Below are 57,671 nucleotides of genomic sequence, written 5' to 3' on the forward strand. Positions count from 1 at the left end.
CCGTCAATGTATATCTGAATGTAGCTTCTGCAAATATAGCCCAAGAATGGTTGAATTTATACTTCAAACCCACCCCAAAAGGAATATGCATTGTTACTTTTTTCCCTAATGAATAATCTGTGGTGGTGGTAAAATCCAATTCGTTGATCGGAGCCAGTGCCACACCATCAGCATCTCTCCTGAAATCATTCACAAGAGTAGCTTTAGGAGCATCAAACATCAAAGCACCGATACCTCCGAAGATGTAAGGGCTCAGCATGCTGATCTGCTCGTTATTTACAGGGAAAAAGTTATATTCAAACATTAAACTCGCCTCATACACATTGTTTTTTCCGTATGAGTTTCTATTTCTTCTATAATCCTCTTTCGCCGCTTTATCACTAAACTGAATTTGATTGTATCCCAAATCCAATCTAACGGTCTGATGCGGGTTAAAATTAAATCTGTATAATAAACCACCATAAAATGGGATGCCCCAATCTGACGCTCTGCTTAAATCCAACGGCTTCTGTAAAATATAATTTGTCCTTCCTACATCTCCCACTAGGTTACTCATACCTAGACGAACTCCCAATTCGTTTCTTTGTGCTTTAACACTTACCACTCCAAGGAAGGCAAGGAAGCTAAACAATAATTTTTTATTCATAAAAGAATATGGATTTATGGTTATTTTAAAATTTAATTTTTGCAAATATAAAACATTTTTATATTAATGATAATCTTAATGTTTAGTTAAAAATAAACAAAAAAACATAATTTGTTATAAAGTAAACGGCAAAGTGGCAAAAATATTCTTTTTTTCATAGAATGAAAATACTTTAAATATGAAAAAACCCCCATTAAATGAGGGTTTAATGCTTTATTTTTTATTGAATAATACCTGTACTTTATTTCTGATCCTTATTAATAAAGGTTCTTTATAATTTTTATCTTCATCAAAATATCCGTAACCATAACCATATCCGTAGCCGTAACCGTAGCCATATCCGTAGCCTTGTTTGGTGTTATAGTCATTATAAACAAGTCCTAAATTATTAACTTCATCATTATGATACTTTTCAGTAATCATTTTCAGCATATACTTTTCTGTATATTCATGGCGTACTACATAAATATTAGTATCAGAATACTTCATCAGCTCATATGAGTCAGCCACAAGACCTACAGGTGGTGAATCTATAATAATGAAATCATATTTTTCTTTAAGTTCTTCTATAAATCTGATATTTTTCTGGCTCATTAAAAGCTCAGATGGGTTTGGTGGGATAGGACCTGAAGTAGCAACATCGAGATTAGGAATCTTGGTTTTGTTAATAATCTGGTCAATATCTACTTCTCCTGTAAGATAATTTGAGATCCCATATTTATTATCAATCTTAAAGTCTCCAAAGATTTTTGGTTTTCTAAGATCCATTCCTAATAAGATTGTTTTTTTATCACTCAATCCTATTACCGATGCCAAGTTGATAGAAATATAAGTTTTCCCTTCTCCCCCAATGGATGATGTGATCAAAATAACTTTACCTTTTTCACTTTCATTATCCATTAAGAATCTCATATTTGCTCTTATTCCCCTGAAAGCCTCAGATACAGATGATTTTGGCTGTTCCAGAACGGTAAGCATATTTTCATTGCTGTTATTTCCTATTACTCCAAGAAGTGGAATTTTCGTAGCACTTAACAGCTCTTTAATATTTCTGATTTTACTGTCTAATACTTCACCCACAAAGATAAACAGTAATGGAAGTAACAGTAATCCAGAGATAATAGCAGTCTTTGCTAGCTTTACATTAGGTCCGATAGCTCTTTGCCCCAGGTTTTTAGCAGGGTCAATCACTGTAATATCAGATTGGTTGGTAGCCATTCTCATCTTCGTATCACTCTGTCTTCCCAAAAGACTATTATAAGTAGCCTCAATCATATTATATCCTCTCTCTGCATCCAAATATCTTCTTTCTTTTTCAGGATAAGAAGCTAAATCTGAGTTGGCACCTGAAATATCACGATCAATTTTATTGATCTCATCATAATATCTGCTATAATATCCTCTTAAGCTGTTTGATGATCCCGTTCTTGCTTCATCAATAAGCCTGTTGATTTCTCTCATTGGCTCTGATGAAGGCTTATAAATGGAAGCCATTTCTGCTCTTTTAGTATATAAAGCTTTAAGTTCAGAGACTGTTGCTGAAAATACTCCATCTTCAAAACCTGCGGCATTGGTTCCAATCATTTTATCAAAATTCTGGGACTGCAGCGTGTTTTTTATATTGTTAAGAGAATTGATTTTGCTTATGATATCTGCTTTTCTAGCCTCCAGTTCTTTTATTTTTTCAAGAGATTTTTCATCTCTGTCTTTAATGTTATAAAGTTTTTCAGAGGTTTTTAAATAATTCAACACATTAGCACTTGAATCAAGCTTTTTGCGGATATTATCCAGATTGTCTTTTAAAAAGATGTCTGTGTTCTTATTAACCACATTTTTATCAGCCAATCTCTTTTTCTGTAATTCTGCAACAGATTTATTAAGGAAATTAACTGTACTATTAAGGTTGTAACCCGTTTTAGTAATAATCATAATAGACCTGATTTCTTTATCAAAGTCAACACCTGTAGTCGAAACAATTTCATTCACACTCTCATTTACCGAACTCAGGTTTACAATGATATTATCCAGCTTGATTTTAGTAGGAACAGGATTTCTAAGAAGTCTGAATCTCAGGTTAGGAGAATTATACCACTCATTGATTTTAATGATTTTATCAGCGGGTCTTCCATATGAGTTGATGCTCTGAAAGCCTTCAACTTCATAATTGTATAAGTTTGTAGATTCTCCTTCTTCGGGTAAAACTACTTGGTATGCCCCCTCTCCTTTTGGCATCAGGGTAATAGCGTAATTAATCTGTTGAAGATGTTTTTTATCAATCTGAAGAAAAACAGGTGAATCATCTTTATCCAGGTAAGTAGATTTTATCAGTCCTTTGGTAGAATAATTAACAAAAAGATCCAGTTCTTTTACCAAAAATTCGTTATGTGATCTGGATAAAAGCATTTTCTTCAGATAAAGCCCATCCTGATTTCCGGTATCTCCCCAAATGAAGTTGATCGATTGATTAGCCTGTGTTGGTAAAAACTCAGACCCTTTGCTGGAAGTACTTAATGACAAGTCTGATGCATAAATATTTTGTGCATAGTAATGAGTATATCCCCATGCAAGCCCATAGCCAATAAAAAACATGAATACAAACCAATACCAGTTCTTAAGGATCCTTCTTAAAAAGTGCTCTAAATCAAATAATGCAAATGATCCATACTTTTCTTTCTGAGAATTATTCTTCTCCGCAGCGTTTACTCTTTCTGGAATCATGACTAAAGATTTTTAAGAAGTAAATAAATAGACAATGCTGTAGTAATCACCGAAACTCCTGTTGTTAAAGTCTGAATAGGATCTTTTCCGAATCCATTCAAGCTTTTTGCTCTTGTGTTCAAATAAATTTCATCACCATTCTGCACATAATAGAAAGGAGAGTTCATAAGATCTTCGCGGGTAAGATCTATTTTTGCAATTTTGATTCCTTCAGGGAGTTTTCTGTGGATAACGATCTCTTTTTTGTCGATCGTTCTGTTTAGCCCGCCATTAATAGCCAAAGCCTCAGTAATGGTAAGGGTATTTTTATGAGCTACTTTCTCTCCTGAAAGGCCTGTAGTTTCTACGTCACCAAGAATATAATAAGTAATACCATCTGTATTCAAACGTACTTCAGACTTACCTTCCTGAAAGTTTTCATTTACTTTTTCCTGAATTTCTTTTCTAATATCCTCTAATGTTCTCCCTTCGGCTTTTACATAGCCAATTCCAAAAACATTGATATCTCCGTTGGAGTCAACCTTGAGCCCATTAAAATAAAAATTCATGTTTCCTCCTCTGCTTGCTCCAGAGGTAGTACCAATTCCTCCTCCAACAGAACCTCCACCTGATATAGCAGGGCTTGTTGCTGTTCCAGCTCCAGTTCCTATTCCTCCTGAGGAATTATAAGAGGAATAAAACTGTGCGGCATCTCCTTTGGGAGTTGTTACAATGTTAAGATTAAGGATATCATTTTTGGTAATCCTGTATACAGGAATATTGTAGGGAACGAGACCTTCTTCATTAATTACGAGACTCTCACTTGGCTGTAAGTATCTTACATCCTTTGTTGTAATACATGAGGTAACTAAAAGAGGGAATATTAAAAATAAATATTTAAAGTTTTTCATCATATATAATATTGTTTACAAAAGTAATATTTAATTGTTAATTTTTGTTATTTCTTAATCGATATAGCAAATCTGGCAGATAAGCACCAAAAAAACCTATTGAAAGAATCACCAATAATAAAAGATTGACATTAATATGTCTTAAATAATAAGCTATTCCAACAATCATCAAATAGTAAATGATAATATAAAAAGTTGATCTCCTATGGGTAAGGTTCAATTTCAACAGTTTATGATGAATATGGTTTTTATCGGCATCAAATGGGGATTTTTTATTGTAAAGCCTGATCATAATTACATTTAAAGTATCCACGATTGGAAGAATCAAAATGGCTACCGCCACTACAGGAGCAGACTGAAGGTGATATCTTGGAACATCAATGAGTTTCTTATCTATAAAAATATCTATAAAACAAATGGATGTAAAAGCTAACAAAAAGCCAAGAAGCATAGATCCTGTATCTCCCATAAATATTTTGTGAGTACGGTAATTTGACAAATTATAATACAAAAATGCCAGTACAGTTCCAATAATAACAACGGATAACACAACCAGTGGGTAGTTATACTCTCCTAAGCGATAATAACTGATTCCAAATAAAGCACTGCAGATCACAGAATACCCACCTGCCAGGCCGTCTATTCCGTCAATCAGGTTAAATGCATTAATCAGAATAATAAATGTTACGATACTGAATATCACACTTACGAAATACTCCAGCTCGTATACTCCGAAGATTCCGAATAAACTTCTGATTCTGATATCGGAACCAATAACAATCAGGGAAGACACAACAATTTGGGCAACAAGTTTTTTGTAAGCCCTCATTACAACAATATCATCCATCACACCCACATAGAGCAGGATAATTAATGAAGCAAATAAAAATTTGTAGAGATCAAATAATTCATAGGCAAAAATAGAGGCACAGATTCCTATGGAATAAAAGATGGCAATACCTCCCAGGTTGGGAATTTCTCTAAGATGCGAACTTCTTATCCCAGGCTCATCCATCAGATTCTTTCTTCTTGAAATCTTGACAATGGTAGGAATAGAGAAAAATGTAATTAAAAAGGAGAACACGAAGCCTAGTCCTATTTTTATATAGAAAATAGGTATTCCCGATCCGCTTAAGAACAATTCAAAATTTTTCATTCTTTTCTTATTCAGCACTTGTATCTCCTAAATAAAAAATCATAATACAGAACTTACAAGATCTCGTCATTATCATTTTCTATTGACCGAAACAATAGTACTTACATTTGTGTTTACTAAATCAATTTTCTTATCAATCTTTTCTGTCCTGCAAAAAACAACAGATAAAAAATCTTTTTCTTCAAAGGCAAAGATAAAAGATAATTCTTACCAAAACGACTATACTTCAATATATCTTGAATTTTTATTTGTCTTTCCTTCATAAAAAGAACTAATTGATCCGACATACTATAAAATATTTCTTCTTTTTTCACAAAGGCCAGATAGGCCAAAAATGAGTAGACCCCTTCGAAAATCTGAAAATTTTTCAGCTCTTCTTTTTTGTGGGAATATGGGGATTTACTGAATATTTGTTCCACATCAGACACCGCTTTTAGCATATCAAGTCCTTTTTCTGTGTGCGTTTTTGTAATAGAATCGGTACGTTCGAGATACTGATAATGGTAGTTCTGAGTCTGCGCAATGGTTTCACATTCCAGCAAAAGCTGTGGAATAAGCTGAATATCTTCAAAATGAACTCCTTTTTTAAATCTTTTCTGATTAAAAAGTTCTTTTTTAAACAGCTTATTGCATGCGAAATAACTGATATCCGAAAAAACAGAAAAATAATCTTCAAGTGTTATTTTTTCAGGCATATTGGGAAGCTGAGTCAATTTTTGGATAATTTTTCCATTTTCGTCTACTTTCTGAATATTACAGATCACCATCTTCGCACGGTGTTTTTCTGCTAAAAGGAACATTTCCTCGAACATGGTTTCGGTGACATAATCATCACTGTCTACAAAACCGATGTAATCACCGGTAGCCCTATCAATTCCAAAATTACGGGCATCACTTAAACCCCCGTTTTCTTTGGTAAAAGCTTTTATTTTTTCAGGATATTTGTGTGCGAATTCTCTAATTATTTTTTCAGAGTTATCCATACTTCCATCGTTCACGACAACAATCTCAATATCAGAGAGACTCTGCTTCACCAGAGAGTCAAGGCATTTTGTCAAATAATTTTCGACATTATAAACGGGAACAATAATAGATACTCTTGAGGGAACATTTGTCATACATTAAATTTTCGTCAGTCTTGCATTCAGCCAGCCTTTTTTAGCTTCATCAAAATCTTTTCTGGAACAGGGAATGCAGTTTTCTATATTTTCGTCATCACCAAAATACCATAAATTACTGAAAGTATCACGCCTGAATGCATATTGTCTGTCATCTATCAAAACATAGAACAGCTCATAATGTCTTTCTTTCGGATGGGAATGCTGGATATTGATTCCTTCGATCAGATACCACAGCATCTGTGCTAAAAGCTGATGATTCAGTTGGTTTTCCGAGTAAATATTATAATTAAAAATCCCAACAGATTTCAGATTTTCACTGAGTCCGATCTCCTTCATATAGGCACAGATTTCTCTTCTGTTCAAACCATTTACCTGTGGATTCATTGAAAAAGGTTCACTAAAACTTTCAATAGCATCACAATTTACGGTCACCAGATCTGCTTTTCTGAAGAAAGGTTCTGTTTTTTCTGTAGAATTCATCATTTCAGCCAGTCTGATAATATCAAACTCCACTTCTTTGATGAGTCTTACAGAATCCATTTCATTCAAATGTTTCTGGTAACCCAGATGATGATAATTTTTAATGGAGAAATTCTTGGCTCCGAAAATTTTACTTAAAAAAGTATGTTCGTTGATCGTTTCTCCTTGCTGAAGAGAAATAATATTACTGATCTGGGTATAATTGAGGCTTTTCTTGTGAAAATTCAATGCTGAAAATAATGAGAAAGCAAAATCATTGGAACCACCGATAATCACAGGAATAGCTCTTTTATAGTGACATGCTGACAGCACTTCCTGTAAGATATAATGTGTATCCTGAACAGATTTTCCGGACACCAGATCCCCAAGATCTACAACAGGAATTTCGAAGTCCATCTGCGAAAGCTTATAAAATTCTTTTCTTACTGCCGTAAAATCCTGTACTTCTGCATCACCGCCTGCGCCTCTGTAGTCTGATACAAATAAGAGAACAATACTGTCTTCTCTGATATCTTTTGTAATCCGATTTCCTATCTGCCAGCTTTCTGTTTTGAAATTTCTTGGTGAAATGATAAAGTCTTCGAAATCCATATTTTAATTTGAAATGTAATAATTGATTAATTGCTTGATATAACAAACATACAAAAAAAGCCTTCCTTGAAGAAGACTTTTAGTAAGATATAGAATTATTTCTTAATTAATTTTTTATAAATTTCGACACTATTCTTTCTTTTACCATTTGAATATCAATAAAATAAACACCCGACAACAGATAACTTAAATTAATTTTATCCTGTAATTGATTAGGTTCCATGTGCAATATAATTCGTCCATTTGTATCATAGATGTCATAGCTTATTATTTTTTCACTGGAGGTAATATGTAGAAAATCCTTAACCGGATTTGGATATAACTTCACATTATTCAATGGTACTTCTGAAGTTTTCAGACTGCTTGTATTAAAAAAATATTTACGGGCTGTCCCTACATATTTGGTTTGCGATCCATACCAGATAGAATAGATCCCAAATAGTACAATGGAGTTCCCATACAATTCAAATCCTTTATTGTATACATTCTTGTTCAGCATCTGCGGAGTAATAATTTTACCGTTTAGCCCAAAGGAAGTATCCAGATCGCCATTTTCATCCATCTTCAAAGCATAGGTATTGTACCAGCCTGTTCCTGAAACCATAAATGTATTGTCTGCAAGACGCGCCACCTTTATCGGGGTTGAATCAGACTGAACAGGAGTAACGATTATTCCTGTATTTTTAAATGTAGTATCTAAAGTTCCGTCTGCATTCAAACGATACGTAACAAGTCCAAAGCAATTATTCCCATTACAAATACTCCCGGAAGTAAATCCTAAGATTTTCCCATTATCCAGAAACATAAGGTGAGCACTCCCATCTATATTCTGACCATAAGAGTACAGGAAAGTTCCTGCATTTCCAAAAGAAGTATCGAGGCTTCCGTCAGAGTGAAGTTTTGTAATAACGATTCTCTGATCGCTCACCGCCACCATTTTCTGACCTGCTATAAATATTTCATTGTTGTTTTTTACAATTATTCTCCTGTATTTATAAGCAAGACCTAAAGCAAGCGTTCCTCCGTTTCCAAAAGAAGTGTCCGGAGTTCCGTTTGGTAAAAGACGTACAAGGCTAAAATCTGAGCCAGCATTGGAAGTGGTATATTTCAGAAGATAAATTTTGCCATTCTGATCAATATCTATGTCAGCATAGGATTCCGACAGATTAAACGGAGTAAAGCTATTTACAAAATTTCCATTTTCATCTATTTTCTGAACAGCGCCATACCCAGCATCCATGATAATATAATTGCCATCTCCTGCAGGTTTTATCTTACCATAGTATCCCTGAGAGAAAAGTTTATATCCATATCCATTGGAAAAAGAAGTATCTAATACTCCATTGGCAGTAAAACGGGCAATAAAGTTGCTGCCTACCGCTAAGACTTTTCCATCCGGAAGTTGGGTTGTGGATTGTATCTGCAGTCCACCGGACATTTGGCTGCCATTATAAAATGCAAAATCAGTAGATCCACTGCTTAAACCATATGATGGATCCAGCAGGTTTTCCTGGGCAAAGGCATTCAAAGTGACGAAAAGCCCTAAAATAGATAGAATTTTATACATAAGACTCAATTTTAAAATGATGTTTCAGGTTGTTATATTAGTTTTTAAGCTCCCAAAGTTAAAAATTTAAGGAGAAATAATAAGGAGAGAAATATCCTCTTTACCATAGGATTTAATAAAAAAAGCCGTTAACATGGTCTGTCAACGGCTTTTTATTTAATAAAATATTATTTCTTTTTGGCAGCTGGTTTCTTTGCTGCTGTTGTTTTCTTTGCAGTAGTAGCTTTTTTAGCTGCAGGTTTTTTCTTTTCTGCAAAAGCTTTAGGATCCTGATCTGTAATCCATTTTTTAACCTCATCTAAAGAAAGTTCTTTTAATTCCTCTGCATCATATTTTGTATCGTCTGCTTTTTTAGGAATTTTGAACATAGCTTTTCCGAACTTGATGAAAGGTCCCCATCTTCCGTTTTCAATGGAAATCTTTTCTTTTTCCCACTGCTGGATGTATCGGTTGGCTTCTTTTTCAAGTTTAGCATCAATCAATTCATTGATATCGCTTTGTGAAAGATTTTCAAAATCGTATCTCTTTGGAACATTAACGAAAATATCTTTGTACTTGATAAACGGTCCGAATCTTCCGGATCCTTTGGTTACCGGCTCTCCTTTATAAGTAGCAATAGGAGCATCAGCAATCTTCTTTTCATTGATAATCTCCTCTGCACGTTTCTGATCTACAGAAAGCGGATCTTCCCCTTTCGGAATACTGATATACGTTTCTCCCCATTTCACATAAGGACCAAATCTGCCAACACCTACAGAAACTGACTGTCCGTCAACTTCGCTTAAATCGAAAGGCAATTTGAATAATTCCAGTGCTTCTTCGAAAGTAATGGTTGCGATATTCTGTCCTGACATTAATGATGCAAAGATTGGTTTCTCTTCATCATCCGTTTCTCCAATCTGGATCATTGCTCCAAATCTTCCGATTCTTGCATGAACATTTTTACCAGTCTTTGGATCTACTCCTAATAACCTGTCTCCGGTTGCACGGTCTGCATTTTCTTCTACATCTTCAATTCTCGGATGGAATTTTGAGTAGAAATTGGTCATCATTTCTTTCCATTTCTGATCACCGCTCGCAATTTCGTCAAAACTTTCTTCTACTCTTGCTGTGAAACCGTAGTCAAGGATCTCTCTGAAGTTATCTGTTAAGAAGTCATTGACAACTTCACCAATATCTGTAGGAATGAATTTATTTTTATCACCCCCGAATTTTTCTTCAAGAACTACTTTTTTGATCTTATCTTTTGCTAAAGACATTTTGATCACTTCACGGGTATGCGGTTCAATTTCTCTTTTATCTACATACTCTCTGTTCTGAATCGTCTGAATTGTAGGAGCATAAGTAGATGGTCTACCAATCCCTAATTCTTCAAGTTTTCTCACCAATCCGGCTTCCGTATATCTTGCACTTGGTCTTGTGAATTTTTCAGTAGCAGTAATTGTTTTATAGTTCAATATTTCTCCTACAGTTACTTTCGGCAACAATTTATCATTGTTTTCCTCATCATCATCTTCTGCCTTTACAATTCCGTAAGCCTTCAGGAAACCATCAAATATAATAACCTCTCCTTGTGCTTCAAAATGATGTGGCAATGATGCATTACCTATTTCAATCACTGTCTTTTCAATTTTAGCATTAGCCATCTGAGAAGCCAGTGTTCTTTTATAGATTAATTGATATAGTCTGTTTAATTGTGCATCAGCTACAGTTTTCACTCCAAAATCTGTAGGTCGGATCGCTTCGTGAGCTTCCTGTGCTGAAGCTGATTTTGTAGTATAGTTTCTTGGAGAAGAATATTCTGCTCCATATTCTGATATAATTTGTTTTTTAGCGCCTTCAATAGCTTCCTGAGAAAGGTTTACAGAGTCTGTTCTCATATAAGTAATAAACCCTTCTTCGTATAGCCTCTGTGCGAGACGCATGGTGTTGGTTACATTATAACCAAGTCTTGAGGAAGCTTCCTGCTGCAATGTAGAAGTTGTAAACGGTGCTGAAGCTGAACGGGTACCTGGCTTGGTTTCAACATTGAGAACTTTAAATTCTGTAGTTTTTGACTTCTCCAGGAATTTCTCTGCCTCTTCTTCCTTTTCAAAGTCTTTTTTCAGCTTGGCAGCAATTTCCTGCTCTGTTTTATTTAAGAAGATTCCATCCAGTTTAAAGCTTGCTTTTGGTTTAAACTCACGGATCTCTTTTTCTCTTTCAACAATTAACCTAACTGCTACAGACTGTACTCTACCTGCAGATAGTCCCGGTTTTACTTTTTTCCATAAAACGGGAGACATTTCAAAACCTACAATTCTGTCCAGCACTCTTCTCGCCTGCTGTGCATTCACTAAGTTCTGATCAATATCTCTTGGATTGTCGATTGCTTTTAGAATGGCATTTTTGGTAATCTCGTGGAAAACAATTCTTTTTCTATTTTCAGGCTTCAGTTTCAATTCATCCGCAAGATGCCATGCAATAGCTTCTCCTTCGCGGTCCTCATCGGAAGCAAGCCATACCATATCAGCTTTCTTTACAGCAGCCTTTAATTCGGTTACCAATTTCTTTTTGTCTGCTGAAACTTCGTAATCAGGACTGAATGTGGCAAGGTCTATCCCCATTCCTTTTTTAGGAAGGTCACGGATATGTCCGAAACTGGATTTCACTTCAAAATCCTTTCCTAGATATTTCTGAATAGTTTTTGCTTTTGCCGGGGACTCTACGATTACTAAATTTTTCGACATTCTAACTAAAAATTTTTGCAAAAGTAAAGCTTTTTTATTATATACTTTTTGTTAAACGGGTTTAATTTAATAATCAGGCCGCTTTACAGTATCTTTCAATACTCATTTTTTGGAGAAACAAACCCTTTGCAGTATAGGTTTTAGACTGATATACAATTATCAGCATTCATTGATATAGAATTTTTCATCAGCCATAATAGATGTAAGAAATATGCTATCTCATAAAAAGCAGAACAAGAAGCCTCATTCTGCTTTTAATCCCTTATTTTAAAATTTATTGTTTTATAATTTTCACAACCGCTTCGGAGTTGTTTATTCTTATGACATATACTCCTGCGCTTAAAGACGAAAGGTCTGTCTGATTGTTGATGAACTGTCCGGACCTTACAAGCTGACCCAGAACATTAAAAATCTGAAAATTATATTCTTTATTTTCCGTGGCTCTGATGTAAAGAATATTGGAAAAAGGACTCGGATAGAGAGATATCCTATTGTTGACCACCTTAGATTTCGCATTTTCTTTCATCGATGCAGGTCTATTAGATATAACCGAAAGTCCTGATGCGGGCCCTTCTTCATTACCATTCGCATCATACTTAATTTTTACACATCGGCATCCTGTTCCGAAGTACGGATCATTATTATCATGAAAGACCATTATTCTATTGGTTGTAGAGGCTGCATCCAACAATACATTAATAGATCTTCCAATATAATTTGAATTTAAAGCAGCGGTCCATACTGCCGGATACTGAAAGTTGAGCACATTAAATGTTCCCTGAGCAGTCTGATTGGTTGTTACACTTCTGAATCCTCTTAACCCGGAATCAGGATAATTTCCTACAAGGTATGCCGGATTATTAAAGACATACCCCACTGTAGCATTGACAGAGTTTCTCACCCTTGTTCCTGAATAATCTGTAGCAATACTATATGATGTTGCTATATTTTTATCTTTTTTATACCATGGCGTCTGTCCGAAATCCGCGCCTGAAACCAGCGCTACACTTGTCAGATCGGGAACTCTCCATCCTTCAGGACAAGGATCAAAAGGGGATTTCTTACCTCCTCTTCCCCATCTGTCAGAAGCCAAATTAGGTTCTTGCGCCAACCAATCTGTACCATTGGTATAATTAGGAGTTGTACTGTTGTAAGGAGCAAAAGTACTTGGAATCATATATACCAGAGGGTTCTTTATAGAATAGGATACTATTTTGGAGATTCTGTCTGCCGGTTTATCCGTTACCTGTACATTTGATTTTCCCGCATATGTGTCATAAGGTACAATATAGTTTCCTGTAAGATTATTATAATCCGACTGATTAAGTGTACTGTAAGTCACTGTTCCATTAGCAGCCACTGTTCCCAAAAACACATTATAAAAACTTCTGTTATCCGCATACTGGAATGGAGGAATAGGATCTTTCCTTCCCCATTGATAATGTAATCCTGTAGAAGCACGTATTTTCAACAGCTCATCAGTTGTAGGTGTCTGAGGATTGGCAACATTGGGAAAGGCATCTGTTGCTCCAAGATTACGATCCATGAAAGTGGTCTGCAATACGGCATCAGCTTTATTAACATAGTTCACGTAATTTGCAACAGCTACAGGAGTTTCTGTAGTATAAGTATAAGATCCTAATGGAGAATCCGTAACCCAGATATGCCAGCTCCAATATACCGGTGAAGATATACTCCCATTATGTAATGTTATAACAGCATTTCCGCTTTCATTGGGGCCAATTTCTACAGATATTTTAGAGTTACCAATATCCTGCAATGACGAAGGTGAAGGATTTACCATTGAAACTCTACTGATAAGAGCTGTATTGGTTACCCAGAGAACATTAGCTTTTAAATTATTAAAACTGGAAGGATTTAATATCTCAGCATTATCCAATAATTGACTTTGCACAGAGAATGCTTTACTGATTGGAATGTCAATGGTAGTAACCGTTGGGCTTTTAACAATCTGGTAAGTATTCGGATTATTGAAACCTTCTTTGTATTCTGTAGCTGCAGGCAGATATTCTGTTGGAAAATCATAATCATTAATTGTATATAATGGATCTTTTATACATCTGCAGCCATTGGCATCCGAAGTATACATTCCGGACATAGGAAAGTAGTAATAACGTCCTTTAATATTAGGGTAATTAGCATCCGGAATATCTGGCTGTCCTTTATCTGGAATCATGGAAAGCCCTCTTACAGTAACAGCAGGAGAAGCATCGAACAACCGGGTTAAAGTTGCTGTCCACAATGCAATGTGATGCTGATCACTATATTGTCCTAAATGAGCTCCTCTGATAAGCTGCCCGTTTCCAGGAAAAACTCCCATATTATACCCACCGATGGACGAAAGATCAAAGCCAAGATTAGGATAAATTCTAAATCCCGTCATGAAGGCAGGAACTCCTGCATCAGTAGGCTTTATAATATGATACTTATTGGTTTCAAAAACATTTTTTGCCATATTGGTTTTGACTCCAAAAGGCGAAAAATCTATTCTGATATCATCCACATAAGAGGGAGAAGCCAGATTTGCAACCAACATAGAAGGGATACGCCATCCATTGGGACAAGGATCATAAGGAGATTTATCTCTATAAGGTTTTGTCTTATCATCGGTATTGTAGACGGTTTCAATTTTCCCTTGTGCATTATCAGACCACAGATTGAGTTCTGAAAGCCTGTTATTGGGCAAGGTTGTGGACTTACCAAACCAATTGACGGGAAGATTGAGATTATTGTTGTAGTAAGCCTGACCTGAGTTATCATCTTTATTCACATAAATAAGACTCAAAGGATTTTTTACAGAAAGTCTTATATTATTGGTAACCTCTGCAGCGGAAAGCAAAACAAACTTTCTGAGGTCATCAATACTTACAGCATTGGTCATATTTTTTGCTCCTCTATGCCTCACTCTGCCTATGGATCCTGAAGCTTCATAGAAATCATTTCCTCTGGTTACTAAAGGTGGTATAGGATCTTTTCTTCCCCACTGATAAAGAAGCCCAATACTCTTATTCCAGTCTGATGCTGTGATAGAACTTGTGATGGCTCCAAGATTTCTATCCATCCATTTCCAATCAGAATCCGGGATAACTTCTGTTGTCCCATCCGACTTCATTCTTTTGACATTGTTGAAACTTTTATAGACAACTCCATTGGTAGGATCATCTGTTACCCAGATATGCCAGCTCCAATAAATCTCTCCGTTTACTTTGAGAGCTACCACAGCATTTCCTTTTTTTACCTTATTGACAGGGACTTTTATCTTAGCATCCTGACCGGTTCCTATTATTTCAAGAGTATAATTTACTCCGGATTTTATAAGTCCATGAACATCTTCCCACAAAACATCTGCAGTTACCGTTCCTGCCGGAATACCGCTTCCGTTAAGATATCCGCCTCCTTCCCACATCGCATAAGCTTTTTTTACAGGAACCAACAATCCTTCGCTATTCTGATTGGGATCGAAGATGTAACTGTTGGGTGCTTTTTTCCAGTCGGGAAGAAATAATGGGATCAATTCATTCAGTGGCCTTTTCAATGAGTCCTTACTCTCATTGAGCCATAGATTTCTGTTGATATTACCTTTGGAACTGACTCCAAATAATATCAGGCAGATGACTGCCGCTAATTTTCCAGCTAATCTTTTCATACCTTAGGTTTTAGTGTCATTAGCGGAATGCAATTTTTAAGCCTACTTCAATAAAATGTGATTTATTTTATAAATAACAAGATCATATTTGAATTACATTATTAATAATTCAACATAAAACCCAACAAACAAAACAAAATCTAATGAAATTCTCACACAAAAAAAGACAGCCTTAAGCTGTCTTTATATTTTAGCCATCATTATTCTATGGAAGAATATGATTTTGATAACGATCAATCGAGAATCGTCCGGCTTTGATATTATTAAACATAGAGAAAATAACAAAATTGAAGACTACAAGTGCAATGATAAAGGCGTAAATCATATTTTTAACCCTTCCGGAAACAACATACATCGCATTCGGAATAATGATATATGAGAACCCAATAAACGCTCCTGCAAGTCTGGATGAGAAGATTGGGTTATTTCTAAAAATAAAATAAAGACATATACCAACTACAGCATAGCTTCTATGGTATTCATAGTAGGGATAGAGCTCTTTCATCTTGTTATCAAAAACAAAAAGGAAGAAGGTAAGGATAGCCATCATGACCTCCGGAATCCCAATTCCCCCGTTAAGTCGCTGTACCGTTTCATCCATATACCCGTTAAAACCCTCTACAAGTGTACTGTTAGAGGCCATACCATCTAAGAAACCTCCAAAACTCCTATAGATTTCGAACGGAGATAAAAAGACAGAACCTACAATCATAATCAACATCACCGTTCTATTCAACGGAACGCGAGCCAGCCAATACATCGGCAGGAATAAATAACAAACACTGTGTATGCCCGATCCTATGAATATAAAAAACAGGTAATGCCAGAGTTTTCGTTCTTTAATATACCGTATTGCAAAATAAACGATAAAAGTTCCCAAGTTTTGTCTGATCTGTCCACTTTCCCCAATAAAGAAGTTGGGGATAAACATGAAAAGAGTAAAAGTAAAAGGATAAAAAGTATTATCTTCTGTATATTCTACTTTAAAGATCATTGCAAAAACAGCAATGACGAATGTTACCATATAAAAAGGTGCATCAAAAAAGTTGAGAAGAACTTTATTAATCAAAGTATACAGCCATTCCACATCCAGAGTTTCTGTTCCTTCCATATGGAGCATCTTCATAAAGATACTGTAATAGCTTTTGGTATCAGAGTAAATATAAATTCCTTTGTAACTTCCGTAATCCGGACCTACACTATCTCTAAAACCAACAATTATAATAAAATAAACAGCAAGGAACCAGAACCACTTTTTATCAACCTTCTTTCCATATACTTCCTGAACACTGAAGAACAGCATATAGACGATTGCAATTATATAATATGGATGTAGTAAACTCATGCTAGATCTCTGATGTTTTTTTAAACTGATGATATGACGTGATTATTCCAGTGAGAATTAAAGGCAGGAAAAGCCTTACTTCCCAGAAAAGCCCTACCAAAGTAATCATAAGAAGATAAGGAATGGAAAAGAAAAAATACTTTCCAAAAACACTTCTGTTTTCTTCTTCTGTACAAAGACCATATATAAAATAAATCACAATTAGTGCAAAGACCAATCCTGCAAGATTGAAAGGACTGGAAAAGTTCCTGTTAATATAAAACCCTTCCACAAAAGTAGTTTCATCCTGAACAAGCAGAGCCCTCAATCCCAGATAGGGAATCAGAAAAGCAATAACCAATGGCATAATTTTCCAGATTACCTGATAATTTCCTTTTTTCAATTCATCTATATTGAAAAATACTGCTGCAAAAAAAGCAATATTCAGACAGGCTGTTTCTCTTACCAAAGTAGAGACTCCAATAAGACCAATGAGAATAAAAAAGAAAATATTTTTTTGGGTATCTAAATATTTCAGGGTCAAAAATACACCTGCCAAATAACAGAAGAGTGCAATGGTGTCACAATTTGTAGGTGCATACTGTGTGATCACAATAAAAAATACAGATAAGAGATGAATAATCCTCCTTGCCTTAAGATTCAGAAGAAGTCCTATTGATTTCATCCGGAAAATAGCATTCAAAATCAAAGAACACAAAACAAAGAACACACTGTTCATCAGGAAAAGCCCATGATAAAAAGGGGTTCCGTTTTTTGACAAAAAATCTTTGAAGAAAGAAAGAGGTCCGTTGATCAGAATATACATCAAATCTGTCATCTGTACACTCAGATAATTGGGAATCACTCTGTAAGCATATACCGAGGAAAATAAAAAATCAGGGGTTGTCTCTGATGTTTTCAGTCTTGTATACGAAGATTCAAATCCGTAATAAGACATGGCAAACAACAGAAGCGGAAGTACTATTACAAATAGAAATCCGTTTATTTTTTCATCATTTCTTTTCAACATATCTAAAACAGATTCTTATTTTTTTAATAATAATGGTGGTTTAAAATACATTTTTTCAAAAGGGAACTTTTGCAAAAGTAGAATATTTTTTCATTCTTCCTAGAATATTTTATTGATTTTCAATTAAAACTTATCACTAACTATTTTGAACTAATGCTTAAAAAATTAAATTTGCAGACTTGATTTAAATGCAATGCATCGCTTTTTTATATTTTTATATTATCTGATTTCCAAAAATAAAATCCTATCTGTGTTTACAGCTTTAGGAATTGCCGTCTTATGCATGTTCTTTGCATCAAAGATCAATTTTGAGGAAGATATTAACCAGATCATTCCTAAAAATGAAAAATCTGATCTTACCGCAAAGGTTCTTAAGCAGCTTAATTTTTCGGATAAGATCATTGTTATTATAGAAAATAAATCCAGAGAAGACAGCTTCCAGCTTTCGGAAACAGCAGATACTTTTCTGAAAAAAATTGAGCCTTTACAAAAATACATCGGCTCTGTTCAGGGCAAAGTGAATGATAATGAAATCTCCGAAACCTTTGATTTTGTCAATCAGAATTTACCTTTATTTCTTAATGAGAATGATTATAAGGAAATAGACCGGAAACTTCAGAAAGACAGCATTGCCAAGCAGGTAGAGGATAATTATATATCATTGGTTTCTCCCACAAGCCTTGTCACTAAAGAGTTTATAAAAAAAGATCCTCTGGGGCTTACTTTTTTAGGAATCAAGAAACTTAATGCTTTAAACATCAGTAAAGACTTTAAACTGGAAGACAGTTATATTGTCACCAAAGACGGTCAAAACCTCTTACTTTTCATTGATCCTAAAAACAAAAGTAATGACACGAAGGCTAATGAAGCTTTTGTAGATCAGCTTAATTCCATCAAAGACGGTATCAACAAACAGTTCAAAGGAAAAACAGAGATCAGCTATTTCGGTTCTCCGGTGATTGCTGTAGCCAATGCAAAGCAGATCAAAAAAGATATTCAGAACACAGTAGTCATTTCCATGGCGGTTCTTCTGGTTCTACTGATCTATTATTTCAGGAATGTCTTTACTCCCATCATTGTTTTTTTACCGACAGTATTTTCTGTACTGCTTGCTTTATTGGTTCTTTATTTTATTAAAGATAAGATTTCGGCAATTTCACTAAGTGTGGGAGCTATTCTGATTGGAATTACCATTGATTATGCCCTGCATATTCTTACCCATTATAAGCACAACAATAATATTGAAGAGCTTTACAAAGAAATTACGCAACCTATTATATTGAGTAGTGCAACAACAGCTGTTTCATTCTTATGTCTGGTTTTTGTTCGTTCTGAAGCATTGAAGGATTTAGGACTTTTTGCAGCCATTACCGTGATTCTGTCTTCAATCACTGCATTGATTATTGTTCCTCAGCTTTACAAACCAAAAGAGAAGAGTGAACAGCCCAATACCAATTTTATTGACAAGATCGGATCTTATCCGTACGAGAAAAACAAACCTTTGATTATCGGATGTTCTATTATTATTCTTGCCTGTCTGTTTGGATTCAGGCATGTAGGCTTTAATGAAGACATCGGCGATCTGAATTATATTCCAAAAGAATTAAAAATCAGTGAAGCAAAACTTCAGAAACTTTCTGACATTACTTCAAAATCAATCTATACTATCTCTTATGGTGATTCTAAAGAACAGGCTTTAAGCAGAAATTCTGAACTGAGCAACTTCCTTGAAAAAGAGAAAAAAGAAGGCAAAATTTTAAGCTATAACTCTATAGGAAGCGTTGTGCTTTCAGAAAAAGACCAACAGAAAAAAATTGAGGAATGGAATCGATTCTGGAATGACCAGAAGAAAATTCAGACTATTTCCGAACTGGTCAACAATGGGAATAAATTCGGTTTCAACCGTTCCGCTTTTGATGGCTTCAATGAAGTTTTGCATAAAAATTATTCCGCATTGAGTCTGAAAGATTATCAAAAAGTAAAAGCACTTCAGATATCAGAATTCATGAGCAACGAAAATGGCTTCTACACGGTTTCCAATGTGGTAAAAGTAGATGAAAAAAAACGGGATACTTTCATCAAGGATATTGAGAAGAAGCATGATGCCATTGCCATTGACCGCCAGCAGATGAACGAAAATTTTCTGGGCCTGCTGAAGAGAGATTTTAATACGCTCATCAATTATTCACTTTTAGCTATTGTCCTGACGATTATTGTATTCTTCAGAAATTTTGAATTAACAATTCTCACAATGTTTCCGATTGTTCTAACAGGAGTGGTGACAGCCGGAATTCTTTATTTCTTAGGATTGGAATTAAATATTTTCAGTACCGTAGTTTGTACGCTGGTATTTGGAGTAGGAGATGACTTCAGTATTTTCCTCACGCAGGCGATGCAAAAAGAACATACAACAGGTAAAAATGAATTACCAACGTATAGAACATCCATTATTCTTGCGGTTTTCACCACAATACTTTCCATTGGATCATTAATCTTCGCTAAGCATCCTGCATTACACTCCTTAGCGTTAGTTGCCCTGATCGGAATGTTCTCAGTCATTATTATCACTTCTACTCTATATCCTTTCTGGTTCAGATTATTTATTACCAACAGGGCAAAAAAAGGACTTTCTCCGATTACTTTCAGGTTATTTCTTCGGGCAGTATTCTCCTTTTTATATTATGGTTTAGGCGGATTGGTATTTTCTGCTGTCGGAAGCTTATTTATTAAAAACTCAAAGGGAAGGACATTAGATATTATCAAATTAATTCTTGCTAAGTTTTTAACATCTGTACTTTATATTACTCCTTTTGTAAAGAAAAGAGTGATTAAAAATCTGTCCGAAGATTTCAGAAAACCTGCTGTCATTATTGCCAACCATACATCTTTTCTGGATACACTGGCTATTGCAATGGCTACCCACAAAATTATTTATCTTGTGAATGACTGGGTATACGAGTCTCCTGTTTTTGGAAAACTGGTAAGAGCGTTAGGCTTTTATCCTGTTTCACAGGGAATCGAGAATGGAATGGACAAACTGAAAGAAAAAGTTGAACAAGGATATTCATTGGTTGTTTTCCCTGAAGCAGAGCGTTCTTACACCAATGATGTGAAAAGATTCCATAAAGGAGCATTTTATCTTGCCGAGCAGTTCGGTCTGGATATTCTTCCACTTTACATCCACGGAAACTCTGAAGTATTACCAAAAGGAGACTTCATTATCTATGACGGAAGCATTACGGTAAAAGTGGGCAACAGAATCAGCAAAGACGACATGAGTTTTGGTAAAAACTATTCTGAGAGAACAAAGAAGATCAACGTCTATTTCAGAGAAGAATTTGCCAAACTGCGTGAAGAGATTGAGGATGAGAATTATTTTAAAAAGAAATTATTCCTGAGCTATCTGTATAAAGACAGTGAAGTGGTAAAAGCAGTAAAAGAAGATTTTAATGCCAATAAATCAGTATATTTCGAACTGAACAAGCATATTTCAAATGATGCCAATATTCTTCATTTAGCTGATGATTTTGGACAGAAGGATGTATTATTAACTTTATACCAGGCCAGCCGAAGAGTTTTTTCTCTAATTCAGAATGATGAAAAAAGAGCAACAGCAGCACACAGTTATCTGGTAAAAAGAAGAAAAATACAGTATATAAAAGACTTTTCTGAGGTAAACAAAAAGATTGATGTACTCCTGGTCTCCCATGATCGTTTTTCATGGAATGATATTCAGGAGCTGCCGGAAACGATCATTTTTGTAAATACAAAAAGTGATTCTTTTGAAAGTGATAATTATGCACTAAAATTTAGTTCTGAATCATTAAAAGTATTTAAAACCAAATAATAAATATGAAAAACATATTTTTGTAAACGCTAAAGAAAACTAATGAAGAAAAATATACTTGTCATATATTATTCACAAACCGGACAACTCGAAGATATCGTGAGAAATATAGCCCAACCTTTTGAAGCTAAAAAGGAGGCTTATGATGTTACGTATTACAACATTCAGCTAAAAGAAGATTTTCCTTTTCCCTGGCCAGGCGATGTCTTTTTCAACACTTTTCCTGAATCTTATCTGCAGATTCCAAAAGAAATTCTTCCTCCTTCAGAAGAAATTCTTAAAAAAAAGTACGACCTTATCCTATTCGGGTATCAGGTATGGTATCTCACACCATCCATTCCTATTATTTCTTTCTTAAAGAGTGATTATGCAAAACAAATCCTTAAAGATACTCCTGTGGTTACGATCTCAGGAACCAGAAATATGTGGATGCTTTCCCAGGAAAAATTAAAAGTATACTTAAGAGATTTACAGGCTAAGCTTGTAGGGAATATTGCACTGGTAGACAGGCACGACAATTACACCAGCGTATTGACAATTCTTCGATGGCTCACCACAGGTCAGAAAGAAAAATCAGGAATGCTTCCTGCTGCAGGAGTTTCCGATGAAGAAATCACAGGTTCTGTAAAGTATGGCGAGATTATTGAAAGACATTTTAATAATAATGACCTTAGCAGTTTACAACCAGATCTTGTGAAAAACGGAGCGATTGAAATCCGTGCGTTTTTAGTGCGCGTAGAAAAGGTAGGAAACAAAATTTTTACAGTATGGTCTAACCTGATTATCAAGAAAAAAGAGAAACGTCCATTGCTGATAAAATTCTTTAAGGTATATTTGATGGCAGCGATATGGATTATCTCACCTGTCGTTTTGGTTTTACACCTGCTTACAACCCCTATATTTTGGTTTAAAAGACAAAAACAAAAAAGATATTTACAAGGAATTAATTTAAAATAGAATGTACGACGTATTTATAACAAAAGCATCAAAATACTTACCCAATGAGCCGGTAGCGAATGATGAAATGGAGACTTATCTTGGGCTTATCAATGATGCGCCATCTAAAGCAAAATCACTTATCCTAAGAAATAATAAAATCACGACAAGATACTACGCCTTAGACAAAGAAGGAAACCCTACACACTCTAATGCGCAGCTTACTGCCAAAGCAATTGAAGGACTTTTTGACGAAAATTTCAAAAAGGAAGATATGAAATTACTATCTGTAGGAACTACTTCACCGGATCAGATCCAGCCTTCTCACGCTTCTATGGTACATGGTGAACTGAACATCGGAAAATCTATTGAAATTAATACTTCAACAGGGCTTTGCAACTCAGGAATGAATGCGCTCAACTATGGATTTCTTTCTGTAAAAGCCGGTGTACAGGACAACGCAGTATGTGCAGGTTCTGAAAGAATGTCTGCATGGATGACTGCAGATAAATTCAACCACGAAGCTGAAAATTTAAAATTACTGGAAGAAAGACCTATCATTGCTTTCAAAAGAGAATTCCTGAGATGGATGCTTTCTGATGGAGCCGGAGCTTTCCTTTTGGAAAATAAACCGAGAGAAAACAGTACTTCCTTAAAAGTAGAATTCATTGATTTCTATTCTTATGCCCACGAAATTGAGGCATGTATGTATGCAGGATGTGACAAGCTGGAAGACGGAACCCTGAAATCATGGGCAGACTATCCTTCTGACGAATGGTTGAAGCAATCTATTTTTGCCATCAAACAGGATACTAAAATCCTTGATAAATACATCCTTGTTAAAGGAGCTGAAAGTCTAAGATCATCTTTTGACAAACATAATCTGGATCCGGAAAAAATTGACCACGTATTGGCTCATATCTCTTCAGGATACTTTAAAGATGGACTGAAAGAAGAATTTGCTAAAAAAGGAATGGACTTCCCTGCAGAAAAATGGTTCTACAACCTTTCTGAAGTTGGAAACATCGGTGCAGGATCTATATTTATCGCCCTTGAAGAGCTGATGAACTCCGGAACATTGAAAAAAGGAGAAAAAGTACTTCTTTGCGTTCCTGAAAGTGGAAGATTCGCTTACTCATGTGCTCTATTAACCGTTTGCTAATGGAACACAGACTGCCAACATCCGATAAAGATTTTGTAGAAAATCTTATCCCGCAAAGGTTTCCTTTTGTGATGGTGCATGAATTGTCAGAATATTCTGAGAATCATCTTCTGTCTGGCTTTGAAATAAAAGAAGATAACCTTTTCATCCAGGACGGATTATTTCAGGCTTCCGGTTTGATTGAGCACCAGGCACAAAGCGTTGCTCTGCATACAGGATACAAATATTATCTGCTGGGGAAAGATGCACCTACAGGATATATTGGAGCTATCAAGTCTTTTGAAGCCGAAATACTACCTAAAGTAGGAGATCAGCTGAAATCTGAGGTAACCATTCTGAATGAAGTAATGGGAGTAACCCTCGTGGATATCGTTACCAAACTGAACGGTGAAGTGATTGCAAAATCTCAAATGAAAACCGCTGTAAAATAAACTGGAAATGGAAATAAAGGAAGAGAATATCATCAATATACACAACTTTTTACCGCATCGTGAACCGATGTTGATGGCAGACTACATTCTGGAGCTGACCAAAGAAAAAGTAGTAACTTCCTTTGAAATCAAAGAAGATAATATATTCGTTCACAACAATGAATTCGCAGAGGCCGGTTTAATCGAAAATCTGGCTCAAACCTGTTCATCTATTCTGGGACAAAGCTTCTTTGAAAATCCTGAAGCCGATACTAAAGTGATCGGGTTCATTACCAATATCAAGAAGATTGAGATTTTTGCTCTTCCAAAAGTGAATGACAAAATTATTTCCAAAGCTTCACTTATTTCACAGTTTGAGAATATCTGCCACATTTTCTGTGAAACATTTAATAATGATGAATTATTGATCAGAGCGGAGATCAACCTGTTTATTCAGGAAGTAAAGTCGTAAAGATCAATTCAACATAGAATATAAAAAGCTGTGCATTTTGTACAGCTTTTTTCATTCTAAAGAGTAACCTTAAATGGATTTGTGAATATTTGTGAAATTCATTTGTGATCTTTGTGTTTAAAATAAAAAGTTTTGGCTAAAGCCATTTGAGATCCTCCGTGAACTGACGTTCGTAACCTTTCAGGTTATGCTCAGAATCATAACCCACTCCTATTGAACTAATTATAAAAACCTTACATAAAAACGTCCGTTTTTTGTTTATTTAGACATTCATCACAAACTTCCAAAACAACTGATAAACAATATATTACAGACTTAAAAACCTCATCAGTAGATGAATTATTTCACGTGAAACATTTTATAAATCCGTGAAACTCTGATGGTCAGGAAGAAAGAGTTTTAAACAACAAAAAAAGCAGAACATTTCTGTCCTGCTTTTATCATTATTTTAAACAAAAGGATTAGTATCCGAAGATCTCTTCCAGAGATACTTCCTGGAATTCTCCCATTTTGTTGATAGATTCCATATTCAGGTTTTCTTTCTTACCAATGATGGCTGTATTGTATTTTACAGGTTTTACTTCAGTGTTATAGAATCCTGTAAGCTGTGGTAATGTCAGCCCTTGAATCTCAGCGTAAATATCTTTTCTGATATCATAGTCAACCCCTAATTTTTTCAATGCTAACTGATTGAAGAAAATATTTGTTCTGTTGATTCTGTTAGAAGCAATCTGTTTTAAGGCAGAACCTCTTGCATTCTCGAACTGGGCAGGGATTTGTGGTAAAGATACCATTAATTCATTCATTGCATTTACAGCTAAAGGAAGCTTGTTGGACTGTGTTCCGATGTAGTTCGTCACATAGTTTGCTTTCCCCTTTTCTGAAGCATTTCCATAAGAAACATAGGCTGTGTAAGCCAATGACTTACTTTCTCTGATCTCCTGGAAAACGATAGAAGACAATCCTCTTCCGAAGTATTCATTGAAAACATTTGCTTTCCCGAAGTTACCAAGGTTTACGGTGCTGGCTTTTGCTACTTTTGACATTTCCATCTGTACCATGTCATAATTTGTGAAGTATACCTTTCCTTCAGTAGCCGGTTCAGCATACTCTTTTGCCTGTGCTGGCTGAAGGCTTGTATTGATGATAAATGGCTTCACCGCTTTTTCCAAACCTGCCTGATCCTGTCCGTAAAGAAGCACCTGATAAGGATACTGGTTCAGCGTTTTCACTTTCTTCATTAGTTCTGCGGCATCAATGCTCTCAAGACGTTCTTTCGAAACGACGTCTGTCATTCTTGAGTTTTTACCATATTTAGCATAGTTTGAAAGTGCTGCCATAATTCTCACTTTGTCTTTCTTGGCTGTAGCTCTTGATTCCAAGATTGTTTTTACCGTTTGAGCATAAACCGCTTTATCAGCTTTTACATTCGTCATCCAGTGGTTCATCAGCTCTGCAGCTTTCTTCATATTACTTTCAAGACCACTCAGTGTAATGATCATTTGATCGTTGGAAGTTCTCAGGCTATAGCTTACTCCCAGTTTAAAAAATTCTTCTTTCAGCTGCTCCGGAGTATACTTATCCGTTCCAAGATATTCAAAAAGAGTTCCTGCAACAGCGAGTTCCTTGTCATTATCTGTTCCGAAAGGGAAAACATAACTGATCTGAGCCACCTCATTATATTTGTTCTTCACAAAGCTTACCGTCTTATCTTTGATCTTTGAAGTCTGAATTGCTGTTTTAAAATCAATAAATTCAGGCTTACTTTCCGGCACTTTTGTATTCAGAATATCTTTAAGGAAAGGAGACTGGGCTTCTCTGTTCAGTTTAATCGGGGTAATTCCAGGGTTCTGTACACGTACTAGCTTATCATTCACTCCTTTTTCTTTATAAATAACAACATAATTATCTTTAAAGAAATCGTTGGCAAACTTCACTACGTCAGCTTTTGTGATCTTATCATACTGATTGATCTCATCAAGCTCCTGTTCCCATGTTCTTACATTGATATAAGAATCATACAACTCAGTAGCTAATCCGTCAGCTGTTTCCCAGCTCTTCATACGCTGAACTTTTTTATCATTTACGATAGCTTTCAGTATCCAGTCCGGGAACTGTCCTTTTTTCACAAGATCCAGCTGATCCATCAGCAGTTTTTTAGCTTCATCAAAGCTTTGTCCTTCTTTAGGAGTTACTACCAGTCCGAAGGTTCCGTACATTTTGTAAGGTGATTCATACGCTCCTGCTCCAAGCGTTTTTTGCTTCTGGTTGATATTAAGGTCAATTAATCCGGCATCTCCTCTGTTGCTTAAGATTTCAGATACTACGTCTGCAAGTCTTGCTTCCTGAGTTCCATAAGAATCTGTTCTCCATGCAATGGTCATTCTTGGCGTTGTAGGACTTTTTACGGTTCTGGTAACAATGCTGGTCATTGGTTCTTCCGTAACCATCTTTTTCATCGGAAGCTCTTTGTATTTGAACGCTCCGAAATACTGGTCAACTAATTTTATAGTTTTGTCATAATCCAGATCTCCAACCAATACTACGGCCATGTTATTAGGCACATAATAGGTGTCAAAATACTTGTGGATCGCTTCCATAGAAGGGCTCTTCAAATGTTCTGAAGTTCCGATTGTTGTCTGCTGCCCGTTCGGGTGTTTTGGGAAAAGAGCCTGCATCAATGAATAGAATACAAGACGGCTGTCATTATCCTGTGCTCTGTTATACTCCTCATATACCGCTTCAAGCTCAGTGTGAAAAAGACGTAGCACCAGTTCTGAAAAACGTTCTTTCTCTACTCTTAGCCATTTTTCCAATTCGTTGGAAGGAATATTGTTTTTATAAACCGTTTCATCCAGGGATGTATGAGCATTCGTTCCTGTAGCTCCTAATGAAGAAATTGCTTTATCATATTCGTTAGCGATAGCATATTTGGAGGCTTCCTGAGAAACTTCGTCAATCTTTTTATAAAGTTCTTTCTTTTTTTCAGGATCTTTTTCTGCTTTATGCTGCTCATAAAGATCAGAGATCTGCTGTAGCAAAACTTTTTCTTTTGCCCAGTCCTGAGTTCCCAGATGCGAAGTTCCTTTGAAAACCATATGTTCCAGGTAGTGAGCTAATCCGGTGTTATCACTCGGGTCATTATTTGATCCTGTTCTTACCGGAATGTAAGTCTGGATTCTCGGAGCATCATCATTTTTTGCCAGATAAACCTTCAAACCGTTTTTCAGTGTATAGACACGCACTCCGGCCTGGTCATTCTTTACCGTTTCATAAGAATACCCTTGAGCATCAGTCTGCTTTTGAGTCTCAAATTTTTGTGCCATTGCGCTGATCATACAGAAAAGCGAAACCGAAATAAAAATCTTTTTCATAGTAGTTATTTAATATTATTTTTCAATCCAAATTTCCACCCATTAGTCTTATTTATATAAACACTTGTTACAAAAGAACTGTTACAAGCAGAAACAATAAGCTTAAAGGATTCTTTTAAGATTCTTTTATAGAAGATTAGTTAAAAGGAACCTTCCCAACAGGGAAAAATAAAAAATGGTTTATATTACAATTTTGGAAGTTTATTGATGATACCGTCTCTATTTCACTGTAATAACTCCCTCAGATTTAATATGATTTACATATAATGTATTTTCACTATTTTAGCCACCTGATTAAAAGAATCAGAAACAGGTGAACCCTATTTCACCTGAAATCTAAAAAAATGAACATTATTTAGATGAAAAAACAAGACCTGCCTCAAGACGAAAGTAACCTGAAATCCGCCAACATGACTGAAGTTCTGTATGTGACGGATGAGAACGACAACTACACGACAGCAAACAGTACAGGCTGGGACGTCAAGAAAGCTGCTCTGGACGAATCTATGGAACTTATTTACGAGAGAATTGAGGAAGCGAAGCAAAATGTAGCCAACAATATAGCAAGCCCTATTGCTTATTATATGGAACTGAACAAAATGGATCTGGGAGTCCTTGCTTCTTATGTAGGAATGTGGCAATGGAGGGTGAAAAGACATTTTAAACCCAAAGTATTTAAAACACTAAGCGAAAATGCATTGAAAAAATATGCCGATGCATTCGGTATTTCAGTGGATGAATTAAAAAACTTCAACGGAAAATAAATGAAATGGGCAAGAAACAATGCTCGTTTCATTTGACCAATGAAAAGATACAATCAGCAAATGAAATTAAACTTTGAACACCATCAGACTGCGCATTGCGAAAACGGTGTTGCTTCTAATCTACTGCTTAATAAAGGACTTAAACTAAGCGAACCCATGATCTTCGGGATCGGTTCCGGACTGTTTTTTGTCTACCTTCCTTTTTTAAAGGTGAATTTTGCTCCGGGCTTCAGCTATCGTCCGATGCCGGGTGCTATTTTCAGTAAAGCAGCCAAAAGATTAGGAATTAAAATCAAAAGAGAAAAATTCTCAAATCCGCAGGATGCCCAAAAAGCTCTTGAAAGAAATCTGGAACAAAATATTCCTACAGGACTTCAAGTGGGCGTTTTCAACCTTACCTATTTCCCCGAAGAATACAAATTCCACTTCAATGCCCACAACCTTGTGGTGTACGGAAAAGAAGACGGAAAATTCCTGATCAGTGATCCGGTAATGGATTATACCACTTCCCTTTCCGAAGCAGAACTGGAAAAAGTAAGATATGCCAAAGGAGCACTTCCTCCTAAAGGGCATATGTACTACCCTGTTTATGTCCCGGAAAATGTAAATCTTGAAGAAGCCATTAAAAAAGGGATCAAGGATACCTGTAAAAATATGCTGGCACCCGTACCCCTTATTGGCGTAAAAGCTATGAGATGGGTAGCAAAGAGCATCCCGAAATGGGCAGAAAAGAAAGGGACAAAAGTGACCAACCATTATTTGGGACAATTGATCAGGATGCAGGAAGAAATTGGAACCGGAGGCGGAGGCTTCAGATTTATCTATGGTGCATTTCTTCAGGAAGCAGCAGTTATTCTTAAAAACGATGAGCTTAAAGAATTATCAAAAGAAATTACGTCTATTGGTGACCTTTGGAGAGACTTTGCCGTGGATATTGCCCGTGTTTATAAAAACAGAAACTCAAAAAGCAATATCTATAACGAACTTTCAAAAACGATGCTGCACATTGCAGATCTGGAAGAAGCTTTCTATAAAAAACTAAGAAAAGCGATCTGATATGGCAGAAAATATGATTGAGATCAAAAACTTATACAAGAAATACAAAAATTCTGATGAGTTTTCTGTAAATGATATTTCTTTGAGCATCAGCAAAAATGAAATCTATGGAATTCTTGGTCCCAACGGAGCTGGGAAAACTACATTGATTTCCATGCTTTCAGGATTGATAAAACCTACTTCCGGACAATTTACCATCAATGATTTGTCTCCACAGAAGGATGGTTTTAAAATCAGACAGATTATCGGAATTGTTCCTCAGGAATATGCTTTATACCCAACGCTTACTGCAAAAGAAAACCTGATGTTTTTTGGAAGCCTGTATGGTTTAAAGCATAATGAGCTTAAAAAAGCAATTGATGAATCTCTGGAAATCATGGGACTTTCAAAATTTGCTAACAAGCAGGTAGGACAGTTTTCAGGAGGGATGAAACGCCGCTGCAACCTCATCGCCGGCACTCTTCACAATCCTAAAGTTCTCTTTCTGGATGAACCGACAGTAGGTGTGGATGTTCAGTCCAAAAAAGCAATTATTGACTATCTTTTAGATTTAAACAAACAGGGAACCTGCATTATTTATACTTCCCATCACCTTTCGGAAGCAGAAGAGTTCTGTACAAAAATTGCCATCATCGATCATGGAAAAATTCATGCGGTAGGAACACCGGAAGAACTTGTTTCACAGATTGCCAATGCCGAAAACCTGGAAGACGTTTTCATTTCATTAACCGGAAAAGAATTAAGAGATGTTGTTGTATAAACTGTGGAGAAGTTTCATTAAGGAAATTCTTCTGTTGAAAAGAGATATCGGAGGAATTGTCATCATCTTTGTGATGCCTTTGCTTTTGATTGTAACCATTACCCTTATTCAGGATTCTACCTTTAAAAACCTTGAAGGTTCAAAGATTCCTATTATTTTTATTGATCAGGATAAATCTGAAGTATCAAAAAATATAAAAGCAGAACTGGAAAACAGCAAAACATTCCAATTGCTGACTAACTTCAATGAAAAATCGGCTCAGGATGCAGTTTTTTCAGGAGATTATCAGATGGCGATTGTCATTCCGGAAAATTTAACGAAAGATTTAAATTCCAATATTGATTCTAAAGTTCAGACCATTGTAAGTTCTTTCGGACTGGAAGGAGATTCTGCAAAAGTAAAAACAGCTGCGCCCAAAGCCAAAGAAATTCATTTATACTTCGACCCTGCTACCAATGCCGGATTCAAGAACTCTGTGATGAATTCTGTGAATAAAATGGTTTTTGAAATTGAAAATAAAAAGATCTACAAAGCATTTCAGGATCAGCTGGGAACTACGGAAAATCTTGACGAAAATAAAAATCTGATCAGCTTTAAAGAAATTACTCCCAAGAAAGGAGAAATGGACGTGATGCCGAATTCCGTTCAGCATAATGTTCCTGCATGGACACTTTTTGCCATCTTCTTTATTGTAGTCCCTTTATCCATCAACCTGGTAAAAGAAAAAAGCCAGGGCACAAGTGTAAGAGCACGAATAAGCCCTACGCCTTATTTTGTACATATTTTAGGAAAAACATTTACGTATCTTATCATCTGTCTTATTCAGTTTTTACTGATGGTTGCAGTAGGAATTTACCTTTTCCCCTATATGGACCTTCCAGCTTTTGATGTATCCGGAAAAATGTTCCAGCTTGTGACAGTAACACTGTTTGCAGGATTGGCAGCTATTGGATTTGGAGTTTTATTAGGAACTATTGCTGATACACAGGAACAGTCTGCACCATTCGGAGCAACCTCTGTGGTTGTTTTGGCGGCTATTGGAGGAATCTGGGTTCCTGTATTTTTAATGCCGGAATTCATGCAGACCGTAGCCAAATTCTCTCCTATGAACTGGGGACTGAATGCCTATTATGATATTATTTTAAGAAACAGCGGAATTGGCGGAATTGCCAAAGAACTGGTTTTCCTTTTCTTATTCTATATTGCCACTGTAGCTATTTCTATTTTTTACGAAAAAAAACAAAATGCAGTCTAAAGAAAATATATTAACCTGTACTGAAGAAGTAAGAGTACGATTCAATGAAACAGACCCGCTGGGAATTGTCTGGCATGGACATTATATCGTGTATTTTGAAGACGGAAGAGAAGCTTTCGGTCGTCTGCACGGTCTTACCTATCTGGATATTCAGAATGCAGGATATGTAACGCCTATCGTAAAAAGTACCTGCGAACATTTTCTTCCTTTAAAATATGGAGAAACATTCAGAATTGTAACGACTTTTATCAATTCTGTTTCTGCCAAACTTATTTACAGATATGAACTTTTCAATCAGGAAGACCAATTGGTATGTAGCGGTGAAACAATTCAGGTATTTCTTGATAGTAATGGAGGCTTATGCCTGTACAATCCGGAGTTTTTTCAAAACTGGAAAGATAAAATGGGATTATCATGAGTAAGGAAATTTATATCACAGACTACAATTGTGTAACTCCTTTAGGTTTCAATGTTGATTCCAACTGGAAAGCACTTTGTGAAGGACAATCGGGAGTTGCTTTACATAAAATCATAAACAGTCAGGATGCTTTTTATGCTTCTATGATTGATTCTGGCAAACTGAATGAAGAATTCAACAGATTCTTCGACTCCGCTCAGAATGACAATTATAATTTTACAAGACTGGAGAAGATGCTTCTTTTAAGCTTACAGACTCTTGTTAAAAGACATACCGTTTCGGAAAACACGGCTTTTATCCTTTCCACTACAAAAGGGAATATCAGTCTGTTAAAAAACCAGTCCGAATTACCGAAAGGTGTTTATTTATCAAAATTAGCAGAAAAAATTGCTGATTTTTTTGGATTTAAAACGAAACCGATCATCGTTTCCAATGCCTGCGTTTCAGGAGTAATGGCAATTTCTGTTGCTAAAAATATGATTCAGGCAGGAAAGTATAAAAATGCTTTTGTGATTGCAGGAGACGAGCTTTCTGAATTTGTTATTTCAGGATTCAACTCATTTCAGGCAATAGGGTCGGGACCTTGCAAACCTTATGATAAAACCAGAGATGGAATCAATATCGGTGAAGCAGTAGCAGCAGTTTATATTACTTCAGTGCCAACTGGAAACGAAAAATTCAAATTTAAAGTACTGGGAGATTCTGCCGTCAATGATGCCAATCATATTTCCGGTCCTTCAAGAACGGGTGACGGTTTATATGCCAGTATCAAAAATGCTATGGCTGAAGCCAATGTTTCTCCGGAACAAATCGATTTTATTTCTGCCCACGGAACGGCTACTTTATATAACGACGAAATGGAAGCCATTGCCTTCAACAGAATGGATCTTCAGAATATTCCGCTCAACAGTATGAAAGGATATTACGGACATTGCCTGGGTGCATCCGGACTTTTGGAAAGTATTATTTCTATGGAAGGAGCTCTTCACAGTACTTTGATTCCTTCAAAGAATTTTAAAGAAATGGGAGTAACTCAACCTTTAAATATCATCAAAGAAAATCAAACTTCGGAAATACAATATATTCTAAAGACCGCTTCTGGGTTTGGAGGATGTAATGCAGCTATTGTATTGGAAAAATGTTAAATTGAAAGTGATGAAGAAAACGAACACCTGTACCATAGAACATTCAAAAATAACCTTTGATGGAAATCTTATTTTTGAAAGCCAAAGCAAAACCTTTCAGGAATTTGCCAAAGAAGCTTATAAAAATTTAGAACTCAGCTATCCAAAGTTTCATAAAATGGATAACCTGAGTAAACTGGCTTTTCTTTCCGCCGAAACCATTTTGAAAGACGAGGATCACAGCAAAACAGCTATTGTTTTTGCCAATAGATCTTCCAGTCTGGACACAGATTTCAAATATCAGGAAAGTATCAACGATCAGGATAACTTTTATCCAAGTCCTGCCGTTTTTGTCTATACTTTACCCAATATCTGTGTAGGAGAAATCAGCATTAAACACAAAATGCAGACAGAAAATGCTTTTTTCGTTCTGGATGATTTTGATGAAGAATTTTTGAATGACTATTCTGAGCAGATTCTTCTATCAGGAAAAGCCGACAAAGTATTGTGTGGCTGGGTGGAATTGTATCAGGAAAATTATAAAGCTTTTGTATATTTGCTAACCTTATAAAAATGTAACAATATAACAGTGCAATGATGTAATGATCTTTATGATATGCCGAAGCACTGATAAACCAACTTAATTATGGAAAACTTAAAAACAGAATTGAAACACAAAATTATTGAAGTTCTTAATCTTGAAGACGTATCTGTAGAAGAAATCAAAGATACTGATCCATTGTTCGGAGGTGGATTAGGATTAGATTCTATCGACGCTTTGGAACTGATCGTTCTTCTTGATAAAGACTATGGAATAAAATTAGCAGATCCTAAAAAAGGAAAAGAGATTTTCCAATCTATCGATACGATGGCAAAATTCATCGAGGACAACAGAACAAAATAAATACAACAATATAACTGTGTAGCCATGTGATAATTGCTGACCAATTAACAGATTGCTGCACATGTTTTAGGATTTAATACCATGAGTCAAAAAATTGCCATAACGGGAATGGGCATCATTTCCTCCATCGGTAACAATGTGGAGGAAAATTTTATTTCATTGCAATCCGGAAAACATGGAATTTCAGATATCGAATTGTTTGAAACCCGTCATGCCGGAGCCATTAAAACAGGTGAAATAAAATTATCTAATGAAGAACTTGTACAACAGCTTCAGCTTAATGAAGACAATAATGTAACAAGAACTTCTTTATTGGGAATGATCGCTGCGAAAGAAGCTGTAGAAAGTGCAGGAATTTCAGATATCAATGGTTACAGAACCGGACTGATCTCTTCTACCAGTGTAGGAGGAATGGATATCACTGAAAAATATTTCTACTCTTACGAAGACTTTCCTGAAAAGCAAAAATATATTGACGCTCATGATGCCGGAAATTCCTCATTGGCTATTGCCGGTTATCTGGGATTAAAGGGCATGGTTTCTACCATCAGTACAGCCTGTTCATCAGCAGCCAATGCCATTATGATGGGAGCTAAACTGATTAAAAACGGAGTTTTGGATCGTGTGATTGTCGGAGGAACAGATTCTCTTTCAAAATTTACTTTGAATGGTTTCAATACGCTGATGATTCTTACGGATTCTTACAATACTCCTTTTGACAACGACAGAAAAGGGCTGAATCTTGGGGAAGCTGCGGCTTTCTTAGTCCTTGAATCTGAAGAAATGGTCAAAAAAGAAAACAAAAAGGTTCTCGCTTATCTTTCCGGTTATGGAAATGCTAATGATGCACACCATCAGACGGCATCTTCAGAAAACGGACAAGGAGCATTTTTGGCCATGCAGCAAGCTCTGAAAATCTCCGGATTAGATAAAGAAAATATAGATTACATCAATGTTCACGGAACAGCAACTCCTAATAATGATTTATCAGAAGGAATTGCCATGATCAGAATCTTCGGTGAAAATCAGGTACCTGAATTCAGCTCTACAAAAGCATTTACAGGACATACTCTGGCAGCAGCAGCAGGAATTGAAGCCGTATTTTCAATTCTAGCCATGCAAAACAGCATGATCTTTCCTAACCTGAATTTTAAAACAAAAATGGAAGAGTTTGATCTTACTCCTGTGACTAAACTGAAAGAGAAAAACATTGATAATGTACTTTCTAACTCATTTGGATTTGGAGGAAACTGTTCAACTTTAATTTTCTCAAAATCATGAGTACAGTATACATCAACAGTGCATCCTGTATCTCTGTTCAGGACACTTTAAACGAAAATATTCTTCAGAACCTTACTCCTGGAAATTCTTCAAACATCATTAAAGCGATAGAACCTAATTACAAAGAGTTCATTCCGCCTGCAATGATCAGGAGAATGTCTAAAACGGTTAAAATGAGTTCTGTAGCATCAAATTATGCATTGAAGGAAGCCGGTATTGAAAAGCCTGATGCCATCATTGTAGGAACCGGAATGGGCTGCTCCCAGGATTCTGAAAAGTTTCTGAAAAACGTGATTGACAATCACGAAGAATTTCTTACGCCTACCTTTTTTATACAATCTACCCATAATACGGTAGCCGGACAAATTGCTCTGGGGTTACAATGTCATGCCTATAATTTCACGTATGTAAATACTTCTTCTTCACTGGAGTTTTCATTACTGGATGCCCAGCTTCAGATCAACGACGGAGAAGCAGAAAATGTTCTGGTAGGTTCTACAGACGAACAGACAGACAGAACCATGGAACTTTATTGCCTGAATAATACCATCAAAAAAGAAGCAGATCTTCCCATTGATTATTTAAACTCTACGACTAGTGGAGTGATTTGGGGTGAAGGTGCCAGCTTTTTCGTTGTAGGAAAAAATAAGACCGAAAACTCTTACGCCAAGCTTAAGAATATCCAAATCAGTAACACGCTTGAATTGAATGAAGTAAAGGATTTTATCCAGAATTTCTTAGTTCAAAACGATCTTTCAAATAATGATATTGATGTGCTTATTTTAGGGTTCAGTGGAGATGCAAAGTCAGATATGTATTATACAGAAGCCATGAATCTGTTTCCGGATTCAGCACAGCTGTATTACAAACATTTGAGTGGAGAATTCAATACTGCGAGTGGTTTTTCAACTTTTATAGCCTGTCATATCCTTAAGGAACAGCAGATCCCGGAAATTATGATGATTAATGCTGAGAAAAAAGAAAATGTGAAGAATATCCTTCTTTACAATCATCTGGGAGGTGATGATCACAGTCTGGTATTACTGGAAAAGGCATAATTATTGAAATTGAAAATTATGCGGTCTATTTGTCATTCAGAGCACAGACCAAAGGTCTGCGAACAAGGTTCTGAAGTGGAGCGTGGAATCTAAATTAGTTTAGACTCCTACGTAGTGACAAAATACAGCAGAGGTTTCCAATTAATCAACAATATAAAAAAGTAGTCAGCAATGAAACACTATCCTTTCATCCTCTTCTATCTTTTCTGTAACGCTTTTATTTATGCGTTTCACGGAAGTTTTTGGGTGTATCTGTTTTGTTTTTTTGCTTTTTCTGCAATTGTAGTTTGGGGTTCTTTTGATATTGAACTGGGATATTTTGTCAACAGCCTTACTCATAAACGCACCAGAATTAAAGAAGTAGCTCTTACTTTTGATGACGGGCCTACCGAGTTTACCCCGAAATTTTTAGACTTACTTAAGGAACATCAGGTAAAAGCCACCTTTTTCTGTATCGGGAAACAGATCGAAAAATATCCGGAAACGTTTCAGAGAATTATTGCTGAAGGCCATACTATTGGAAATCATACCTTAACACATTCCAATTCTACAGGATTTTTATCTACTTCAAAAATGATTGAGGAAATTGAAAAATGTGATGCAATCATGAAGAACGTTGGAAATATCAGCACCCATCTCTACAGGCCACCTTTCGGAGTGACGAATCCCAATATTGCGAAAGCGATTAAAAGAACACATAAAAAAAGTATCGGATGGAATGTCCGCTCCTTAGACACCATCATTGATGATGAAAAGAAAATCTATACCAGAGTTACCAAAGACTTGAAAAAAGGGAGCATTATCCTGCTTCATGATACCTCGGAAAAGACTTATCGTGTTCTGATAGATTTATTAGTATTTTTGAAGGATAAAAAATATTCAACCTTTACTGTTGATACAGTGATAAATTCAAATAGAAATGATTAAAAATATTGCTTTCGGAGCATTTTTACTGGTTTCCGGTTTCTTTTTTGCACAAAATACGGCAATGTCAGGAACTGAAGCTAAAGCATTTGTATCGAAGGTTTCTTCAGAGACAAAAGAGATCAAAACATTACAAAGTGATTTTACCCAGACCAAAAAAATGGATTTTCTGGATAAAAGTATTGTTACCTATGGAAAAATGTCATTACAGACTCCCAATATGCTGAGCTGGAAGTATACTAAACCTTATCAGTACAGTATTGTTTTTAAAAGCAATAAGATCTACATCAATGATCAGGGGAAAAAATCTTCTGTAGATGCCAAGAGCAAAACGTTTGAAAAAATTAATAAACTGATTGTAGGAAGCTCAAACGGAACGATGTTTAATGATCCGGAGTTTACTGTAACTTATTTTAAGAACGGAAATTACAATGTAGCAAAGTTTATTCCTAAGACTTCGCAGCTGTTGAAATACATCAAGCAGATTGAGCTGTATTTCCCTAAGAACCAGTCGACAGTTTCCCAGGTGAATATGACGGAGGCTTCCGGAGATACTACGAATATTGTTTTCAAAAATACAAAGATCAATGCTTCCATTCCTGCGTCAGAGTTTTCTTTATAGTCTGATTCTAATCCTGGTTGTTTCCTGTAAGACGTATCAGTTAACAGAAGCAAAACCTGTCTCTTCTTCTGAAAAGATGGTTGAAAATTTATACTTTTCTTCCACCGAAGATTATGTATATAAATGCCAGATGGACATTTATAAAAACCATGTGAGCGGAATTCTGATCATTAAGAAATTGAATGAAACAACCCATCGTGTTGCTTTAACATCAGATTTTGGAAATAAATTGATTGATTTTGAGGTTTCTGATGAGAATTTTAAACTGAATTATGTACTTCCTGATCTGGATAAAAAAATCGTGATCAATTTCCTGAAGAATGATTTTCAGCAGCTTCTGAAAAAACAATATCCGGTAAGCGAAAGTTTTGAGAATGAAAATGCGAAAATTTATCTTTCTAAAATTGAGAATAAAAGGTATTACTTATTCTTCAGTAAAGAAAACAATTTATTGAAACAGATCATTTACACGAAAAATAACAAGGAAAAAATCAATTTTACTTTTGATGCAAAAAAGCATATCTTCGCGGATAGCTTAAATCTACAGCACAAAGACTTTAAGATCAATATAAAACTAGTTCAAATAACCGAAACAGAATAAGTTCCAACAGGAAAAATTGTACAATATTTGAGTTCTTTTCAGATCAGATTGTATTGTACATTTAATCTTAAAAAATAAGATCATGCAAACCATTCTTACAGACTTTTACACATTAACCTCATACGATAAGACAGAAGACGGAAAGTTTACTGCTCATATCAACCTTAATAAAGACCACGAGATTTTTAAAGGACATTTTCCTGGAAATCCGGTAACTCCCGGTGTTTGTATGATGCAAATTATTAAGGAACTGACTGAGGAATTTACAGGTTCAAAGTTATTTCTGAAAACAGCTTCCAATGTAAAGTTCATGGCGATTATCAATCCTTTTGAAACACCTGATCTGGTACTTCAACTGGATATTGCTGAAAATGAAGAAGATGTTAAAGTAAAAAACACGACTTCTTTTGGCGAGACTATTGCATTGAAATTGTCTGTAAGCTATAAAAAATTACCATCATGAAACTAATCTTATCATTCTTTGCAGCATTTGCTTTTTTCTTTCAGTCTGATCTTGAAGCATTGAGAAACAGCTATGCTAAAGCCAATGAATCTAATACTAATACACAAAACTTCATTGAAACAGCGGACAAACAATCCGGTTCTGATGCAGTCACTGTAGGATACAAGGCAGCAGCAAAGATTATGGAAGCAAAAATTGCTAAAAGTAACAGAAAATCACTGGTAAAAACAGGAGCTACAAGCCTTGAAGCTGTTATCAAAAACAATCCTAATAATGCGGAATTACGTCTGATCAGAATGAGCGTTCAGGAAAATATTCCGAAAATTGTAGGATACCGTGGAAGTTTGAAGGATGATAAAGCTTTCCTGTTGAACAATTACAGCAAACAGAATACAGCATTAAAAGGCTATATCAAAAGGTTTGCAATGCAATCCAAAACCATTACAGAGGCCGAAAGAGCCACTTTAAAATAAAAAAATGTCCCTTGCTGAAGTTCAAAATGCAATTTCTGAAAAGAAGATATGCATTTTAATACCTACCTACAATAATGAAAAAACCCTGAAGAGGGTTATTGACGGCGTTCTCGACTACACCGAAAATATTATTGTGGTTAATGATGGTTCCACAGATTCTACGGTACAGATTCTTTCTCAATATCCTCAGATTACGGTTATTTCCCTTCCAGAGAACAAAGGAAAAGGAAATGGTCTTAAAACAGGTTTCAGAGCAGCTAAGAAGTCAGGCTATGATTACGCCATCACGATTGATTCGGATGGGCAGCATTATCCGGATGATATTCCTGTGTTTGTAGAAGCTCTTCTTGAGGAAAAAGAGGAAGTTCTTCTGATCGGGAACAGAAATATGTCTCAGGATGGTATTCCTAAGAAAAGCAGCTTCGGAAACCGTTTTTCCAATTTCTGGTTCTGGTTTGAAACCGGTATCAGGCTGGAAGATACACAGTCCGGTTACAGGCTTTATCCTTTGCATAAAATTCCAAAAAAATACTTTACTCCAAAGTTTGAATTCGAAATCGAAATTATTGTAAGAACTGCATGGAGGCATGTTCCGGTAAAGAATGTTCCGATCAAGGTTTTATATGATCCTGCAGAGCGGGTTTCGCATTTCAGACCCTTCAAAGATTTCACCAGAATCAGTATTCTGAATACGATTTTGGTGACGATTACCCTGCTTTACATTATTCCGAGAAATTTCGTGAATAATTTCAAAAAAAAAAGCTTTAAAAGATTCATACAGGAAGATGTCTTAGAAAGTGACGGGAGCAACCGTACAAAAGCATTTTCTATAGCGCTGGGAGTGTTTATAGGACTTTCACCTTTCTGGGGATTTCAGACTCTTTTGGTAATCAGTTTATCTGTACTTTTTAAACTTAATAAAGTACTTGCATTTGTAGCGTCCAATGTGAGTCTTCCTCCTTTTATTCCTTTTATTATAGCGGCTTCCCTGTTTCTGGGTGCCCCTTTTGTAAGTGGTGACAGTGATCTATTAAGTCAGGATTTAAATTTTGAATTGATTAAAAACAACCTGCTGCAATATGTTATTGGCAGTTTTATATTAAGTACTACCCTTTCTGCTCTTTCAGGAATAACTGCTTTTTTATTTTTGAATAAAGTAAGCCCGGAAAATAATTAAAAAAGCCCGGAACAATGTTCCAGGCTTATCAAAATTGAATATATATTTTCAACTATTTCAAAATAAATTGGGTAAGGTCTTTCAAAAACTGTTCATCCACGTTCCCTTTTGTTTCATAATCTTTTGGAGACGGTTTTCCGGTGCCGGAAATAAATAAGTGACTTAATGCAGGATAAAACTTAAATACGGCTGTCTTATCATTTTTCAATGTTTCTTTCCAAAGGTTAAAGTCTTTCTCAGTTACCTGATAATCTCTTCCCCCTTGTGCAAAAAACATGGGAGCTTTTACTTTTTTAACCTCATTAAGCTGATTGTAATCCTTTATATATTTCCAATAGGGTGCAGATTGTCCCAAAGGAAGCTCTGACGAGGGTGAACTTAGCTTAAATTTAGATGAATTTAAAAATGCTACTTGCTTTTTTACTTCCTGAACCGCCTCTGCAGGAACTTTAGTTGGATCTATAGCATGAAGATAATCATACTGTTCCACTAATAAATCCTGTAATGGTCTTGCATTTCCAGCCATAAAAACATATTTTGAAACCTGAGCCTTTTCTGCAATTTTTGGCATCATATACGCTCCCTGGCTATGCCCAAGAATGATAATCTGATATCCTTTGTAATCAGCATTATTTTTAAAATAAAGAGCTGCGTTTACAGCATCATTGATGGTTTCCTGTTCTACAGTAGATTTTTCATTAAATGTTTCAGGATAGGAATAGGTTCTTTTATCATATCGGTAAGAAGCAATTCCGTTGGCTAAAAGATATTCTGCAATATCTTTAAACGGCTTATTTTCCCCAATGGTTTCGTCTCTGTCATGTGCTCCTGATCCATGAACGAAAATAACCAGTTTCTTTTTATTGTTGGAAGGAGGAAGCAATAAAGTTCCATTCAGTTCAAATCCATCACTTTTTATTTTAAGTGTGGTTTTCTCATCGGGTTTTTCAAATGTTTTATGCGGAACTAAAAAGAAACCCAGCATTTTATTATTTTCTCCGAAAGTAATTTGAATATCAAGTTTTGTTTTTTCAAATTCGGAATAGTAATAATAGGTGTTTCCTTCATTATTTACTTCAAGGATATTTTTCAATCCTCCAACCTGGCTCTGAAGCTGGTCCGGTATAGCTTTAAGCTGATCTACCGGAATTTGTCCTGCCACGGAAGAATCAAAATAAGAGTGTGCTTTTTCCGCATTTTTATCTACTAGCAAAGCTTTAATGAAAGTATTTCCGATCTCTTTTCTATCCTGAGAAAAGAATAAAATAGCAGATACGGAAAAGAATAGGGTTAAAAGTTTTTTCATAATCAATTATTTATAAACCACATCAGCGAATGATAATGGCGTCATCATTATGGTGACAAATATCGCAATAATTACCAGAGCTAACTGTGTGATATGGTAGGTTTTTTCTTTTTCATCGTCTTTGATTTCAAAAGTAAATTTTATTTTATCAGGTCTTCTGATGATCAGCCAAATAAACACAAGAACAGCGAGATTCATAAGTACAGGAAACACAAGAAAGATTTTGCTTCCATAATTGTCTTTCATACTTCCGTAACCGTGAATAGTGATGGTGTCTGGTATTGAACTGTAAACGGTACACAAATACACAGAATAACAGATGATAATGACAAAAGGAATGCAGAAAAGCAGTTTTATATATTTAGGGATCATTTCAGTTTCTTTAAAGTTTTCTTCAGGTATTTTTCAACATTTTTTCTGTCCGGAACTGTTGTAATTTCTTTCGTCAATGCTTTTTCAAACTCCATTTTTGCCTTTGAATATTCTTTTTTGCTAAAATAATATTTTCCCGACTGATAATAGACCAGCCAAAAATCAGGGTTCATGGCTTGGTAGGATGGAATTATATCATCTGTCAACAGCATCTTTTTGTCATCAGCTGCCTCATTGATTTCTTTGCCCAACATTTTAGACTGTTCATAATGCTCAAACTCTTCAGAATCAGCAAACGGATCTCTCGCAATATTCAATCCTGTTTTTGCCTGTAAACTTTGCGACAACTGCTTCCCGGAAAAAATCTCATTCAGATCATAACATACAAATTCTCCCAGCTGATACGGATTAGAAGAAACCCAAACCAGCTTTTTCTGAGGCGAAAATATAACGGCATGGTGAGCCAATAGCTGATTAAGTGCTTTTTCATTTCCATAACCTATATTTTTATCTTTCAATCCGGATCTATTTCTTAAAATAGAAGCCATCTTTTCCGGAGTGATCTTTTTTTCTTCCTGCAAAAGCTCCTGAAGTTTTTCATAACGATATTCGGAATGGCTTTCTTCAATCTGTGTCTGATTTCTTTTGTCATCTTTGTAAGCTTCAGACTGGAAATGATTGGTACAAAGAACTCTGCTGGTATTCTGCACTCTGTATACTCCGAAATTCTTAGGTGAAACTTCAATAATGACTGCATTTTTATCTGCCGCACTTCCCACAAGAATGGACTCTGAAACGAAAACTTTTCTTTTTTGGGCAATGGCAATAGCTTCTTCTATATTTTTTGCATATTGCAGAATCTCTCTTGTAACAAGGGAAATCGGAGTCTTTGCCGTTAAAGGAATTTTTGATTTTCCAGCGTTAATGGTCACTGTAATTCCTTCTTTATTCATTCCGGAAACCACACCAATCATTCCCGGCCAGCTTACCGACATGTAGGGAATGCCTTCTTCGGGTTGCACAAATTCTACCAATTTATTTTTAGCAAAATCATCTCCCACATAAAAATCGAAATTTCTTCCAATCAACAAGTCTCCATCTTCAGTATTTTCATTCCATACAGCAAGAGATGTACAGCCCACCATAGCAAGATCCTGCATAGCGTGTCCTATATCATGCGCTCCGTGCAGGTAAAGATTTCTTAAATATTTGGGTGCAATAAAATCATACTGATTGGATGAATATTGTGACAAGCCAAATAATTCTGCCTGATAATCTTCTCTTACGTTGAGGTACATTTTTCTGTTATACCATTTTAAAAAGCCTCTTAACAGCCTTTGTCTGAATTTTGAGGGCACAAACCCTTCCACTTTTGAAAAGAAAATACCTTCCTGTTTCTGCATTAAGCTTTGAGTCAATGCTCCGTTATTATATCCAAGCTGCAAAGGATTTCCTTTGATATAAAGTTCCCAGAGCTGCTGTCTATTTTTGGTAAGATAATTCTGATTGTAGCTGAATGTACTGTCATTGATCTGGTTTACTTTCGGAACTTCCAGAGCATATTGTTTTACCTCGGGAATATGTTTGATGGACTTTGAGATTCCGCAAGATGTGAGTAAAACACAAAAAGTGAAATAAAGAAAAATTCTTTTGTAAGATGAATAAATGGTTTTAGTTTTTTTCACTTTAGTTTTTATTAATCATTTGGTTCAGCCGCATATCTATCGTTTCTTTTCCGATAATTTCAGCACAGGTATTAAAAGCTCCGATAGTAACGCCTAAGATCCCATGCATATTCACGGATTGTCCGGTCAGAAAAAGATTGTCAATTTTGGTACGGGGAGAAACCATCGTTTTAAGGGGATTCTCCGAGCTTTTCATGTATCCATACATATTTCCTTCACAATTCCCGATATAGTCCCGATAAGACAAAGGAGAGGAAGTATAGAGTGTTTCAATGGCATGCCTTACATTTGGAATTTTCTTTTCCAGAGCGTCAAGCATTTTTTCTGTTTTTTCAAGCTTAAATCTTTCATAAGAATTTCCTCTTTCATGCTCATCAGCAACAGTATTGAAGGTATTTTCCCATTCTTTAACCTCATCAAAATCCATATAAGATATCACCGTCAGACTTTCTGCGAATTCAGGATGACGTTTCGATGGTGTGGAAGAAAGCATATACGTTTCCGGCCATGATTCTTTCCGGTATTGGAATGCGTTCCAAACCTGTTCTTCAGAGGAGTAATGATATCTGTTATAATTAAAATTCGGAAGACAGTGAGGTTTTAAAACAAGGTAAATACTAAAGCATGATGAAACCGGCTTCCAGCTTAAAACCCTGTTCAGAAAAGATTTCTTAAGTCTTTCTTCACCAATAAGCTTAATAGTGGAACGGATTTCTATATTTGAAATAAATTGTTTTGCCGTGTATTCTTTTCCTGTTTTTGTTTTGACAGAGGTCAGTATATTATTTTCATTAAAAACAAATTCTGAAACTTCCGAATGCTTGTGTACTTCGGCTCCATATTCCCGAAGTTTTCTGATCAGAAGTTTAGAGATCTGACTTCCTCCTTTCACACATTTGTAAGCACTTTGGATATAAGAATTTACCGTCAAAGCATGTACATAAAAGGGAACATTCTCAGAATCTCCGGCATATAAAAAGTTAGAACCCAGTAAAACCGACTGAAGTCTTTTATTCTGGGTAACAGATTCGATGAATCTTTTGGTATTAAGGTGCAGGATTTCTTCGTTGTAGTTGTCTTTTCCTACCACATGATATCTGGGAAACTGGCTGCATACATACTGAATTTCTTCACAATAGTTTTCAAGATTTTCTTTTTCTTCGGGGAAGTATTTGGAAAGCTGTTCTACAAAATTCTGATAGCCTTGTGCATGTGGATATTCTATTTCATCATCTCCAAAGCTAATCCTGTCATAGCCGTCTTCATCCATTATTTGAAGTTCAAGATCATCCATGATTTCAAGATAGGAAAAGAACTGGTTCAGATTCTGCCCTTTGGATAAGCCTCCCAGATAATGCACTCCGGTATCAAAAATAAGTTTATCTCTTGAAAAGGTCTGCAGATTTCCTCCATATTGGTTATTTTTCTCCAGAACGCATACTTTCAGACCTTCTTTCGCCAAAATAAGAGCTGAAACAAGACCTCCCAATCCGCTGCCGATTACAAGTATGTCGTATTCTTTCTTCAAAAGAGAATGTGCTTTTAATAATTAAGAAACAGGGAATTTAAGATATTTAAAGATTACTTTGGTACAGTAAACAAAGAAATTTTATTTGGAAAATACTATTTAATGATCTTAATTCTTAGTACATCTTAATGGTTTTTAGTTTTTCGTTTGTTTTTACGGGATAAAAATAGAAAAATTAATCAACATCATCCCAAAAATCAAAATAATTAAACCATTGAAGGGGATATTTTTTCACCATGGTTTCCAGATTCTGAACATATGACTGTAAAAGCCCCTGTGAATCACGGTTTTTGATATTCTGAGCCACTCTTGCATACAAGTGGTAATGAAGATTATTTTCCTTCATCACATACACATAGACTACGGGAACTCCCAATCTTGAGGCAATCAAAAACGGGCCAGCCGGAAACTTTGCGCTCTTTCCCAATAAGTCTGCTTCCAGATATTTGGATCCTTCAAAATAACGGTCTCCGGTAAAGCAGATCAGCTCATTCTCTGACAAAGCTTTGTTAATTTCAAAGATATGCGACATATCTTCTTTTACATAGATGAACTTGATATTACTTTCTTTTATGGCAACGCTCTCCAGGTATTCTTTAATTACGGTAACTTCCTGATCTGTGGTTACGAGATTGATCTGACAGTCGAAATCAATATCGGCAAAAAAATGCTCTGCAATTTCAAAATTACCGATATGAGCGCTGATCAGTACACCTCCTTTTTTAGCGGCTAAAAGATTTCTGAGGTTTTCAATACCGTCAAACTCATAGGTGTATTTTTCTCTAAGTCCGGCAGAAATAGCTGTTTTATCGATCAGAACTTTTCCGAAGGTAAAATAACTTTTAAATATGGAGGTTTTGGATTTCCAGTATCCATAGTTCAGTCTTTTCTGAAAATAATAAAGAATGTATTGGTTGCTTTTCTTCTGAAACAGTGAATAATATGCTGCTACAAAATACAGCACACCATATGAACTTCTGATCCCGATATTTCTAATACACCAGACGAATATTCTGTATCCGAGTACTGTTCCTTTAGATTTACCTTTCCACTTGTTCATATCTAGAATTTAATATAACAGAGAGCCAATGTAATAATACCTTTTTGAAGTGTCCGTTACCGGATCACTGTGATATTGTTACATTGGCACATTTTATAGAATAAAGATTTACTCAATAACTAAGCGTTTTTTTCAGCAATCTTATTTTCAATCGTTGTATAGAAATCATCAAATGTTACCATTTTTTTGAAATCTGCTTCTCCTAATTTCACCCCGAAATTGGATTCAATCACGACTACCATGTCGATATAATCTAAGCTGTCTAGGCCCAGTGTATTTTTAAGGTTGGCATCGTTACTGATTTCGTCTCCGTCTACCTCGAATTCGTTGACAAGAAAATCATTAACAATAGCAACAATTTTTTCCCTTTCCATGTTTTTAATCAAATTTTTTAACTATTAATGCAGAATTGGTTCCCCCAAACCCAAAAGAATTCGACAAAAATACATCAATTTTTTGATTTTTTGTTTTTGCCACTAAATTTATCTTTTGTGCTTCATTATCAGGGTTTTCCAGATTAATATTCGGAGCAACAAAATTATTCTGCATCATCAGAATGGAGTAGATAACTTCACTTGCACCTGCCATCCAGCACTCATGTCCCGTCATAGATTTGGTAGAACTTACCGGAACTTCACTCCCGAAGATCTCATAAATGGCTTTTGCCTCATTGGCATCCCCAATTGGAGTAGACGTTGCATGAGCATTGATATAATCGATGTCTGAAGCTTTTAATCCTGATTGTTTTAACGCTCTGTCCATTGCTAAAGCCGGCCCGTCCACATTGGGTGTTGAAATATGACCTCCGTTTGAAGAGAAACCATACCCAATAATTTCGGCAATAATCGGAGCACCTCTTCTTTGGGCAGATTCTAAGCTTTCAACAATCAGGCTGGCTGCTCCGCCACTGGGAATCAGTCCGTCTCTTTCTGCATCGAAAGGTCTGGATGCTTTCGCAGGCTCATCTTCTCTGGCTGAGAATACTCCCAATCCATCAAAACTCGCCATGGAATATTTGTTGGTTTCCTGAGCACCACCACAGATAATCATATCCTGAAATCCGTTTTTGATCATCATATAAGCCAGTCCCAAAGAATGGGAACCGCTTGCACATGCTGCACTGATGGTAAGATTAATTCCTTTCAGTTTAAAAATGGTTGAAAGGTTCATCGTTACCGTTGAGTTCATTGATTTAAAGATCGCTCCCGATCCCATCAATGTAGTATCTTTCTTTTCCCTTGCAATATCGATAGATTCTACGACTGCCTGGGAAACACTGTCATTTCCGTATAAGATCCCCACTTCATGAGCATCTAAGAATTCTTCGTCCAGATTCGCCTGTTTTAAAGCATCCATAGTAGCAAGATAAGCATATTCGCTTTCTTCTCCCATGCTGACACGCTGGCGTCTGTTTAAAAGATTTTTCAGATCAGGTTTCGGAACTACTCCTGTAAGGCCGGACCTGAAACCAAATTCTTTTCTGTCCTGATCTAAAACAATACCGGATTTTCCTTGATATAGGGATTCCCTGACCTCTTCTAAAGACGTCCCGATGCAGGAATAAATTCCCATTCCGGTAATTACAACCCTATTTTCCATGTTATGAATAAATTCCTCCGTTAATATTAATCACTTCTCCTGTAATGTAGGAAGATTTTCTAGATGCTAAAAATGCTACAAGATCCGCCACTTCTTCTGCTTCTCCGAATCTGTTGGCAGGAATCATTGCTTTCAGTTCTTCTTCATTGAATTCCTGAGTCATATCTGTTTTGATGAAACCAGGGGCTACTGCATTTACGGTAACATTTCTTTTGGCAACTTCCTGAGCAAGGGCTTTTGTAGCTCCTACTAAAGCTCCTTTTGCTGCAGAATAATTCGTTTGACCAGCTGTTCCTTTTACTCCCGATACAGAAACCATATTGATGATTCTTCCGTATTTGTTACGAAGCAGCTTTTGAATAAAGAAATTGGTCACATTGAAGAATCCGTCCAGACTTGTATTGATTACACTGTTCCAGTCTTCCTTTTGCATCCACATAAAAAGACCGTCTCTTGTGATTCCGGCATTATTGACGATCACTTCTACCACGGCATCAGGGTTTTTCTCCTGCCACTCCGTTAAAACAGCTTGTGTTTCTTCGGTGTTTCCTACATCAAATTTAAGGATTTCTCCGGTAGCACCCAATTCTTCCACTTTAGCCAATGTTTCTTTGGCTGCCGTTTCATTTGAAGCGTAGTTGATAAGGATGTGATAGTTTTTCTCTTCAGCCAGTTTTATACAGATTGCTCTCCCGATTCCTCTGGAGCCTCCTGTTACAATTGCACATTTCATGCGTTAGTGTTTATATCGTTTTTAGTTTTTTTAAGTTGATGTTGGAAGCCTTTTTTTAAAAGACAATTGATGGCAACCAATAGTTACATTCCTTTCAGATATTTCTTTACTTCCTCCAGATACGGATACATGACCATATCGTCTGAGAAAGCAGGAATAATTTTTCTGATTTCGTCATACAGTTCTTTTGTAGAGGATGAAACCTTATCCTGGAATCCAAGATATTCAACCGCCTGAATGATGGTAATAGCTTCAATAGCCAATACCTCAAAGGCATTTTCAATGACTTTTCTGCAGATTACAGCAGCATTTGTTCCCATACTAACGATATCCTGATTATCATTATTGTTTGGAATACTGTGAACATACATAGAGTTTGACAGCATCTGGCTTTCTGCAGTAGTAGAAGTTGCTGTAAACTGTACCCCCTGCATCCCGAAATTGAAACCTAATTTACCTAAATTGACAAAAGGAGGTAAAATTTCGTTGATTTTAGCATTCAGAAGATAGTTTAGCTGTCTTTCTGCAAGCATGGTAAGTTTGGTAACTACAATTTTAAGTTTGTCCATTTCCAGAGATATATAATCTCCGTGGAAGTTTCCTCCGTGATACACATGCTGGTCTTCAACGTTGATAATTGGGTTATCATTCGCAGAATTGATCTCATTTTCAAGAACTTTTTCTGTGTATTCCAACGTATCCAGTACCGGACCTAAAATCTGAGGAACACATCTTAAAGAATAATATTCCTGAACTTTTTCCTTGAATACTTTTTCCTGTTCTTCAAAATGGGTATAAAGATGTTCTTCTCTTTTTCTGATCAGTTTACTGTCTGCCAGGTGAGCACGCATTCTTTCTGCCACTTTCTGCTGACCGTAATGTTTCTTAGTTCCGTTCAATGCTGCTGATAAATGATCATCATAAGCCTGTACAATTTCATTGATTGCACAAGAAAGTCTAAGGGAAATATCTGTAAGCTGATTCGCTTTATAGGCGTTTACGATACCGATTCCTGACATCACAGAAGTTCCGTTCATCAAAGCAAGACCTTCACGGATCTCAACTTTTATCGGTTCTAAACCTTCAGTTTCAAAAACCTCTTTGGTAGATTTTCTTTCTCCTTTATAAAATACTTCTCCTTCTCCAATTAATACCAAAGCCAGGTGAGCCAGCTGAACAAGGTCACCACTTGCTCCTACTCCTCCATGTTCAAAGATCAGTGGAGTAATATCTCTGTTGATCAGCTCCTGAAGAAGATAAATAACAGACTGGTGCACTCCTGAATTCCCTAATGATAAGGTATTCAATCTTGCCAGCATACATGCTTTTACTTCTTCTGCAGGTAAAGGATTCCCGATTCCTGAAGAGTGGCTTCTGATCAGGTTATACTGAAGTTGGTGTGTATCTTCATCACTGATTTTAAACTGAGCCATAGGCCCAAAACCAGTGTTGACACCATATATTACTTTATTTTTTGAAAATTCTTTTAAAAACTGAAAACTTTTATCCACTCTCGATAAAAGTGATTCATCCAGTTCTATTTTTTCATTCTCAATGATAATTTTTTGAAAGTCTTTCAGTTCTAAAAAGTTATTTATTTTCATCAATTAAAAGTAATAGTTGATAATTTTGTAAAATATTAATTATTTGTCACTAATTTTGCGGCAAAGATAAAAGTTATTATTAAAATAAAAAATCAAAGATGAGCAAAGAATTTGTTGACGTTCTTGTAATCGGAGCCGGACCCTCCGGATGCGTGTCTTCTTCGTACCTGAAGAACAATAACGTCAGCGTAAAAGTAGTCGAAAAGACAAAATTCCCCAGACTCGTAGTGGGTGAAAGCTTAATTCCAAGGGTAATGGACCACTTTGAGGAGGCCGGACTTTTCCCTGCATTAGACAAAATGGGCTTTGAAAAAAAGCTTGGAGCTCGTTTTCTTCGTGGTGAGGAAGTTTGCATTTTTGATTTCAGCAACAAATTCGGGGAAGGCTGGGACTGGACCTGGCAGGTTCCAAGAGCTGATTTTGATAATACTCTTGCTCAGGAAGTAATGAATAAGGGGATTGATCTTGAATTTGAAACTGAGGTTATAGACATCAAATTTGACGGAACAGATTCCATAACTACGGTAAGAAACAAGGATGGAGCAACAAAAGAGATTCATGCTAAGTTTGTGATCGATTCCAGTGGCTACGGAAGAGTACTGCCTCGTCTTCTTGATTTGGAGAAACCTTCAAAATTATCACCTCACTCTGCTATTTTCTCTCATGTAAATGATATCAACAGAGAACCCGGAGAAGAAGGAACTTTGATTTCTTTTGACATTATTGAAACAGAAGTATGGCTTTGGGTAATTCCTTTTTCCAACGGAAACACAAGTTTAGGAATCGTAGGTCCTACTGAATATATCGACAAATTATCTGAAAACGGAGATACAACAGAAGCTTTGAGAAAAGCCATTTCTCTTTCTGATTATTATGTAAAACGTTTTGGCGATGTAGAATTTCTTTTTGAACCAAGACATCTTAAAGATTATTCCTGTTCAGTAAAAAGTTTATTCGGAGACGGATTTGCTTTAACAGGTAATGCTTCTGAATTCCTTGATCCTGTTTTCTCTTCGGGAATGGCTTTTGCCACAGAATCCGGAATGCTGGCCGCAAAACTGGCGTTAAGACAGTTGAAAGGAGAAAAAATTGACTGGCAGAAAGAGTACACAGATTATATTTTATACGGAGTAGATGTTTTCACAACGTATGTAAAAGAATGGTATACCGGAAATCTTCAGGAATTATTCTTCCATCAACCGGAAAATCCGGATGTAAAGAAAAAGATCTGTGCTGTTTTAGCAGGCTATGTCTGGAATAAAGACAATCCTTTTGTAAGAAAGCACGATACAGTAATTAAAAACCTTGCCAACCTGATCAAGCTGGAAAAACAGGAACAGCAAAATCAAGCATAAAAAAACGGTCTGAAAATTCAGACCGTTTTTTGTTTTATTTTAAAGCATTCTTAATAGCTTTCCCTAATTCTTTTCCTGTTTTTTCATAGGCTGCAGATATTCTTCCGTATTCCATACGATAGCTACCTTTACTTCCTATCCCTTCAATCTTATCACCCTGAACTTTAGTTAACACTTTAGATGGATTTTCAGTTTCAACAAATATCATTTCTGAGGATAACTTAGCAGGCTGTGTTACAAATCCTGTCCATCCGGCATAGATCCACTTTGTAACTAGTATTAAGGTGTACTTTGCCGAAGCCCCTTTACTGAATTTTATTTTTTTCGATTTCCCATTTACTCCTTCAAGAAACTTATCAAAAAAAACAGATTCTTTATGCTTTTTCCACTCTTCATCCCATTCTTTCCATGATTCATCGCCTTTCTTAGCCAGCGTCTCTGTCTTTCTTCTTTCAAGATATTGGGCTTCAGTATAATTATCTGCCTGGAAAAGAGGACTTTCAAATTTAAACTGAACATTTACCTCAGTCTGATCTCTCAGAAAGTCAAAATTTCCAGATTCAATATTAATTTGATTTTGGGCAAAAGTTGCTGTGGTAATAGCTACAAAAAGCAGCAGAAATAATTTTTTCATAGTGTATTAGTTTTACTATTTAAGATCCCAAAGATATTATAAAAAGGAAATCTTTACCCACTCTTTATTTTAATTTTATCTTAAGTCAATAAAAGTGATTGGTTTTCTGCTGTTTGGATTAAAAACGGTTTTAGAAAGAACATCAAAATCTATAATTTCAATTTTCGGACTCACTCTTAATTTAGCACGGAAGTGGTCTCTTACTTCATTGACAAACCCTTCATGATATGCTTCTGTACTTAGTTTAATGATAATTTCGTCAAGTCCGATTTCATTAGCCTGAATAACAATCTGATAGCATAAGATATTGTTGAAATCATTCAAAATATCATTCATAGCAGGTGGATACAATGTCGTTCCTTTGTATTTGATCATCTGCTGCTTTCTTCCTACTACAGGTCCTAATCTCATTGTATTTCTTCCGCATTGGCATGGCTCATCATGCGCTTTTACAAGATCTCCGGTTTTAAATCTCAATAAAGGAATAGCTTCAACACCCAATGTTGTAATGGTAAGTTCACCACTTTCTCCTTCTTTTACAGGATTTCCTTCATCATCCAGGATTTCTGTAATAATTAATTCCGGATGGTGATGGCCTCCAAGCTGATATTCACATTCTGTAAAAGCGGTACTCATTTCGGTAGAAGCATACGTTGAAAAGAGTTTAATATCCCATTTCTCCTTGATCTTCTGTGAAAGAATATTATCTGTAAAATCCTGATTTTTGATGCTTTCGCCAATACATACAGCCCCATACACATTGGAGTTTTTATAATCTAGCCCATGTTTTTCAGCGTAATCAATCATTTTCAGTAGAAAAGAAGGTACGGTAATCAAATATTTTGGCTTGTATCTGAAAATAGAATCCCACTGCAGTTCCGGAATTCCAGGCCCCATTCTCACCACACTCGCTCCCATTTTTCTTAAACCAAGAAAATAAGCAAGACCCGCCATAAACCGTTTATCTATGGTCGTGATCATCTGAACAACATCTCCTTTCTGAATTCCTGCACAGGCAAATGATATCGCCTCATTATAAGCAAGCCTTTCCAGGTCATTATCAGATAGTCCAAAAGTTACCGGATCTCCCAATGTTCCGGAAGTGGTGCTGTAATCCACAATTTTATCTGGTGTTATGCAGAAAAAATCATGATTATACTGCTGGAGATCATTCTTTGTAGTGGTAGGAATCTTCTGAAGATCTTCCAACGTACGAATGTCAGCAATATTGATATTATTTTCTTTGAACAGTTTCTGGTAAAAAGGGGAATGAGTTTCAAGATAAGTCAAAAGCTCATGAAGTTTTTCTTCCTGAAATATTTTGATTTCCTGAATCCCTGCTTTCTCGATTAACGGATGAAATTCCAATGATTTTAATTTTTAAAAGGCAAATTTATTTAAAATTACAAGATTGTAGGAGGTATTCATGTAAAATGTATTCATGATTGCAGCTACAGTTTTATCTTTGAAACGTAAAAGTTTGTGTATTGGTATTCCCTGCAGTATTGATGGTTGTTATTTTTAAAGTATGAGAACCGCTTCCTTTAGGACATTTTTCATCAAAAGTGTAGACAAAATTATCTTTTACACGGGCAAACCTCAACCATTTGCCATCCAGTTCGGCACGGAATGAAATAATATCTCCCACTTTCGTTGCTCCTTTTAAGAGTAAAGAACTGCTATTAACCAATGCACCTTCTGCCCAGCCTGATGAAACGGATGGAAGATTATTGTCAATCAACAATTTCGCTGTACCCAATCTGTTGAATTTCCCTTCTGCCCAATCACCATTCCATTTTACCTTGACAACGGTTTTATCGCTGCCATAATCAAGGAGGATAACAGCTTTGTCTTTTTCTGTATTGGGTAATTTTCTATTCGGTTTTATTTTTAAAGTATATTCATCCTGAACTGGAATGTAAGGACTTTGTAAAACAATACTGTTTGAAACCGCATTCGGATCTGTATCCGGTTTTTCATAAGCATTGAAATTTACCGCATCATACATAGCATTTTTACCGAAGGCAATCTCCGTATTTTCTGTGGTAATGGTTTTCCCTTGATTAGCCATTATCGTTTTTGCCGTAGAAGGTATTTTGTCTGATGTTTTGTTTAACTGAAATTTGGTTGTCAGACGGCTTGTGTTTCCTTTGACGTCTTTCAGAACAATTTCAATGGTATGAATATTCTCATCCTGAAGCTTAATAATCCCATTTTCATTCGAAAGGCTGTAGCTCTGCAATTTCATTCCTGGCAAATTAGATAAGTGCTGAATTCCCATTTTATCTCTGATGAATTTGGTATAATCTATACAGCCGTTGAGGTAACGAGTATCATCATAGTGGATCTTATCAATTTTAAAACTGTAAATCAGCTTACCATCCATCAATAGGTCAGCATTATAAATTCCTAGATTAAAACCCTGATTAGCTTTATCAACTGCTTTAATGGCAAAACTTATTTCAGGAGAATTCACCTGAACGAGGTTAGCCGTATAAATACTTCCTGCTTTTTTTACAGCAATACTGTTGGCTCCTGGTTCATAAGTACTGAACCGTCGGTCATACCAATATAATCCACTGATGATGGGCGCAATATTATCAGGAATGGCAAAGCCAAAAAGTAACGGATTTAAACATTCTTCTGTTTGGGCATCTCTTATTTCAAAATGCAAATGTGGGCCTGCAGATCCTCCGGTATTTCCACTCAAGGCAATCTGTTGTCCCTTTTCCACAGGAAACTGTCCGGGTTGAAAGGTAATATCCTGTTCCCACTTCTCATCTTTATACTGCCTTTCTTTTACATATTCATCAAGTGTATTAAAATATTTGTTCAGGTGCGCATATACTGTGGTATAGCCGTTAGGATGAGTGATGTACACTGCATTTCCAAATCCATATCGCTCTACTTTTATTCTGCTCACATAGCCAGCTGCAGCTGCAAGAACAGGAAGATTTTCCTGGCTATTGGTTCTTAAATCCAGCCCCATATGAAAGTGATTAGTCCTGATAGCCCCGAAATTGGCAGCCAGCTGCATGGGAATATTGAGTGGGTTTCTGAAATAATTTTGGGGATAATTATTTTGAGCCTGAGTGATGATACTGCTGATTAAACAAATCATAAATATCAGTTGGGGAAAGATTTTCATACAGCATTTGGGTTTTTAGGTCTACTTAAATGTACAAAATTCCGGCCAATAAGCGCTTATTAAGATATTCATTTTTAGAATCACCTTTGTTTTCTTAACCACAGATTTCCTTTGCTGAGTGAAACGCCTTTGCGAACAATTTTAACTCATTCATAAGACCTTTGTGAACTTTGCGCAATCATTAGGTTTTGGCTAAATCAATAGGATTTGTTTTTATTATTTAAGTGAGCTAAAGCCCACTGCTATTGAATAAATTGCATTAAATTTTATATAAAAAACACCCAGAAAAATTCACTTATTGACCATTCACCATTCACTTTTCACAATTTTCTTTATTATATTTCTGAAATTGAACTTTTTAATAGAAGATATCAAAATAAAACATATATTATAAACCGACAAATTTTAGTAAATTTGCAGACTTAATTAATCAACGATATTGAGATATTTACAATGAGCCAATTTAAAGAATACAAAAACCTCAACCTTATTGACGTAGCAGACAATGTAGCGGAATTTTGGAAACAAAATAAAACTTTCAATAAGAGTGTTGAGATTCGTCAGGGAAATCCTGAGTTTGTTTTTTATGAAGGTCCGCCTTCAGCAAACGGTATGCCTGGAATTCACCACGTAATGGCAAGAGCATTGAAAGATATTTTCTGCCGTTACCAGACTCAAAACGGAAAGCAGGTTTTCCGTAAAGCAGGCTGGGATACGCATGGTCTTCCTGTGGAACTGGGTGTAGAAAAAGAGTTAGGAATCACGAAAGAAGATATTGGCAAAAAAATCTCTATTGAAGACTATAACAAAGCTTGCCGCGAAGCAGTAATGCGTTATACCGACGTATGGAATAACCTTACGGAGAAAATCGGATATTGGGTAGACCTTGATGATCCGTACATCACATACAAGTCTAAATATATGGAAACCGTTTGGTGGTTGTTGAAGCAGTTGTATAGCAAAGATTTGTTGTACAAAGGCTACACGATCCAGCCTTACTCTCCAAAAGCAGGAACAGGACTTTCTTCTCACGAGCTGAATCAGCCTGGAACCTATCGTGATGTTTCGGACACAACGGTTGTGGCTCAGTTTAAAGTAAAGAAAGACTCTTCAGCATTGTTTAATGATGTTGACGGAGATGTACATATCCTTGCATGGACGACGACTCCATGGACGCTTCCATCCAACACTGCTCTTACCGTAGGGAGAGATATTGAATATATTGTAGTTAAAACCTTCAATCAATATACATTTGAACCTGTAACAGTAGTGTTATCAAGTGTTCTTTTACCTAAGGTTTTCGGTAAAAAATATGCAGAAGGTTCAGATGAAGATTTTGCCAACTATACTCCGGAAACGAAAGTAATTCCTTTCAGAATACTAAAAGAATTTACAGGAGAAAAACTTGTTGATACAAGATATGAGCAATTAGTTCCCTGGTTTACACCAAATGATAATCCTGAGAATGCATTCAGAGTAATCTTAGGAGATTTCGTAACGACTGAGGATGGTACAGGTATCGTTCACACTGCGCCTACTTTTGGTGCTGATGATGCGAGAGTAGCTAAAATGGCTCAGCCAGAAATCCCACCAATGTTGGTAAAAGATGAAAATGACAATCTTGTACCATTGGTAGATTTACAAGGG

General features: G+C 36.0%; 47 protein-coding genes (2 of these 47 cut by a window edge). 23 read left to right on the forward strand and 24 right to left on the reverse strand.

What is annotated here, in order from left to right:
• The 11 genes from BUE84_RS21360 to BUE84_RS21410 form a co-directional block, all read right to left on the reverse strand.
• A protein-coding gene (locus tag BUE84_RS21360; RefSeq protein WP_034692408.1) for a DUF6089 family protein crosses the window boundary here: on the reverse strand, window positions 1-646 show its 5' portion. Its footprint begins 245 nt before the window's first position; only the first 646 of its 891 coding nucleotides appear in the window; its start codon is at window positions 644-646; the stop codon falls past the left edge of the window.
• Window positions 647-859: 213 nt separating this feature from the next.
• A complete protein-coding gene (locus tag BUE84_RS21365) occupies window positions 860-3,364 on the reverse strand; it encodes an exopolysaccharide transport family protein (RefSeq protein WP_079243411.1) in 2,505 nt (834 codons plus the stop codon).
• A gap of 2 nt (window positions 3,365-3,366) precedes the next feature.
• Complete coding sequence (locus tag BUE84_RS21370; protein WP_079243412.1) at window positions 3,367-4,257, reverse strand: polysaccharide biosynthesis/export family protein; 891 nt, start codon at window positions 4,255-4,257, stop codon at window positions 3,367-3,369.
• A 34-nt stretch (window positions 4,258-4,291) separates the two neighbouring features.
• The gene (locus BUE84_RS21375; protein ID WP_079243413.1) at window positions 4,292-5,410 is read right to left on the reverse strand and encodes a glycosyltransferase family 4 protein; all 1,119 of its coding nucleotides are present in this window, start codon (window positions 5,408-5,410) and stop codon (window positions 4,292-4,294) included.
• A 116-nt stretch (window positions 5,411-5,526) separates the two neighbouring features.
• Window positions 5,527-6,528, reverse strand: coding sequence for a glycosyltransferase family 2 protein (locus BUE84_RS21380; RefSeq protein WP_079243414.1), 1,002 nt, complete (start codon window positions 6,526-6,528; stop codon window positions 5,527-5,529).
• A 3-nt stretch (window positions 6,529-6,531) separates the two neighbouring features.
• Window positions 6,532-7,602 (reverse strand): formimidoylglutamase, encoded by a 1,071-nt coding sequence (locus BUE84_RS21385; protein WP_079243415.1) that lies wholly within the window; start codon window positions 7,600-7,602, stop codon window positions 6,532-6,534.
• Between the two features lie 106 nt (window positions 7,603-7,708).
• A complete protein-coding gene (locus BUE84_RS21390) occupies window positions 7,709-9,169 on the reverse strand; it encodes a T9SS type A sorting domain-containing protein (RefSeq protein WP_079243416.1) in 1,461 nt (486 codons plus the stop codon).
• 167 nt (window positions 9,170-9,336) lie between these two features.
• Window positions 9,337-11,898: a type I DNA topoisomerase gene (gene topA, locus BUE84_RS21395; protein WP_079243417.1), complete on the reverse strand. Its 2,562-nt coding sequence runs from the start codon at window positions 11,896-11,898 to the stop codon at window positions 9,337-9,339.
• Window positions 11,899-12,172: 274 nt separating this feature from the next.
• Complete coding sequence (locus BUE84_RS21400; RefSeq protein WP_079243418.1) at window positions 12,173-15,565, reverse strand: T9SS type A sorting domain-containing protein; 3,393 nt, start codon at window positions 15,563-15,565, stop codon at window positions 12,173-12,175.
• Between the two features lie 205 nt (window positions 15,566-15,770).
• Complete coding sequence (locus BUE84_RS21405) at window positions 15,771-16,910, reverse strand: EpsG family protein (protein WP_238594306.1); 1,140 nt, start codon at window positions 16,908-16,910, stop codon at window positions 15,771-15,773.
• 1 nt (window position 16,911) lies between these two features.
• Window positions 16,912-17,919: a hypothetical protein gene (locus BUE84_RS21410; protein WP_079243420.1), complete on the reverse strand. Its 1,008-nt coding sequence runs from the start codon at window positions 17,917-17,919 to the stop codon at window positions 16,912-16,914.
• Window positions 17,920-18,169: 250 nt separating this feature from the next.
• On the opposite strand from BUE84_RS21410, the gene BUE84_RS21415 reads away from it, so the two are divergent.
• From BUE84_RS21415 to BUE84_RS21435, 5 genes are read left to right on the forward strand one after another with little or no spacing between them, the layout of a single operon-like run.
• Window positions 18,170-21,766, forward strand: coding sequence for an MMPL family transporter (locus BUE84_RS21415; RefSeq protein WP_238594307.1), 3,597 nt, complete (start codon window positions 18,170-18,172; stop codon window positions 21,764-21,766).
• 42 nt (window positions 21,767-21,808) lie between these two features.
• Entirely contained in the window at window positions 21,809-22,723 is a 915-nt protein-coding gene (locus BUE84_RS21420) for a hypothetical protein (protein ID WP_079243422.1), read from the forward strand.
• A gap of 1 nt (window position 22,724) precedes the next feature.
• Window positions 22,725-23,864 carry a beta-ketoacyl-ACP synthase III gene (locus BUE84_RS21425; protein WP_079243423.1) on the forward strand — a complete coding sequence of 380 codons (1,140 nt, stop codon included), beginning with the start codon at window positions 22,725-22,727 and terminating at the stop codon, window positions 23,862-23,864.
• Window positions 23,864-24,295: a hypothetical protein gene (locus BUE84_RS21430; protein WP_079243424.1), complete on the forward strand. Its 432-nt coding sequence runs from the start codon at window positions 23,864-23,866 to the stop codon at window positions 24,293-24,295. Before BUE84_RS21425 ends, BUE84_RS21430 begins: the two co-directional genes overlap by 1 nt.
• A gap of 7 nt (window positions 24,296-24,302) precedes the next feature.
• A complete protein-coding gene (locus BUE84_RS21435) occupies window positions 24,303-24,746 on the forward strand; it encodes an ABC transporter permease (RefSeq protein WP_079243425.1) in 444 nt (147 codons plus the stop codon).
• Window positions 24,747-25,207: 461 nt separating this feature from the next.
• On the opposite strand, the gene BUE84_RS21440 is transcribed toward BUE84_RS21435, so the two are convergent.
• Window positions 25,208-28,120, reverse strand: a complete 2,913-nt coding sequence (locus BUE84_RS21440) for a M16 family metallopeptidase (protein ID WP_079243426.1) — start codon at window positions 28,118-28,120, stop codon at window positions 25,208-25,210.
• Between the two features lie 359 nt (window positions 28,121-28,479).
• On the opposite strand from BUE84_RS21440, the gene BUE84_RS21445 reads away from it, so the two are divergent.
• From BUE84_RS21445 to BUE84_RS21520, 16 genes are all read left to right on the forward strand, one after another.
• Window positions 28,480-28,884: a hypothetical protein gene (locus BUE84_RS21445; protein ID WP_079243427.1), complete on the forward strand. Its 405-nt coding sequence runs from the start codon at window positions 28,480-28,482 to the stop codon at window positions 28,882-28,884.
• 60 nt (window positions 28,885-28,944) lie between these two features.
• Window positions 28,945-29,940, forward strand: coding sequence for a BtrH N-terminal domain-containing protein (locus BUE84_RS21450; RefSeq protein ID WP_079244002.1), 996 nt, complete (start codon window positions 28,945-28,947; stop codon window positions 29,938-29,940).
• Between the two features lies 1 nt (window position 29,941).
• Entirely contained in the window at window positions 29,942-30,700 is a 759-nt protein-coding gene (locus BUE84_RS21455; RefSeq protein WP_079243428.1) for an ABC transporter ATP-binding protein, read from the forward strand.
• Complete coding sequence (locus BUE84_RS21460; protein WP_079243429.1) at window positions 30,687-31,955, forward strand: ABC transporter permease; 1,269 nt, start codon at window positions 30,687-30,689, stop codon at window positions 31,953-31,955. Before BUE84_RS21455 ends, BUE84_RS21460 begins: the two co-directional genes overlap by 14 nt.
• A complete protein-coding gene (locus tag BUE84_RS21465; protein WP_079243430.1) occupies window positions 31,945-32,373 on the forward strand; it encodes an acyl-CoA thioesterase in 429 nt (142 codons plus the stop codon). Before BUE84_RS21460 ends, BUE84_RS21465 begins: the two co-directional genes overlap by 11 nt.
• On the forward strand, window positions 32,370-33,518 hold the full coding sequence (locus BUE84_RS21470) for a beta-ketoacyl synthase N-terminal-like domain-containing protein (RefSeq protein ID WP_079243431.1): 1,149 nt from the start codon (window positions 32,370-32,372) through the stop codon (window positions 33,516-33,518). Before BUE84_RS21465 ends, BUE84_RS21470 begins: the two co-directional genes overlap by 4 nt.
• Window positions 33,519-33,528: 10 nt before the next feature.
• A complete protein-coding gene (locus BUE84_RS21475) occupies window positions 33,529-34,068 on the forward strand; it encodes a 3-oxoacyl-ACP synthase (RefSeq protein ID WP_079244003.1) in 540 nt (179 codons plus the stop codon).
• Between the two features lie 75 nt (window positions 34,069-34,143).
• The gene (locus tag BUE84_RS21480) at window positions 34,144-34,401 is read left to right on the forward strand and encodes a phosphopantetheine-binding protein (RefSeq protein ID WP_034692439.1); all 258 of its coding nucleotides are present in this window, start codon (window positions 34,144-34,146) and stop codon (window positions 34,399-34,401) included.
• Window positions 34,402-34,482: 81 nt separating this feature from the next.
• Window positions 34,483-35,682 carry a beta-ketoacyl-[acyl-carrier-protein] synthase family protein gene (locus BUE84_RS21485; protein WP_079243432.1) on the forward strand — a complete coding sequence of 400 codons (1,200 nt, stop codon included), beginning with the start codon at window positions 34,483-34,485 and terminating at the stop codon, window positions 35,680-35,682.
• Window positions 35,679-36,740, forward strand: a complete 1,062-nt coding sequence (locus tag BUE84_RS21490) for a beta-ketoacyl synthase N-terminal-like domain-containing protein (protein WP_079243433.1) — start codon at window positions 35,679-35,681, stop codon at window positions 36,738-36,740. The genes BUE84_RS21485 and BUE84_RS21490 overlap by 4 nt, the downstream gene beginning before the upstream one ends.
• A 171-nt stretch (window positions 36,741-36,911) precedes the next feature.
• Window positions 36,912-37,667: a polysaccharide deacetylase family protein gene (locus BUE84_RS21495; protein WP_079243434.1), complete on the forward strand. Its 756-nt coding sequence runs from the start codon at window positions 36,912-36,914 to the stop codon at window positions 37,665-37,667.
• Complete coding sequence (locus tag BUE84_RS21500; RefSeq protein WP_079243435.1) at window positions 37,660-38,286, forward strand: LolA family protein; 627 nt, start codon at window positions 37,660-37,662, stop codon at window positions 38,284-38,286. Before BUE84_RS21495 ends, BUE84_RS21500 begins: the two co-directional genes overlap by 8 nt.
• Window positions 38,252-38,887: a hypothetical protein gene (locus BUE84_RS21505; RefSeq protein ID WP_079243436.1), complete on the forward strand. Its 636-nt coding sequence runs from the start codon at window positions 38,252-38,254 to the stop codon at window positions 38,885-38,887. Before BUE84_RS21500 ends, BUE84_RS21505 begins: the two co-directional genes overlap by 35 nt.
• A gap of 82 nt (window positions 38,888-38,969) precedes the next feature.
• Entirely contained in the window at window positions 38,970-39,350 is a 381-nt protein-coding gene (locus BUE84_RS21510) for a 3-hydroxyacyl-ACP dehydratase (RefSeq protein WP_079243437.1), read from the forward strand.
• Window positions 39,347-39,823, forward strand: a complete 477-nt coding sequence (locus BUE84_RS21515; RefSeq protein ID WP_079243438.1) for a hypothetical protein — start codon at window positions 39,347-39,349, stop codon at window positions 39,821-39,823. The genes BUE84_RS21510 and BUE84_RS21515 overlap by 4 nt, the downstream gene beginning before the upstream one ends.
• A 4-nt stretch (window positions 39,824-39,827) precedes the next feature.
• Entirely contained in the window at window positions 39,828-41,000 is a 1,173-nt protein-coding gene (locus BUE84_RS21520; RefSeq protein ID WP_079243439.1) for a DUF2062 domain-containing protein, read from the forward strand.
• 52 nt (window positions 41,001-41,052) lie between these two features.
• Here the strand turns inward: BUE84_RS21520 and BUE84_RS21525 are convergent, their stop codons facing one another.
• From BUE84_RS21525 to hutH, 9 genes are all read right to left on the reverse strand, one after another.
• Complete coding sequence (locus BUE84_RS21525; protein WP_238594308.1) at window positions 41,053-42,306, reverse strand: DUF3887 domain-containing protein; 1,254 nt, start codon at window positions 42,304-42,306, stop codon at window positions 41,053-41,055.
• A 6-nt stretch (window positions 42,307-42,312) separates the two neighbouring features.
• Entirely contained in the window at window positions 42,313-42,678 is a 366-nt protein-coding gene (locus BUE84_RS21530; RefSeq protein ID WP_079243441.1) for a hypothetical protein, read from the reverse strand.
• Window positions 42,675-44,363 (reverse strand): C45 family autoproteolytic acyltransferase/hydolase, encoded by a 1,689-nt coding sequence (locus BUE84_RS21535; protein ID WP_238594309.1) that lies wholly within the window; start codon window positions 44,361-44,363, stop codon window positions 42,675-42,677. Before BUE84_RS21535 ends, BUE84_RS21530 begins: the two co-directional genes overlap by 4 nt.
• Window position 44,364: 1 nt before the next feature.
• Window positions 44,365-45,891 (reverse strand): phytoene desaturase family protein, encoded by a 1,527-nt coding sequence (locus tag BUE84_RS21540; RefSeq protein WP_079243442.1) that lies wholly within the window; start codon window positions 45,889-45,891, stop codon window positions 44,365-44,367.
• Between the two features lie 175 nt (window positions 45,892-46,066).
• Complete coding sequence (locus tag BUE84_RS21545) at window positions 46,067-46,951, reverse strand: lipid A biosynthesis acyltransferase (protein WP_079243443.1); 885 nt, start codon at window positions 46,949-46,951, stop codon at window positions 46,067-46,069.
• A gap of 119 nt (window positions 46,952-47,070) precedes the next feature.
• Window positions 47,071-47,325 carry an acyl carrier protein gene (locus BUE84_RS21550; protein WP_047377388.1) on the reverse strand — a complete coding sequence of 85 codons (255 nt, stop codon included), beginning with the start codon at window positions 47,323-47,325 and terminating at the stop codon, window positions 47,071-47,073.
• Window positions 47,326-47,329: 4 nt separating this feature from the next.
• Window positions 47,330-48,550 (reverse strand): beta-ketoacyl-[acyl-carrier-protein] synthase family protein, encoded by a 1,221-nt coding sequence (locus BUE84_RS21555; protein ID WP_079243444.1) that lies wholly within the window; start codon window positions 48,548-48,550, stop codon window positions 47,330-47,332.
• Window position 48,551: 1 nt separating this feature from the next.
• Window positions 48,552-49,283 (reverse strand): 3-oxoacyl-ACP reductase FabG, encoded by a 732-nt coding sequence (gene fabG / locus BUE84_RS21560; protein WP_079243445.1) that lies wholly within the window; start codon window positions 49,281-49,283, stop codon window positions 48,552-48,554.
• Between the two features lie 83 nt (window positions 49,284-49,366).
• Complete coding sequence (gene hutH, locus BUE84_RS21565; RefSeq protein WP_079243446.1) at window positions 49,367-50,887, reverse strand: histidine ammonia-lyase; 1,521 nt, start codon at window positions 50,885-50,887, stop codon at window positions 49,367-49,369.
• Between the two features lie 98 nt (window positions 50,888-50,985).
• On the opposite strand from hutH, the gene BUE84_RS21570 reads away from it, so the two are divergent.
• On the forward strand, window positions 50,986-52,242 hold the full coding sequence (locus tag BUE84_RS21570; protein WP_079243447.1) for an NAD(P)/FAD-dependent oxidoreductase: 1,257 nt from the start codon (window positions 50,986-50,988) through the stop codon (window positions 52,240-52,242).
• Between the two features lie 34 nt (window positions 52,243-52,276).
• Here BUE84_RS21570 and BUE84_RS21575 read toward each other — a convergent pair whose 3' ends face one another.
• The 3 genes from BUE84_RS21575 to BUE84_RS21585 form a co-directional block, all read right to left on the reverse strand.
• Window positions 52,277-52,876, reverse strand: a complete 600-nt coding sequence (locus tag BUE84_RS21575) for a hypothetical protein (RefSeq protein WP_079243448.1) — start codon at window positions 52,874-52,876, stop codon at window positions 52,277-52,279.
• Window positions 52,877-52,951: 75 nt separating this feature from the next.
• Window positions 52,952-54,244 carry a phenylacetate--CoA ligase family protein gene (locus BUE84_RS21580; protein WP_079243449.1) on the reverse strand — a complete coding sequence of 431 codons (1,293 nt, stop codon included), beginning with the start codon at window positions 54,242-54,244 and terminating at the stop codon, window positions 52,952-52,954.
• A gap of 91 nt (window positions 54,245-54,335) precedes the next feature.
• Entirely contained in the window at window positions 54,336-55,997 is a 1,662-nt protein-coding gene (locus BUE84_RS21585; protein WP_238594310.1) for a M23 family metallopeptidase, read from the reverse strand.
• Between the two features lie 480 nt (window positions 55,998-56,477).
• Here BUE84_RS21585 and ileS point away from each other — a divergent pair, with 480 nt between their 5' ends.
• Window positions 56,478-57,671: the 5' portion of an isoleucine--tRNA ligase gene (gene ileS, locus BUE84_RS21590; RefSeq protein ID WP_079243451.1), read on the forward strand. 2,202 nt of this gene lie beyond the right edge of the window; 1,194 of the gene's 3,396 nt are visible here — the first part of the coding sequence; its start codon is at window positions 56,478-56,480; its stop codon lies beyond the right edge, outside the window.

The sequence above is a fragment of the Chryseobacterium indologenes genome (genome assembly GCF_002025665.1).
In the GTDB taxonomy this organism is placed as follows: Bacteria; Bacteroidota; Bacteroidia; order Flavobacteriales; family Weeksellaceae; genus Chryseobacterium; species Chryseobacterium metallicongregator.

Excerpts from the sequence above, each read along its gene's own strand:
- BUE84_RS21380 (WP_079243414.1), bottom strand. The coding sequence starts at position 6,528 with ATGACAAATGTTCCCTCAAGAGTATCTATTATTGTTCCCGTTTATAAT.
- BUE84_RS21495 (WP_079243434.1), top strand. The coding sequence starts at position 36,912 with ATGAAACACTATCCTTTCATCCTCTTCTATCTTTTCTGTAACGCTTTT.
- BUE84_RS21455 (WP_079243428.1), top strand. The coding sequence starts at position 29,942 with ATGGCAGAAAATATGATTGAGATCAAAAACTTATACAAGAAATACAAA.
- BUE84_RS21370 (WP_079243412.1), bottom strand. The coding sequence starts at position 4,257 with ATGATGAAAAACTTTAAATATTTATTTTTAATATTCCCTCTTTTAGTT.
- BUE84_RS21525 (WP_238594308.1), bottom strand. The coding sequence starts at position 42,306 with ATGAAAAAACTTTTAACCCTATTCTTTTCCGTATCTGCTATTTTATTC.
- BUE84_RS21475 (WP_079244003.1), top strand. The coding sequence starts at position 33,529 with ATGAAGAAAACGAACACCTGTACCATAGAACATTCAAAAATAACCTTT.
- BUE84_RS21520 (WP_079243439.1), top strand. The coding sequence starts at position 39,828 with ATGTCCCTTGCTGAAGTTCAAAATGCAATTTCTGAAAAGAAGATATGC.
- BUE84_RS21570 (WP_079243447.1), top strand. The coding sequence starts at position 50,986 with ATGAGCAAAGAATTTGTTGACGTTCTTGTAATCGGAGCCGGACCCTCC.
- BUE84_RS21450 (WP_079244002.1), top strand. The coding sequence starts at position 28,945 with ATGAAATTAAACTTTGAACACCATCAGACTGCGCATTGCGAAAACGGT.
- fabG (WP_079243445.1), bottom strand. The coding sequence starts at position 49,283 with ATGAAATGTGCAATTGTAACAGGAGGCTCCAGAGGAATCGGGAGAGCA.
- BUE84_RS21490 (WP_079243433.1), top strand. The coding sequence starts at position 35,679 with ATGAGTACAGTATACATCAACAGTGCATCCTGTATCTCTGTTCAGGAC.
- hutH (WP_079243446.1), bottom strand. The coding sequence starts at position 50,887 with ATGAAAATAAATAACTTTTTAGAACTGAAAGACTTTCAAAAAATTATC.
- BUE84_RS21385 (WP_079243415.1), bottom strand. The coding sequence starts at position 7,602 with ATGGATTTCGAAGACTTTATCATTTCACCAAGAAATTTCAAAACAGAA.
- BUE84_RS21480 (WP_034692439.1), top strand. The coding sequence starts at position 34,144 with ATGGAAAACTTAAAAACAGAATTGAAACACAAAATTATTGAAGTTCTT.
- BUE84_RS21420 (WP_079243422.1), top strand. The coding sequence starts at position 21,809 with ATGAAGAAAAATATACTTGTCATATATTATTCACAAACCGGACAACTC.
- BUE84_RS21500 (WP_079243435.1), top strand. The coding sequence starts at position 37,660 with ATGATTAAAAATATTGCTTTCGGAGCATTTTTACTGGTTTCCGGTTTC.
- BUE84_RS21585 (WP_238594310.1), bottom strand. The coding sequence starts at position 55,997 with ATGATTTGTTTAATCAGCAGTATCATCACTCAGGCTCAAAATAATTAT.
- BUE84_RS21405 (WP_238594306.1), bottom strand. The coding sequence starts at position 16,910 with ATGAGTTTACTACATCCATATTATATAATTGCAATCGTCTATATGCTG.
- BUE84_RS21510 (WP_079243437.1), top strand. The coding sequence starts at position 38,970 with ATGCAAACCATTCTTACAGACTTTTACACATTAACCTCATACGATAAG.
- BUE84_RS21465 (WP_079243430.1), top strand. The coding sequence starts at position 31,945 with ATGCAGTCTAAAGAAAATATATTAACCTGTACTGAAGAAGTAAGAGTA.
- BUE84_RS21445 (WP_079243427.1), top strand. The coding sequence starts at position 28,480 with ATGAAAAAACAAGACCTGCCTCAAGACGAAAGTAACCTGAAATCCGCC.
- BUE84_RS21430 (WP_079243424.1), top strand. The coding sequence starts at position 23,864 with ATGGAACACAGACTGCCAACATCCGATAAAGATTTTGTAGAAAATCTT.
- BUE84_RS21515 (WP_079243438.1), top strand. The coding sequence starts at position 39,347 with ATGAAACTAATCTTATCATTCTTTGCAGCATTTGCTTTTTTCTTTCAG.
- BUE84_RS21425 (WP_079243423.1), top strand. The coding sequence starts at position 22,725 with ATGTACGACGTATTTATAACAAAAGCATCAAAATACTTACCCAATGAG.
- BUE84_RS21435 (WP_079243425.1), top strand. The coding sequence starts at position 24,303 with ATGGAAATAAAGGAAGAGAATATCATCAATATACACAACTTTTTACCG.
- BUE84_RS21375 (WP_079243413.1), bottom strand. The coding sequence starts at position 5,410 with ATGAAAAATTTTGAATTGTTCTTAAGCGGATCGGGAATACCTATTTTC.
- BUE84_RS21410 (WP_079243420.1), bottom strand. The coding sequence starts at position 17,919 with ATGTTGAAAAGAAATGATGAAAAAATAAACGGATTTCTATTTGTAATA.
- BUE84_RS21365 (WP_079243411.1), bottom strand. The coding sequence starts at position 3,364 with ATGATTCCAGAAAGAGTAAACGCTGCGGAGAAGAATAATTCTCAGAAA.
- BUE84_RS21545 (WP_079243443.1), bottom strand. The coding sequence starts at position 46,951 with ATGAACAAGTGGAAAGGTAAATCTAAAGGAACAGTACTCGGATACAGA.
- BUE84_RS21460 (WP_079243429.1), top strand. The coding sequence starts at position 30,687 with ATGTTGTTGTATAAACTGTGGAGAAGTTTCATTAAGGAAATTCTTCTG.
- BUE84_RS21550 (WP_047377388.1), bottom strand. The coding sequence starts at position 47,325 with ATGGAAAGGGAAAAAATTGTTGCTATTGTTAATGATTTTCTTGTCAAC.
- BUE84_RS21555 (WP_079243444.1), bottom strand. The coding sequence starts at position 48,550 with ATGGAAAATAGGGTTGTAATTACCGGAATGGGAATTTATTCCTGCATC.
- BUE84_RS21485 (WP_079243432.1), top strand. The coding sequence starts at position 34,483 with ATGAGTCAAAAAATTGCCATAACGGGAATGGGCATCATTTCCTCCATC.
- BUE84_RS21390 (WP_079243416.1), bottom strand. The coding sequence starts at position 9,169 with ATGTATAAAATTCTATCTATTTTAGGGCTTTTCGTCACTTTGAATGCC.
- BUE84_RS21575 (WP_079243448.1), bottom strand. The coding sequence starts at position 52,876 with ATGAAAAAATTATTTCTGCTGCTTTTTGTAGCTATTACCACAGCAACT.
- BUE84_RS21470 (WP_079243431.1), top strand. The coding sequence starts at position 32,370 with ATGAGTAAGGAAATTTATATCACAGACTACAATTGTGTAACTCCTTTA.
- BUE84_RS21505 (WP_079243436.1), top strand. The coding sequence starts at position 38,252 with ATGCTTCCATTCCTGCGTCAGAGTTTTCTTTATAGTCTGATTCTAATC.
- BUE84_RS21530 (WP_079243441.1), bottom strand. The coding sequence starts at position 42,678 with ATGATCCCTAAATATATAAAACTGCTTTTCTGCATTCCTTTTGTCATT.
- BUE84_RS21440 (WP_079243426.1), bottom strand. The coding sequence starts at position 28,120 with ATGAAAAAGATTTTTATTTCGGTTTCGCTTTTCTGTATGATCAGCGCA.
- topA (WP_079243417.1), bottom strand. The coding sequence starts at position 11,898 with ATGTCGAAAAATTTAGTAATCGTAGAGTCCCCGGCAAAAGCAAAAACT.
- BUE84_RS21400 (WP_079243418.1), bottom strand. The coding sequence starts at position 15,565 with ATGAAAAGATTAGCTGGAAAATTAGCGGCAGTCATCTGCCTGATATTA.